Source organism: Peribacillus saganii (assembly GCF_003429095.1).
Taxonomy (GTDB): Bacteria; Bacillota; Bacilli; order Bacillales; family DSM-1321; genus Peribacillus; species Peribacillus saganii.
Window position 1 is genome coordinate 1 of the sequence record NZ_QVTE01000027.1, and the last position, 51,638, is coordinate 51,638.

Annotated in this window: 51 protein-coding genes, 1 pseudogene and 2 riboswitches; of the genes and pseudogenes, 48 read left to right on the forward strand and 4 right to left on the reverse strand. The window is 38.9% G+C overall.

Going from position 1 to position 51,638, the window contains the following annotated elements; translation table 11 throughout:
* Positions 1-242 precede the first annotated feature (242 nt).
* From tsaE to tsaD, 4 genes are read left to right on the forward strand one after another with little or no spacing between them, the layout of a single operon-like run.
* Positions 243-698 (forward strand): tRNA (adenosine(37)-N6)-threonylcarbamoyltransferase complex ATPase subunit type 1 TsaE, encoded by a 456-nt coding sequence (gene tsaE, locus D0469_RS09900; RefSeq protein WP_117326587.1) that lies wholly within the window; start codon positions 243-245, stop codon positions 696-698.
* The gene (gene tsaB, locus D0469_RS09905) at positions 695-1,387 is read left to right on the forward strand and encodes a tRNA (adenosine(37)-N6)-threonylcarbamoyltransferase complex dimerization subunit type 1 TsaB (RefSeq protein ID WP_117326588.1); all 693 of its coding nucleotides are present in this window, start codon (positions 695-697) and stop codon (positions 1,385-1,387) included. The genes tsaE and tsaB overlap by 4 nt, the downstream gene beginning before the upstream one ends.
* 32 nt (positions 1,388-1,419) lie before the next feature.
* A complete protein-coding gene (gene rimI, locus D0469_RS09910) occupies positions 1,420-1,869 on the forward strand; it encodes a ribosomal protein S18-alanine N-acetyltransferase (protein WP_117326632.1) in 450 nt (149 codons plus the stop codon).
* Positions 1,869-2,888: a tRNA (adenosine(37)-N6)-threonylcarbamoyltransferase complex transferase subunit TsaD gene (gene tsaD, locus D0469_RS09915; protein WP_117326589.1), complete on the forward strand. Its 1,020-nt coding sequence runs from the start codon at positions 1,869-1,871 to the stop codon at positions 2,886-2,888. The genes rimI and tsaD overlap by 1 nt, the downstream gene beginning before the upstream one ends.
* A 612-nt stretch (positions 2,889-3,500) precedes the next feature.
* Here tsaD and D0469_RS09920 read toward each other — a convergent pair.
* On the reverse strand, positions 3,501-5,432 hold the full coding sequence (locus D0469_RS09920; RefSeq protein WP_117326590.1) for an ABC-F family ATP-binding cassette domain-containing protein: 1,932 nt from the start codon (positions 5,430-5,432) through the stop codon (positions 3,501-3,503).
* Between the two features lie 143 nt (positions 5,433-5,575).
* Here D0469_RS09920 and moaC point away from each other — a divergent pair, with 143 nt between their 5' ends.
* Positions 5,576-6,085, forward strand: coding sequence for a cyclic pyranopterin monophosphate synthase MoaC (moaC, locus tag D0469_RS09925; RefSeq protein ID WP_117326591.1), 510 nt, complete (start codon positions 5,576-5,578; stop codon positions 6,083-6,085).
* A gap of 37 nt (positions 6,086-6,122) precedes the next feature.
* Positions 6,123-6,806 (forward strand): redox-sensing transcriptional repressor Rex, encoded by a 684-nt coding sequence (locus tag D0469_RS09930; protein WP_117326592.1) that lies wholly within the window; start codon positions 6,123-6,125, stop codon positions 6,804-6,806.
* A gap of 173 nt (positions 6,807-6,979) precedes the next feature.
* Here the strand turns inward: D0469_RS09930 and D0469_RS09940 are convergent, their stop codons facing one another.
* Positions 6,980-7,186 (reverse strand): YdiK family protein, encoded by a 207-nt coding sequence (locus tag D0469_RS09940; RefSeq protein ID WP_117326594.1) that lies wholly within the window; start codon positions 7,184-7,186, stop codon positions 6,980-6,982.
* Complete coding sequence (locus tag D0469_RS09945) at positions 7,183-7,917, reverse strand: CPBP family intramembrane glutamic endopeptidase (protein ID WP_117326595.1); 735 nt, start codon at positions 7,915-7,917, stop codon at positions 7,183-7,185. Before D0469_RS09945 ends, D0469_RS09940 begins: the two co-directional genes overlap by 4 nt.
* Positions 7,918-8,252: 335 nt before the next feature.
* On the opposite strand from D0469_RS09945, the gene groES reads away from it, so the two are divergent.
* The 12 genes from groES (at position 8,253) to D0469_RS21090 (ending at position 20,074) form a co-directional block, all read left to right on the forward strand.
* A complete protein-coding gene (gene groES, locus D0469_RS09950; RefSeq protein ID WP_117326596.1) occupies positions 8,253-8,537 on the forward strand; it encodes a co-chaperone GroES in 285 nt (94 codons plus the stop codon).
* A gap of 68 nt (positions 8,538-8,605) precedes the next feature.
* Positions 8,606-10,240: a chaperonin GroEL gene (groL, locus tag D0469_RS09955; protein ID WP_117326597.1), complete on the forward strand. Its 1,635-nt coding sequence runs from the start codon at positions 8,606-8,608 to the stop codon at positions 10,238-10,240.
* Between the two features lie 243 nt (positions 10,241-10,483).
* Complete coding sequence (nikA, locus tag D0469_RS09960; protein WP_117326598.1) at positions 10,484-12,106, forward strand: nickel ABC transporter substrate-binding protein; 1,623 nt, start codon at positions 10,484-10,486, stop codon at positions 12,104-12,106.
* Between the two features lie 23 nt (positions 12,107-12,129).
* Positions 12,130-13,074, forward strand: coding sequence for a nickel ABC transporter permease subunit NikB (nikB, locus tag D0469_RS09965; protein WP_117326599.1), 945 nt, complete (start codon positions 12,130-12,132; stop codon positions 13,072-13,074).
* Positions 13,071-13,901 carry a nickel ABC transporter permease subunit NikC gene (gene nikC / locus D0469_RS09970; protein WP_117326600.1) on the forward strand — a complete coding sequence of 277 codons (831 nt, stop codon included), beginning with the start codon at positions 13,071-13,073 and terminating at the stop codon, positions 13,899-13,901. Before nikB ends, nikC begins: the two co-directional genes overlap by 4 nt.
* Before the next feature lie 21 nt (positions 13,902-13,922).
* Complete coding sequence (gene nikD, locus D0469_RS09975; RefSeq protein WP_117326601.1) at positions 13,923-14,753, forward strand: nickel import ATP-binding protein NikD; 831 nt, start codon at positions 13,923-13,925, stop codon at positions 14,751-14,753.
* Between the two features lie 34 nt (positions 14,754-14,787).
* Entirely contained in the window at positions 14,788-15,636 is an 849-nt protein-coding gene (gene nikE / locus D0469_RS09980; protein WP_117326602.1) for a nickel import ATP-binding protein NikE, read from the forward strand.
* A 471-nt stretch (positions 15,637-16,107) separates the two neighbouring features.
* Positions 16,108-17,442, forward strand: coding sequence for an MATE family efflux transporter (locus D0469_RS09990; RefSeq protein ID WP_117326633.1), 1,335 nt, complete (start codon positions 16,108-16,110; stop codon positions 17,440-17,442).
* Positions 17,443-17,665: 223 nt separating this feature from the next.
* Complete coding sequence (locus D0469_RS21985; protein ID WP_325048945.1) at positions 17,666-17,944, forward strand: hypothetical protein; 279 nt, start codon at positions 17,666-17,668, stop codon at positions 17,942-17,944.
* 577 nt (positions 17,945-18,521) lie between these two features.
* A complete protein-coding gene (locus D0469_RS10000; RefSeq protein ID WP_117326604.1) occupies positions 18,522-18,920 on the forward strand; it encodes a phage integrase SAM-like domain-containing protein in 399 nt (132 codons plus the stop codon).
* Positions 18,921-19,212: 292 nt separating this feature from the next.
* Positions 19,213-19,836 carry a stalk domain-containing protein gene (locus tag D0469_RS10005; protein WP_117326605.1) on the forward strand — a complete coding sequence of 208 codons (624 nt, stop codon included), beginning with the start codon at positions 19,213-19,215 and terminating at the stop codon, positions 19,834-19,836.
* Between the two features lie 97 nt (positions 19,837-19,933).
* Entirely contained in the window at positions 19,934-20,074 is a 141-nt protein-coding gene (locus D0469_RS21090; RefSeq protein WP_158553412.1) for a hypothetical protein, read from the forward strand.
* 707 nt (positions 20,075-20,781) lie between these two features.
* On the opposite strand, the gene D0469_RS21615 is transcribed toward D0469_RS21090, so the two are convergent.
* Complete coding sequence (locus D0469_RS21615) at positions 20,782-21,963, reverse strand: redoxin domain-containing protein (protein ID WP_233523015.1); 1,182 nt, start codon at positions 21,961-21,963, stop codon at positions 20,782-20,784.
* A gap of 377 nt (positions 21,964-22,340) precedes the next feature.
* Between D0469_RS21615 and D0469_RS10015 the strand changes: the two genes are divergently transcribed.
* The 30 genes and pseudogenes from D0469_RS10015 to ptsG all read left to right on the forward strand — a co-directional run bounded on the left by D0469_RS10015 (position 22,341) and on the right by ptsG (position 51,339).
* Positions 22,341-22,727: a DUF302 domain-containing protein gene (locus D0469_RS10015; protein ID WP_117326635.1), complete on the forward strand. Its 387-nt coding sequence runs from the start codon at positions 22,341-22,343 to the stop codon at positions 22,725-22,727.
* A 75-nt stretch (positions 22,728-22,802) separates the two neighbouring features.
* Positions 22,803-23,219 (forward strand): annotated as a pseudogene (locus D0469_RS21620) (MBL fold metallo-hydrolase); the annotation flags it as partial.
* 323 nt (positions 23,220-23,542) lie between these two features.
* Positions 23,543-23,962 (forward strand): cysteine metabolism transcriptional regulator CymR, encoded by a 420-nt coding sequence (cymR, locus tag D0469_RS10025; protein WP_117326606.1) that lies wholly within the window; start codon positions 23,543-23,545, stop codon positions 23,960-23,962.
* 92 nt (positions 23,963-24,054) lie between these two features.
* Positions 24,055-24,420: a sulfurtransferase gene (locus D0469_RS10030; RefSeq protein WP_117326607.1), complete on the forward strand. Its 366-nt coding sequence runs from the start codon at positions 24,055-24,057 to the stop codon at positions 24,418-24,420.
* The gene (locus D0469_RS10035; RefSeq protein ID WP_117326608.1) at positions 24,410-24,670 is read left to right on the forward strand and encodes a metal-sensitive transcriptional regulator; all 261 of its coding nucleotides are present in this window, start codon (positions 24,410-24,412) and stop codon (positions 24,668-24,670) included. The genes D0469_RS10030 and D0469_RS10035 overlap by 11 nt, the downstream gene beginning before the upstream one ends.
* A gap of 131 nt (positions 24,671-24,801) precedes the next feature.
* The gene (locus D0469_RS10040) at positions 24,802-25,029 is read left to right on the forward strand and encodes a sulfurtransferase TusA family protein (RefSeq protein ID WP_117326609.1); all 228 of its coding nucleotides are present in this window, start codon (positions 24,802-24,804) and stop codon (positions 25,027-25,029) included.
* 36 nt (positions 25,030-25,065) lie between these two features.
* A complete protein-coding gene (locus tag D0469_RS10045; protein WP_117326610.1) occupies positions 25,066-25,548 on the forward strand; it encodes a DsrE/DsrF/DrsH-like family protein in 483 nt (160 codons plus the stop codon).
* A gap of 54 nt (positions 25,549-25,602) precedes the next feature.
* Positions 25,603-25,962: a rhodanese-like domain-containing protein gene (locus D0469_RS10050; RefSeq protein ID WP_117326611.1), complete on the forward strand. Its 360-nt coding sequence runs from the start codon at positions 25,603-25,605 to the stop codon at positions 25,960-25,962.
* Positions 25,963-25,986: 24 nt separating this feature from the next.
* Positions 25,987-26,283: a rhodanese-like domain-containing protein gene (locus D0469_RS10055; protein ID WP_117326612.1), complete on the forward strand. Its 297-nt coding sequence runs from the start codon at positions 25,987-25,989 to the stop codon at positions 26,281-26,283.
* A gap of 56 nt (positions 26,284-26,339) precedes the next feature.
* Positions 26,340-26,915 carry a sulfurtransferase TusA family protein gene (locus tag D0469_RS10060; RefSeq protein ID WP_117326613.1) on the forward strand — a complete coding sequence of 192 codons (576 nt, stop codon included), beginning with the start codon at positions 26,340-26,342 and terminating at the stop codon, positions 26,913-26,915.
* 115 nt (positions 26,916-27,030) lie between these two features.
* Positions 27,031-27,222, forward strand: coding sequence for a DsrE/DsrF/DrsH-like family protein (locus D0469_RS10065; RefSeq protein WP_407675736.1), 192 nt, complete (start codon positions 27,031-27,033; stop codon positions 27,220-27,222).
* A gap of 47 nt (positions 27,223-27,269) precedes the next feature.
* Positions 27,270-28,397: an MBL fold metallo-hydrolase gene (locus D0469_RS10070; RefSeq protein ID WP_117326614.1), complete on the forward strand. Its 1,128-nt coding sequence runs from the start codon at positions 27,270-27,272 to the stop codon at positions 28,395-28,397.
* 44 nt (positions 28,398-28,441) lie between these two features.
* On the forward strand, positions 28,442-28,669 hold the full coding sequence (locus tag D0469_RS10075) for a sulfurtransferase TusA family protein (protein ID WP_117326615.1): 228 nt from the start codon (positions 28,442-28,444) through the stop codon (positions 28,667-28,669).
* 54 nt (positions 28,670-28,723) lie between these two features.
* Positions 28,724-29,500, forward strand: coding sequence for a sulfite exporter TauE/SafE family protein (locus tag D0469_RS10080; RefSeq protein WP_117326616.1), 777 nt, complete (start codon positions 28,724-28,726; stop codon positions 29,498-29,500).
* A 507-nt stretch (positions 29,501-30,007) separates the two neighbouring features.
* The gene (locus D0469_RS10085; RefSeq protein WP_117326617.1) at positions 30,008-30,433 is read left to right on the forward strand and encodes an OsmC family protein; all 426 of its coding nucleotides are present in this window, start codon (positions 30,008-30,010) and stop codon (positions 30,431-30,433) included.
* Between the two features lie 644 nt (positions 30,434-31,077).
* Positions 31,078-31,854 (forward strand): sulfite exporter TauE/SafE family protein, encoded by a 777-nt coding sequence (locus D0469_RS10090; RefSeq protein WP_117326618.1) that lies wholly within the window; start codon positions 31,078-31,080, stop codon positions 31,852-31,854.
* Between the two features lie 512 nt (positions 31,855-32,366).
* Entirely contained in the window at positions 32,367-33,209 is an 843-nt protein-coding gene (locus D0469_RS10100; protein ID WP_117326619.1) for an ABC transporter ATP-binding protein, read from the forward strand.
* Positions 33,142-33,900 (forward strand): ABC transporter permease, encoded by a 759-nt coding sequence (locus D0469_RS10105; RefSeq protein WP_117326620.1) that lies wholly within the window; start codon positions 33,142-33,144, stop codon positions 33,898-33,900. Before D0469_RS10100 ends, D0469_RS10105 begins: the two co-directional genes overlap by 68 nt.
* Positions 33,901-33,934: 34 nt before the next feature.
* Complete coding sequence (locus D0469_RS10110) at positions 33,935-34,939, forward strand: aliphatic sulfonate ABC transporter substrate-binding protein (RefSeq protein ID WP_407675737.1); 1,005 nt, start codon at positions 33,935-33,937, stop codon at positions 34,937-34,939.
* A 488-nt stretch (positions 34,940-35,427) separates the two neighbouring features.
* Entirely contained in the window at positions 35,428-36,147 is a 720-nt protein-coding gene (locus D0469_RS10115; protein ID WP_117326622.1) for a hypothetical protein, read from the forward strand.
* Between the two features lie 1,255 nt (positions 36,148-37,402).
* The gene (locus D0469_RS21880; protein ID WP_117326623.1) at positions 37,403-38,584 is read left to right on the forward strand and encodes a gamma-type small acid-soluble spore protein; all 1,182 of its coding nucleotides are present in this window, start codon (positions 37,403-37,405) and stop codon (positions 38,582-38,584) included.
* Between the two features lie 1,296 nt (positions 38,585-39,880).
* The gene (locus D0469_RS10130; protein WP_117326625.1) at positions 39,881-40,375 is read left to right on the forward strand and encodes a GNAT family N-acetyltransferase; all 495 of its coding nucleotides are present in this window, start codon (positions 39,881-39,883) and stop codon (positions 40,373-40,375) included.
* A gap of 271 nt (positions 40,376-40,646) precedes the next feature.
* The gene (locus D0469_RS10135) at positions 40,647-41,594 is read left to right on the forward strand and encodes an AAA family ATPase (RefSeq protein ID WP_117326626.1); all 948 of its coding nucleotides are present in this window, start codon (positions 40,647-40,649) and stop codon (positions 41,592-41,594) included.
* Between the two features lie 7 nt (positions 41,595-41,601).
* Positions 41,602-42,810, forward strand: coding sequence for a DUF58 domain-containing protein (locus D0469_RS10140; protein WP_117326627.1), 1,209 nt, complete (start codon positions 41,602-41,604; stop codon positions 42,808-42,810).
* Positions 42,807-44,999, forward strand: coding sequence for a DUF4129 domain-containing transglutaminase family protein (locus tag D0469_RS10145; protein WP_117326628.1), 2,193 nt, complete (start codon positions 42,807-42,809; stop codon positions 44,997-44,999). The genes D0469_RS10140 and D0469_RS10145 overlap by 4 nt, the downstream gene beginning before the upstream one ends.
* A gap of 34 nt (positions 45,000-45,033) precedes the next feature.
* Positions 45,034-45,135: riboswitch (purine riboswitch) on the forward strand.
* Between the two features lie 234 nt (positions 45,136-45,369).
* Positions 45,370-46,923, forward strand: coding sequence for a glutamine-hydrolyzing GMP synthase (guaA, locus tag D0469_RS10150; protein WP_117326629.1), 1,554 nt, complete (start codon positions 45,370-45,372; stop codon positions 46,921-46,923).
* Positions 46,924-47,080: 157 nt separating this feature from the next.
* Positions 47,081-47,182, forward strand: a riboswitch (purine riboswitch).
* Positions 47,183-47,317: 135 nt separating this feature from the next.
* Positions 47,318-48,649, forward strand: a complete 1,332-nt coding sequence (locus D0469_RS10155; protein ID WP_117326630.1) for an NCS2 family permease — start codon at positions 47,318-47,320, stop codon at positions 48,647-48,649.
* Between the two features lie 217 nt (positions 48,650-48,866).
* Positions 48,867-48,962 (forward strand): CAT RNA binding domain-containing protein, encoded by a 96-nt coding sequence (locus D0469_RS21645; protein ID WP_233523016.1) that lies wholly within the window; start codon positions 48,867-48,869, stop codon positions 48,960-48,962.
* Entirely contained in the window at positions 48,943-49,101 is a 159-nt protein-coding gene (locus D0469_RS10160) for a CAT RNA binding domain-containing protein (RefSeq protein ID WP_233523017.1), read from the forward strand. The genes D0469_RS21645 and D0469_RS10160 overlap by 20 nt, the downstream gene beginning before the upstream one ends.
* Before the next feature lie 153 nt (positions 49,102-49,254).
* Positions 49,255-51,339 carry a glucose-specific PTS transporter subunit IIBC gene (gene ptsG, locus D0469_RS10165; RefSeq protein ID WP_117326631.1) on the forward strand — a complete coding sequence of 695 codons (2,085 nt, stop codon included), beginning with the start codon at positions 49,255-49,257 and terminating at the stop codon, positions 51,337-51,339.
* Positions 51,340-51,638: the final 299 nt, after the last annotated feature.

Genomic DNA, 51,638 nt, shown 5'->3' on the forward strand with positions numbered 1-51,638 from the left:
CGTCGGGCTCATAACCCGAAGGTCGCAGGTTCAAATCCTGTCCCCGTAATCAGCAAAGGTGGAATGAGTTCCGCTTTTTTTGTGTTCTTTCGGTTCGGTTCTCTATAAACCGAAGAGTTCTATCTTTTGGTATAGTTTGTTTATCATCCGGAAAAAGAGTAAACTACATATATGGAAATTTTCCTTAGGATTGGCTTTTTTCCTAGGGCTTTTTAATAAAAAATTGTTTTTTGGGTGATACAATGAATGACTTTGAGATTATTTGTCATGGCGAAGAAGAAACAAGGGAGTTTGCAGTCAAGCTTGCTAATAAGTTAGCATCTGGTGATGTAATTGCCTTGGAGGGAGACCTTGGAGCAGGCAAAACGACATTTACAAAAGGGCTGGCAAGCGGATTAGGCATAAAGCGAAATGTAAACAGTCCAACCTTTACAATAATAAAAGAATACCAAGGTAGGATGCCGCTTTACCACATGGATGTTTACCGGTTGGCTGATGAGGAAGAGGATCTTGGGTTTGATGAATACTTTGAAGGTGAAGGAGTAACAGTTATCGAATGGGCTCATCTTATCGCTGAACAGTTGCCTGAAAGCCTTTTGACTATTTTCATTTATCGGCATGACTCTGATTCCAGAAAGATTGTTTTAAAGCCGGCAGGGGAAAGATATGTGAAGCTATGTAAGGAGTTTTTTAAATGAAAGCATTAGCTATTGATACTTCAACTTATACGCTTGGGATTGCCGTTGTTGATGGGGAAAAGGTCCTTGGTGAATTGATGACCAATCTTACAAAAAACCATTCAGTTCGGGTAATGCCAGCGGTAGAAACTCTTATGAAAGAATGTGGAGTAAAGGCTTCCCAGCTTGAAAAAATTATAGTCGCTAGTGGCCCAGGATCATATACCGGAGTCCGTATCGGTGTCACTATCGCGAAGACACTTGCGTGGACTTTGAATATTCCATTGACTGGCGTATCGAGTTTAGAGGTGCTCGCAGCGAATGGACGTTACTTTGATGGATTGGTTTCACCCCTTTTCGATGCCAGAAGGGGGCAAGTGTATACTGGGTTATACTCGTTTCAAAATGGCTATCCCGTAGCAGAACTGGACGATATCAATATTTTGTCAACTGATTGGGCAAGTAAGCTAAAAGAATTTGATCGTTCCATCTTATTCTGTGGAAATGACGTAAACATTCATAGGGAAACATTGATCAATATTTTAGGTGACCAGGCTTTCTTCTTGCCTGAGCATCTTGGAAATCCAAGGCCGAGTGAATTAGCTTTTATTGGACTGAAAAAAGAGCCTGTTGATACACATTCATTTGTCCCAAATTATATTCGCCTGGCTGAAGCTGAATCAAAGTGGCTTGAACAGCAGGGAAGCTAATGTTAGAAAATATGAGGAAAGAGAAAGAAACTATGGGAAAAACATTATCGTTTCGCTTCATGACTGAGGAGGATATTGATCAAATCCTTGTGGTAGAAAGAAAGTCGTTTACCCTTCCATGGAGCAGGGAGGCCTTTTATAATGAACTGCACCATAACCAGTATGCTGTATATATTGTGCTTGAAGAAGAAGGCATGATCATCGGTTATTGCGGTGCCTGGATTGTCATTGATGAGGCGCACATAACCAATATAGCAGTCCTGCCGGAATATAGGGGGCGAAAACTAGGGGAAGCATTGCTTAGAAAAATGATGGAGTTGGCTAAAGGTATGAATGTAATAACCATGACACTTGAAGTCAGGGTTTCAAATCTGGTGGCTCAATCCCTTTATGAAAAGCTGGGATTTCAAAGGGGAGGCATCAGGAAGAATTATTATACTGATAACCATGAAGATGCAATGGTAATGTGGGTGAATATATAGTGAAAACAGACCAAATAATTTTAGGAATTGAAACGAGCTGTGATGAGACCGCAGCAGCAATAATAAAAAATGGGCGTGAAATAGTCAGCAATGTAGTGGCATCCCAAATAGAAAGCCATAAACGTTTTGGGGGAGTAGTTCCTGAAATTGCTTCCCGGCATCACGTTGAACAAATGACCCTTGTTATTGAGGAAGCGCTGAATCAGGCAAATATACAATATGATGATATTGATGCAATTGCTGTAACCGAAGGACCAGGACTAGTAGGTGCCCTTCTGATAGGAGTTAATGCAGCAAAAGCAATTGCTTTTGCTCATGGTATTCCGTTAGTTGGTGTTCATCATATTGCTGGCCATATTTACGCCAACCGGCTGATTAAAGAAATGAAATTTCCACTGCTTTCCCTTGTTGTCTCAGGGGGGCATACGGAGCTTGTATTAATGGAAAAGCATGGGTCATTTAAGGTTATCGGAGAAACAAGAGATGATGCTGCAGGTGAGGCTTATGATAAGGTGGCACGAACGTTAAATCTTCCATATCCGGGAGGGCCGCATATCGACCGGCTAGCCCAAGAAGGCCAGCCCTCTATTAAACTGCCGAGGGCCTGGCTAGAGGAAGGTTCCTATGATTTTAGCTTTAGCGGTTTAAAATCAGCAGTAATCAATACTCTCCATAATGCGGAACAGCGAGGAGAAAAGATTGCACCAGAAGATTTGGCTGCCAGCTTTCAAAATAGTGTAATAGAAGTTTTAACAGTAAAAACTGTTCAGGCTGCCCAACAATATCAGGTAAAACAAGTATTATTGGCTGGGGGAGTTGCAGCCAATAAAGGACTCCGCCAAGCTTTGTCTGAGCAATTTGACGGGATGGAAGATGTCGAACTTATTATCCCGCCACTAAGCCTATGTACTGACAATGCTGCGATGATCGCTGCTGCAGGCAGTGTACTTTTTGAAAAAGGAAAAAGGGCCGGACTGGATTTAAACGGGAACCCGGGTTTGGCTCTAGAGAGCCAATAGATTGCTAAAAATTAAATCAGAAGCCTTCCATTGCAAAATGGAGGGTTTTTTTTAATCCCTTAATACAAGTATAGATGTCTAGTTACAGCGCCCAGCAACTTTTTTTCTTAGGAAAAAATAGCCCCGGCTCACAGGACGTGCTATTACCGGTGCCGCCATATGACGTGGGGTGATCTTAGCCGGCCTCGAGGTGACAAGCCTTCTTTCAGGGCTTTTCTAATGCTTATCGGATTTGCACAGGACAAAGAAAGCTTTGCCAGTGAGACATCGCATAAAACAAAACAGCAGATTTTGAGTAGGTACCTGGCGTCAAAGGACGTGCCAGAAATTAGTTCGACGTTCCTTTAACCAGGGCATGGGCGCTTTTCTTAAAGTGACAGAAAATTTTGTGGATAACTTCTCGTTTTTAGCTGTAGAGTTATGTGCAAATGTACACTTAATGTTGATAAGTAATGTTTTTCTTGTGGATAATGTGGAAAAGTCTGTTGGAAGTTAATAATTCAAGATAAGTTATGTGGATAAAAAAGTGGATAAGAGTGAATTTCTTGTGAATAATCTATCATAAAAAAACTGGCTATCAGTATAGCCAGTTTCAATTTACATATATCTATCTTATTCTGTAGCCAATTCTTCTAGTTCAGCCCATTCTTCCATAAGCTGGTCCAGCTGTTGCTGAGATTTTTCCAAATCTGTGTTAATTTCAAGAACTCTTTCGTGGTTTTGAAAGATTTCAGGTTTACAAAGAAGGTCGTTGCATTCTTTTATGATGACCTCCAGATTCTCCATCTCAGTCTCAATCTCCTCTAATCTCCGCTTCCGCTGGCGTTCTTTCTTTTTTGCTTCTTTATCAATCTTGAAAGAGTTCTTATCTTCAACATGCTGTACAGCTGAAGGATTAAGCTGTTTTTCAAGCTCCAGCAGTTCAGCCTGTTCCTGTTTTTTCATTAGGTAATAATCATAATCCCCCAGGAACTCTTCAGCACCATTCCCGGAAAGCTCAAACACTTTTGTGGCAATGCGATTGATAAAATAACGGTCATGCGATACAAACAGAATGGTACCCGGATAATCAATTAGGGCATTTTCCAGGACAATTTTGCTGTCTAAATCCAAATGGTTCGTTGGCTCATCCAGAATTAATAGATTTCCCTTTTCCAGCATCATTTTTGCAAGAGCGAGCCTAGCCTTTTCCCCACCGCTTAAGGAGGAAACAGTCTTTAACACATCATCACCTGAAAACAGGAAATTACCAAGCACTGTCCGAATCTCTTTCTCTGGCTTTAAAGGATGCTCGTCCCATAATTCATTTAGAACCTTCTTATTAGACTCTAGCTTTGCCTGCTCCTGGTCATAATAGCTTACCATTACATTGGTCCCGAATTGGTAGCTGCCCCCTAAGGAAGGCAAAAAGTTCATAAGTGTTTTTAAAAGAGTTGATTTGCCGACACCATTTGGCCCAACAAGGGCAATACTATCACCCTTTGTAATTCTCATTGAAATACCCCGTGAGACAGGCTGGCTGTTATATCCGATTGTTAGATCATGAATATTGATTACTTCATTACCGCTTTGCTTTTCTATTTCAAATGAAAAGGAAGCGGACTTCTCATCGCCCTGGGGCCTGTCCATTACTTGGATTTTATCCAATTGCTTCTGCCTGCTCTGGGCCCTTTTAGTAGTTGAGGCCCGAGCGATATTTTTTTGAACAAAATCCCGAAGCTTTTCGATTTCTTCCTGCTGTTTTTCAAATTGCTTCATGTCCCGCTCATAATCCTCGGCTTTCCTCTCCAGATAACGGCTATAGTTTCCTGGAAACTTCTTAATATTATTCCGGGAAAGCTCATAAACCTGATTGACTACTTTATCAAGGAAATAACGGTCATGGGAGACAATTAATACGCCTCCATGGTAACCTTGCAGATATTGTTCGAGCCATGAAAGAGTTTCAATATCCAGGTGGTTCGTAGGTTCATCCAAAATCAGAATATCAGGCTTGGTCAGTAATAGCTTACCAAGGGCAAGCCTAGTCTTTTGGCCGCCGCTTAAGGAGGAGATCAAGGTAGATGGAGGGTATTCAGCAAACTGCAGTCCGTGTAGAACCGAGCGGATATCTGCTTCATATTGATAACCGCCATTCTCCTTGAAGCTTACCTGAAGCTCGTCGTATTCCTTGAGGATTCTGTTGTAGCGCTCCTCGTTTTCAAAAACTGCAGAATCCGCCATCGACTCTTCCAGACGTCTTAACTCCTTTTCCTGGGAGATAAGGCCCGAAAAAACAGTAAGCATTTCCTCCCAAATGGATAGTTTGGATTCAAGGCCTGTATTTTGGGCAAGATAGCCAATTGAAACCCCTTTTGGCTTCATGATTTCGCCGCCATCATGGGAAAGCTGGCCGGCAATAATCTTTAAAAGGGTGGATTTTCCGGCTCCATTGCGGCCCACCAATGCAACCCTGTCCCTATTTTGTACTTCCAGTTTGATATTGGATAAAATAAGCTCAGCGCCATAGTATTTTGATATAGAATTTATTTGTAAAAGAATCATTATTTTCACCTCAGGTCACGATAATTATAGTGTAACATGGATTTCATTCATTATCAGCATAGACAGCCCATATGTGAAAAACGATGCAAACTTACACACAAACAGGGAAAAATAGTGTATTATCAGAGGAAGAGGTGTTTAAGATGGCAGAATTTACACATTTTAATGAGCAAGGAAGGGCAAAGATGGTGGACGTAAGCCACAAACCCGAGACCGTCCGGACAGCCAGTGCACGATCAAGCATTTTGCTTACCGGGGAAATATATGAAAAAATTACAAACCAAACCATGAAAAAAGGCGATGTTCTTGCCGTTGCCCAGGTTGCGGGAATCATGGCCTGCAAAAATACTTCCTCTATCATTCCAATGTGCCACCCGATACCGATTCAAGGCATAAATATTTCGTTTAATTGGCAGCAAGAGGACAATAGGTACAGGCTGATTATAACCGCTTCAGCAAAAACCAAAGGAAGTACGGGTATTGAAATGGAAGCGCTAACAGCTGCATCTGCTGCCGCATTAACTGTTTATGATATGTGTAAGGCCGTAGATAAAGGAATGATTATCGGCCCAACTTATTTGCTAGAAAAAACAGGTGGGATTTCAAGCCCTGATTATAAACGACAAGTTGCAGAGAACGAACAAATAGAATGAAAAAATATAAAGATAATGGAATAGTAAGGGGAGAAATATGAGCCAGGAACAAATAAAAATACCTCAGGCTACGGCCAAGAGGCTTCCATTATATTATCGTTTCCTGAAAAATCTTCATTCGTCAGGGAAACAAAGGGTGTCATCTGCTGAACTAAGTGAAGCGGTGAAGGTAGACTCGGCGACTATCAGAAGGGACTTCTCTTATTTTGGAGCATTAGGGAAAAAGGGGTACGGATATAACGTAAACTATTTGCTCTCCTTTTTCAGAAAAACACTGGACCAGGATGAATTAACAAAAGTTGCCCTGATCGGTGTTGGAAATTTAGGTACGGCATTTTTGAATTATAATTTCCTGAAAAACAACAATACAAAAATTGAGATAGCTTTTGATGTAGATGAGCACAAGGTTGGAAATGTGATAGGCGATGTACCTGTTTATCATATGGATCAAATTGAGGAAAGATTGCATGAAGCCAATATTTCTGTAGCTATCTTGACTGTTCCTGCTACTGTAGCGCAGCCAATCACAGACCGGCTAGTCCAGTCGAAGATAAAGGGTATCCTTAACTTCACACCCGCACGACTAAATGTGCCTCAGAAGATCCGGATTCATCATATTGACCTTGCGGTAGAACTTCAGTCACTGGTTTACTTTTTAAAGCATTACCCGATTACCGAAGAAGAAGAGGATATATTAGCGGAAAATGAATTTTCACGTTAATAAGAAAAGCACAATGACCCCTCATTCAGAGGAAGAAGTACTGCCAATGCCAAGACCTAGTACTTTGAGGGAGCAAAAGTTTTCTTTATTTTATTACGTTATGCGTTGTGTAACATGTGAAAACAAACAGGGCCCGCTTAAAAAGCATGGGCCTGTTTATGCTTGGTTATTCATTATTTATTTTTCTTATTAATTGAGGTAATTTTCCTATGGAGCAGGATCATCCGAATGCCTGAACCAAAATCCAGGGTAGCGAGCAGGACCAAGAAATAAGAGAAAAAGCCCCATCCTGTCCTATTTACATTCTGGATGGCAAGCAAAACAAATAATGTCCCCAGTATTAAGTACATAATTCCTGATGTTAGGGGTGTACGTTTCATAAAAACCCTCCAATAAAGCTTTGTACCTTCTCCATGTCATTCATCATTTTTTCAATATCATCCTTAAAGGTTAGCTGAATGAGAACGACAACTGTATTCATTGTTACGTGGGCAAAGATAGGCACTAAAATTCGTTTTGTTTTTACATAAAGATAAGCAAAGGTGAAACCCATGGCAGAATATAAGATAATATGGACGAGCTCTAAATGGGCAATTCCGAAAATGATCGAACTGAGCAAGGCAGAAATAAAAAAGTTAAACCGTTTATAAAGCTCCCCAAAGATAATTTTTCTGAAAATGATTTCTTCAAGTATTGGTCCGACAATCGAAGTGACGACCATAACGAGCGGGACCTGTTCGATAAGGGAGACGATCTGCTGAGTATTTTCAGAACCAGGTTTGATTCCTAGCGCTAATTCTATGGCTCCAGCAGCATACTGGGAGAAGAAAGCGAGAAATACACCCCCGATGGCCCAAAGGACGGCTGATGATGCCGCAACCCCATCACGGGAATGAAGGCTTTCTTTCATTTCGCGGCGAAGCAGCAGCAGGACAATGGTTATCGTGATAAAGAAGCTGATAATAATCCAGTACGCCCCGGATTTAACCTGCAGTTCTTTAGCCGGGATATCTGTAATGAATCCAATTAGCATAAACAGCGGATAAGCTATTAAGCTGGACAAGTGCATACCAAGATACGCAATAATGATAAGCCAGTACTCTCTCTTCAAAGATGGAGTCTCCTTTTTCTAAATAATGAACGCCAACTATGGGAAATGTGTGAATTGAAAAAGCGGGATAAAGATTGAAAATTAATCCCATACTTGTAAAGGTTATCAAATGTCAGCATGAAACTCCATTCCTATATACTGAATCTCCGATAATTTATAAAAAATGCTTACCTTGTAAGTATTCCCTAACGTTTTCGGAAAAAGAGAGAAAATTTTTTATCAAGATACTTGCAAAACTTGGATGGATTATTTAATATAATAATTGGTGTTAGCACTCGTCGGTGGTGAGTGCTAATAAATGAAAAACTTACACACATATGAGGAGGTCGTTTCACTTGTTAAAACCATTAGGTGATCGCGTTATTATTCAACTAGTTGAATCCGAAGAAAAGACTGCAAGCGGTATCGTATTGCCGGACACTGCAAAAGAAAAGCCGCAAGAAGGCAAGATTGTAGCTGTTGGTACAGGACGTGTACTTGACAATGGTGAGCGTGTGGCTTTAGAGGTTTCAGAAGGCGATACTATTATCTTCTCAAAATATGCTGGTACTGAAGTGAAATATGAAGGTACTGAATACTTAATTTTACGTGAAAGCGACATTTTAGCCATTATCGGCTAAGCTTTCAATTCAAACATACTTAAAAGACGCTAAAAAACTAAAAAGAATTCAGGGAGGTTGCACATACAATGGCAAAAGATATTAAGTTTAGTGAAGAAGCACGCCGCTCCATGCTTCGCGGTGTAGATGCCCTTGCAAATGCAGTAAAAGTAACTCTTGGACCAAAAGGACGCAATGTAGTTCTTGAGAAGAAATTTGGTTCTCCGTTAATCACAAACGACGGCGTAACAATCGCCAAGGAAATCGAATTAGAAGACGCATTCGAAAACATGGGTGCAAAGCTTGTTGCTGAAGTAGCAAGCAAAACAAACGATGTAGCAGGTGACGGTACTACTACAGCTACAGTTCTTGCACAGGCAATGATCCGTGAAGGACTTAAGAACGTAACTGCTGGCGCAAACCCAATGGGTATCCGTAAAGGTATTGAAAAAGCTGTTACTGTAAGCTTGGAAGAATTGAAAGCTATTTCCAAGCCAATCGAAGGAAAAGCTTCTATCGCACAAGTTGCTGCTATCTCTGCAGCTGACGAAGAAGTTGGCCAATTGATTGCTGAAGCTATGGAACGTGTTGGAAACGACGGCGTTATCACAATTGAAGAATCAAAAGGCTTCACAACTGAATTGGACGTAGTAGAAGGTATGCAGTTCGACCGCGGATATGCATCTCCATATATGGTAACTGATTCAGACAAGATGGAAGCTGTTCTTGACAATCCATACATTTTGATCACTGACAAGAAAATCTCCAGCATCCAGGAAATCCTTCCTGTGCTTGAGCAAGTTGTCCAGCAAGGCAAGCCGCTATTATTGATTGCGGAAGATGTTGAAGGGGAAGCTCTTGCAACACTAGTGGTAAACAAACTTCGCGGAACATTCAATGCAGTTGCTGTTAAAGCTCCTGGCTTCGGTGACCGCCGTAAAGCAATGCTTGAAGATATCGCCGCATTAACAGGCGGAGAAGTGATTACAGAGGAAGTAGGTCTTGACCTTAAATCCGCTACAATCAGCTCTCTTGGCCGCGCTTCTAAGATTGTTGTTTCCAAAGAAAATACTACAATCGTTGAAGGTGCAGGAGAAGCGGACAAAATCGCTGCCCGTGTTAACCAAATCCGTGTTCAAATGGAAGAAACAACTTCTGAATTTGACCGTGAAAAATTACAAGAGCGCCTAGCTAAATTAGCTGGCGGTGTAGCAGTAATCAAAGTTGGTGCTGCAACTGAAACTGAACTTAAAGAGCGCAAGCTTCGCATTGAAGATGCTCTTAACTCAACTCGTGCAGCTGTTGAAGAAGGTATCGTAGCCGGTGGTGGTACTGCCCTTCTAAACATCTACAATAAAGTTGCTGAAATCCAAGCTGAAGGCGACGAAGCAACAGGTGTAAACATTGTTCTTCGCGCTATCGAAGAGCCAGTTCGCCAAATCGCACACAACGCTGGCCTTGAAGGGTCTGTAATCGTTGAGCGCTTAAAGCGTGAAGAAGTTGGCACAGGCTTCAACGCTGCTACTGGCGAATGGGTAAACATGATTGAATCAGGTATCGTGGATCCTACTAAGGTTACTCGTTCTGCACTTCAAAACGCAGCTTCTGTAGCGGCTATGTTCCTAACAACTGAAGCAGTTGTTGCTGACAAGCCAGAACCAGCTGGTGCAGGCGGCGGAATGCCTGACATGGGCGGCATGGGTGGAATGGGCGGCATGATGTAATAGTTGTTCAAACCCTTGATATAAAAGGATTTTTGAGTGAAAGTACTAACATAATGTAAAAAGTAAAGAGGCTTTTCATTAGTTGACTAAACTATGAAAAGCCTCTTTATTTCTGACTAAAATAATAAACATTAAAAATTTCACTAAATTGTGAGAAATTTGAATTTATATTGACAATAAAATCTGCAAACTTTATCATTGATAATAGTTATCATTTTCAACTGAAAAGGGGAGCAAGTTTTTATGTCAAACCGTAAAAATAAAAACCGATATTTACTTATTTCAGTTATGATTCTCATTTTTTCTATAACTTTAATTGGTTGTTCTAGTGAATCAGTAGAAAACTCAGATTCTGCCAGTGAAAGTAGCAATATGATTACTTTTGCTTGGCCTAGAGATATAGGCGAGATGAATCCGCATATCTACAATCCATCTCAATTATTTGCTCAATCTATGATATATGAACCTTTAGTTAGCTACCAAGATGGAGGCGAGCTCAAGCCACATTTAGCAGAGTCTTGGAAGATTTCTGAAGATGGGAAAGAATATGTATTTAACCTACGCCAAGATGTTAAATTTTCTGATGGCACAAAATTTAATGCTGACATTGTGAAAAAAAACTTTGATGCAATACTAAATAATGCAGACATGCATGGTTGGTTAGGATTTATAACGAAGATTGATCAAACAGAGGTCATTAATGAATTTACATTTAAGTTAACATTAAAAGAGCCATATTATCCTACTATTCAGGAGTTAGCTGTCGTTCGCCCAGTCCGTTTCTTAGGAGAAGCAGGTTTTCCTAAAGATGATGACACATCAAAAGGTGTAGAAAAACCAGTCGGTACAGGTCCATGGGTATTGGATGAGTATAAAGTAGATGAATTTGCTGTTTTTCAACGTAACGAAGATTATTGGGGAGAACTACCAAGTGTTGAGAAAATTAAAGTTAAAGTCATTCCTGATGCTGAAACACGTATCCTTGCTTTCGAAAAAGGCGACTTAGACCTTGTTTATGGTGAAGGTGTTATAAGTATAGATACATTTAAACAACTAGAATCCGATGGTTCCTATGAAACTAGTATCTCTGAACCAGTTGCTACTAGACAACTAGTTATGAATACGAATAAAGAACAGCTTTCGGATATCCGTGTTCGTCAAGCATTACATTATGGATTTAATAAACAGGCAATGGTGGATGGCGTGACATCTGGTTTGGAAGAGAAGGCTGACTTTATCTTACCAACAAACTTGCCTTACACTTCAAATGTTGATGCGACCAAGGTTGAGTACAATGTTAATAAAGCGAAACAATTATTAGATGAGGCAGGCTGGAAGTTGCCAAAAGGTAAAACTGTACGTGAAAAAGACGGGAAACCACTTGAAATTGAGTTAATGTACAACTCTGCTGAAATAATCCAAAAAACAATGGCTGAAACATTGCAGTCAGAGTGGTTGGGCTTAGGTGTAAAACTAAATATTGCAGGAGTGGAGCTTACCACTCAAGTGGAAAGATTCAAAGCTAATGAATTCGATATGAATTTCTATAGCAACTTTGGTGCTCCATATGACCCGCATACTTTCGTAAACATGATGGTCACAGAAGGATTTGGATTTAGAGAAGTGATTTCATCCTATCCTAACAAAGAAGAGTTTATGAACCAAATAGTTGAAGTTCAACAAACAACGGATGAAAACGAGCGTCAACAACTTTACACGGTAATTTTAGGCTCTTTACAAGAGCAAAGTTCGATTGTACCTATTTCGTATATTAAGAAAATAGCAATCTATCAGAAAAATGTTTCCAATTTTACATTCCCTGCAAACCGAGATGAACATCCATTTACGGGAATCAGCGTAAAGTAGTAAGCGACAGGAGAGAGTTTTTCATGGGTACTTATGTCTTGAAACGAATAATGACCATCATTCCAATTTTTCTTATTGCCACTCTGCTGACATTTGGAATGATAAACCTTTCGCCGGTGGATCCAGCTGAGGCTTACTTTACTGCTGCACATATCCAAGCTACAGATGAGATGTTGGAACAAAAAAGACATGAGTTCGGCTTAGATCAGCCTCTCCTAATTCAATATGTGAATGCCCTTATTAAGATATGCCAATTTGATTTTGGCATATCTTATGTTACGAATAAACCTGTATGGGAAGAGATTACATCTCGAATGCCTGCAACTATTCAGCTGACTATAGGCAGTCTTTTGATTGCAATATTGGTAAGTATCCCCATTGGGTTTTTAGCAGGTATGAAGAAGAACACTGGAATTGATCATTTTAGTCGATTTCTTTCTTTTATAGGGGCATCCATCCCATCATTTTGGCTTGGATATTTATTCATTTTTTTCTTTTCTGTAAAACTAGACCTTTTCCCAGTTGAAGGTACGGGAACTTGGAAGCATTTAATTTTACCTTCACTCACGTTGGCTTTCCCTTTAATTGCTTTATATACTCGCCTGTTACGTGCAAGTGTTCTTGAAAATTTACAAGAGTCTTATGTGCTTTTTGCTCGGACGAGGGGAATTCATGAAAAAGTTATTATGGGGAAGCATGTATTAAGAATCGCTATTTCTCCTATGATTACTGGGCTTGGAATGAATTTAGGAAACTTGATGACTGGAGCTATCATTGTAGAGGCGGTCTTTTCATGGCCAGGGTTTGGAAGGTATTTTATTGACGCTATTTTTAACCGTGATGTTCCTGTCATTCAAGGCTATGTGCTGTTGGCAGCGGGATTATTTCTAATAAGCAACTTGATAGTCGACCTTATCCAAATGTATATTGACCCGCGGATATCCAGAAAAGGAAGGCAGTACCAATGAAGGCGAAGTTTCGAGATATGTTAAAAAGTCAAAAAGTGATTGTGATTTGTTCTCTAATACTGTTCTTGTTATTTTTGATCACAATCTTTGCTCCTTGGATTGCACCGAATGATCCTATAGCTGTAAATTTAGCTCATAAACTTCAACCACCTTCATTGGAGTACCCACTAGGAACAGATCACTTAGGTCGATGTACGTTTTCACGTATCCTATATGGGGCAAGAATCTCGCTAGGATTTGCTTTCCTAATTTTTATTTCAGCTTTAAGTATGGGTTTAATAATTGGTATCATATCTGGGTATGTAGGTGGTTGGGTAGATCAATTGTTAATGAGATTCGGTGATGGTTTGATGGCGATCCCAAGCCTTTTGTTTGTTCTAGGTTTTGTTGGTATTTGGGGAGCTGGACTTAAACAAGTTGTTTTAGGATTAATTCTTGTCCAATGGGTTTATTACGCAAGGGTAATTCGAGGAATGGTACTAAGCCTGAAAGAACAGAACTATATTACTGCAGCTAAAATAAGTGGTTCTTCCACATGGATCATCATGAAGAAACATATTATTCCTAATGTTCTTCCATCACTAGCGGTAATGGGAACTTTAGAAATGGGTTGGGCAATTATGAATTTATCATCTATGTCCTTCTTAGGTTTAGGTGTGCAACCCCCTACACCAGAGTGGGGGGCGATGATTCATGAAGGTAAGTCATATATCAGAACGAACCCAGCATTAATGATTTATCCGGGTTTAATGATCATGCTAGTTGTTATTACATTTAATTTATTGGGTGAATCACTATCAGAAAGATTTGGGGTTAAACGCCGCTAACAAAAAAGGGGCTGTTGAATAATGAAATCAAATGAGCAAAATATATTAAATGTAAGAGACTTACATGTACAAGTAAGAACCCCGGAAGGTTTGTCAACACTTGTTCAGAATATCAACTTTGAAATGGAAAAAGGGAAGATTCTAGGTCTTGTTGGGGAAAGCGGTAGTGGGAAAACCATTACAAGTATGTCTATCTTGCAGCTGCTCGATAAGAAACGTATGAATATTGAAGGAAGCATTACACTACATGGTAGAGAATTGAATGGCTTAGAAAACAAAGAAATGCGGAAAATTCGAGGGAAGGATATTGCTTTTATTATGCAAAATCCGATGAATGCTTTTACTCCAGTTTTTACGATTGGTCATCAATTTGTGGAAACGATTAGAACTCATTCCTCATTAAATAAAAAGCAAGCAAAGGAGCTTGCCATTGATACTATGCAAAGTGTAAATTTGCCCAATCCTGATAAATTATTAAAAAGCTATCCATTTCAATTGAGTGGAGGTATGCTTCAACGAGTGATGATTGCAATGGCTGCTTGCTTAAACCCTTCCGTTATAATCGCGGATGAACCCACTACAGCACTCGATCTTCATAACCAATTATTAGTACTCCGTCTATTAGATAAAGTTCGTTCTAGATATGGGACATCTATTTTACTCATTTCCCATGACCTTGGGGTCATTTCAGAAATGGCAGATGATGTCATAGTAATGCAGTATGGCAGAATTGTCGAAAGTGCAAATGTGTTTGATTTATTTGACCATCCAGAACATGAGTACACAAAGAAGTTGCTAAGGACAAGGCCGACCTTGTATTCTCAGAAACAACCCTATACCTATATGTTATGATAAACCCATTGAATCTTCCAAGGGGTGGAAACCATTGAGCTTGCTACAGGTAAAACAAGTAAGTCTTAGCTTTAATTCTAAGAAGCTTTTTAAAGGGAAGGATCTATCAAAAAAAGTTCTTAATGATATTTCCTTTGCTATTGAAGAGGGAACCTGTTTAGGTTTAATCGGAACAAGCGGAGCCGGTAAAAGTACCTTAGGAAAAGTAATTCTCGGGATTCAACGTCCACAGCAAGGTCAGGTGCTGTTTCAAGGATATGACATTTATAATGCGGATAAAGCAACCCAGCAAAAAATACGAAGGGATCTGCAAGTTGTATTTCAGGATTCGTATTCAGCTGTTAACCCCAGGATGACAGCTGAGCGTATTATCAGCGAGCCATTAGAGAACTATGAAAAACTAACCATAACAGAACAAAGAAAAAGGATTATTGAGCTATTAGAAAGAGTAGGATTAAGCGAAAAGGATTTAAAGAAATATCCGCATCAATTTAGCGGTGGACAATTACAAAGGATAAACATTGCTAGAGCAGTTGCTCTTAAACCTAAGTTAATCGTCCTTGACGAATCAGTCAGTAGTTTAGACATGGTTACACAAAGCTTAATTTTAGAATTATTAAACGAATTAAAGGATGACTTCGGCTTATCTTATCTTTTTATTACACATGATATTAAAGCAGCCTTTTTAATTTCTGATACTTTGGGTGTGCTTGAAAAAGGAGAATTAATTGAGCTTTACGATTCAAAAGACCAGTTTTTTTCCTCGAAACACCCTATAGTTAAACGATTAAGAGATTCCATCCTTGCTGAACACCCACGTTTTCGTACACTTACAACGAAGGCAAACTGGGTTAACACAAATAGATTATCCAAGCAATTGTAAAGTCAGATAAAATAAATCATTATTTGATGCTAAGACTGCTCCAAAAACATCCAAAACGAAAAATTCCGTCACTATAACCTCAGAGCAAAAAGCAGATGTATTCCACGCGATGAAGATCTTCTTTAAGATGGAAGATAGTAAGATGTATGGGGTAAGGACAGGGAAACCTGTCTTTTTCTACATAATGGAAGATATTATCCTTAAAGCTATTAGGTTTTTAATCATCTCACTACTTTTTGTGATTAGGATTTATAGGTGTTCTTTTAAGCGGAATGTTTTTTTATGGGATAGAAAACCTTCAGATATTATAGTGCGCCCCCCCAATAGCCAGATACAATAATTGTTCACCTTTCGAATGATTAAAATGTGCTCAGGTTGCAGGAACATTGTGAACAGCCCAAATTCAATAGCTTCAATCGATTAAGTATGCATAAAGTAGGAGGACTTATGAAATTGGCAACAACAGATTCAATGGTCTTAAATAAAACTATATCCTATAGCCATAGGGAGTATTTAGTATTGGCCATTCCACTCATTATATCAGGCATTTCAACACCTATTTTAGGGGCTGTCGATACTGCTGTGGTTGGAAGGATTCCCGATCCGGCTTCAATAGGTGGAGTTGCTATTGGGGCCGTTATCTTTAATACGATGTATTGGCTGCTTGGATTCCTGCGAGTGAGTACAAGTGGATTTACTGCTCAGGCAGAAGGAGCGAATAATCAAAATGAAATGGTATTATCCTTTCTCAGGCCAATGATTTTAGCTATCTTGTTTGGCTTGTTTTTTATCTTTTTAAAGGGTCCCATTTTAACCATTGCCTTATCATTAATTGGAGGAAGTGAAGCGGTATCCATCTTTGCTTCCACCTATTTTTCTGTTCGAATTTGGGGAGCACCGTTTATTCTGCTTAGCTACGTGATTATTGGTTGGCTTATTGGAAGGGGAAAGGTTCACTTAGCTTTGGCTACTCAAATATGGATGAATGCCTTAAACATTATATTAGACCTTGTTTTTGTTTTAGGGTTAGGAATGGGAGTTAAGGGTGTTGCTTATGCCACTCTTATAGCTGAGGTTAGTGCTGTTGTGTTAGGGGCATGGCTTCTTTATTTGACCAATAAAGAGAAACTAGCCCATATAAGGTTATCAATGTTGCTAGAAACTGAACCAATTCTAAAAATGATGAAAATAAACAGAGATTTATTCCTGAGGACTGTATGTTTGCTCACGATGACCGTAATTTTTACATCTATTGGTGCAAGTATGGGCGAAGTTACGTTAGCAGCCAATGCTATCTTATTGCAGATTCACTATATAATAGCTTATTTATTTGGAGGTTTCGCGAATGCCTCTAGTATATTGGTCGGTAGAGCTATAGGTGGGGGAAACTTGTTCCTTTATAAGCGTGCGTATACTCTTTCCGCTCAATGGGGATTAGGATCGGCCATTCTTTTGAGTTTAAGCGTACTTATTTTCGGAGAAAGTATAATCGCCTCATTTACGACAATTACAGAAGTAAAAGCAATGTCAGAAGACTTCCTAGTATGGATGCTTGTGTTTCCCATCTTTGGTTTCTGGGGTTTGCAGTTAGAAGGGATTTTTTCTGGTGCTACTGAAGCAAAATCTATCCGGGATTCCATTGGTTTAGCATTGATTGTCTTTTTAATTGCACTTTGGTTGTTTGTACCTCGATATCAAAATCATGGATTATGGATCGCGTTTGTCGTATTTAGTTTATCTCGGTCTTTCTTTTTATCATTATTTATTCCCAGATTAACTCGCGAAAAATTTACTAACAAAAACTAAACTCTAGAATTCGATTATCTTAGTAAATAATAATACTTATAAATTTTGCTAACGCAATCCAGTGAAAAATAGTAATATATCTTTTAAGACGCTTTGATTTCTCCCTTCAGTAAACGTTGTACTTTATGATTCACTTCAGGAGAAAGGTGATTCAGTATTTACTAATATTTCTTTATATGACCATTATATAGACCCGCCTGGAACTGCCTTAGGCTCCTTTGCCTTGAACGGAAGCGGTGGTGTCCTATTTGAAGTAAAAGGCCAAACTCAAAACTATGGTCAAAAGATGAAGGGGCAGCTGGTTAGAACTGTAAAAACAGGTGTAATGGGAATTTATAATAGTGTGGCAGATAGAAGTGTATATGAATCGAATCCGAGAATTACAATGAAATTCCAAACAGGGAGTATTTTCGATAATCAAGATAAAGAAGCTGATGCATTTGGGGGGAATCAGCTTCTTCCCTACTGTCATCTTTGGGTGCTTCCTCAGCAACTTCTGTAAAGATATCCTCGTTATTTTCAGGAAAGCATATGGATGGAGAAGCCTTTGGTTCTAGAGTTGTAGTTTCTTAATTCTAAAGGATGCGTTAGTTTATAAGAATACAGGCCATACTTATTCCATTAAAGGGTGCTTTAGTTAAATAAGAACGACTAATTTTTAACAAAGAAAACTCGCCATTTTGGGACGAGTTTTGCTTTTTAATATGCCAGTTATGTTGTCAAAAGGACTGCCATTTCAGTGGATTTTTTTAGAAAATCACCACAAAACGGAACCCTTTACACTAAGGAGAAGGGCTTTTTTGTCCGCGAGTTTGTCCTCGTCTTAATAATGTCCCATTTGAAATTATTGTATCGGACCCTTGCAAAATATTGATATATAGCATTTTTTTTATCCTATTTTTTAATGTTTTATTTAAAGATGAATGGGCGGCATGATGTAAGGCTTTTTGAGCCGAACAACCGAGAAATAGTTAATGCTATTTTTCACCCGATTTCACTTAAGTTGTGAAGTAGTCATGTGAAAAACTTATATCGATAGCAATAACCACTTCCTATAAAAAATTAGGGAGTGGTTTTTTATGTTGTTAAAATTTGCGTATCAAGACTTTTTGGATGACAGACGATTTAAGAACAACACAGAGAGAAACATTAGAAATTATAAAACCCTTTTTGGTGAATTTGTAAGTTATTGCATTGAGAATGAGGTTGTAAGTGTTGAAGACCTAACATACAGTCTGTACGTCAATATATCTTTTAGAATGCCAAGGGCGGGTAATAAGGCGGGCACAATCAATACCAAAATCATGTGGATACGAGCATTTTTTAATTACATGGTTGAATGTGAAGTGATTACACATAATCCTGCAGCAAAGGTTAAAAGACAAAAGGAACATGTTAAGATTGATGTTTTTAGTGATGACCAAATACGCCAAATGCTGAACTTCTACAGACGTATTAAACAAAGAGAGAAGAGTTAGGTTTTGGGTGTTAGCAGCCTGGTATTTTTCGATATGATTTGTAGGGTTATATAAAGTTTTAGTTACCCGATTTTAGTACCTTGCTAGACATGATGGAGGCTTTGAAAAGCCAAGATCATAAATAAGCACTAAGCACCCATTATGGAGTGCTTTTTATTTTGCAAAAGAAAGGTGAAGGGAATGAAAATAAGTAATCACCTAAAATCATCATGTTGGTTGTTAAAGGTTAAGGTTTTTAGTCGATATTTACAAAGTAAATTATGAATGTATTGTTTTTTCGTGGAGGTAGGAAATGAAAAAAGTATTAATGCTTGTCTTAATTGTTTTTTTATTGCAAACAGGTATGAATGTAAAAGCTGCAACTCATTATGCAAATATTAAAGTAAATGGAGTAGCAATGACAGCTCCAGTAAATCAGCCATTTAACAGTGGAGGAATTACGTATGTCCCTCTAAACGTCATTGTCCAAAAAATGGGCGATAAAGTTACATGGTTGAACGCCGAGAAGAAGTCTGTAATTCAACTTAAGAACAAGCAGGTTATTAATGTGAAAGATGGCGCAACATACGTTGGCCTAAATGGAAAGACCACACCTCTTGTAACTAAAATTGTAAAGGGTAAAACAGTAGATGCAAAATTAAAACCGATTTTCAAGAACAATACACTATATGTTCCAGTACAATTTCTTTCAAGTAAGATTATGGGGTATAGTGTAAAAATTGTTACGGAAAAAGGTAAGCGAGCAATACATGTAAATAAGCTAAAGCCACAACCAAAATCAAAGCCGGCACCAAAATCAGATCCTTATAAGGAATTGCCTAAAAACGAGCAAATCCCAGTTACAGGAGATATGTCTAAAGCTCCAATTTCAGATGGTAAAACTGCCCCTGTATCAAAAGAATTTGCAAATCAATAATTTTATACGATCTGAAACAACCCTTATCTTCTTTGAGATAGGGGTTGTTTGCTTTATTGGAGAAATGCTAAATCCTTAAAAAAATGAGGTGAAGGGAATGAAAATAAGTGATCACTTAACAGATGAACAGCGTAAGCAGCTTCAGGTTACCGAGCAGGCTGTGAAGAAGAAGCTTGGAGAGAAGTTAAGCAGCCAGGGAATGGGAAGAAGTAATGGGGACCAGGCGCGATACTTATAAGCGTGTGGGTGGGGCGATGAGGAGAAAATGATTTATAAATGTGTGTAATACAATTGAATAACTAACGCATGTCTCTTAACGGGGAAGGTTCAATTTTTTATTATTGATTTTATGGTTTATTTACCGCAGTGTGATTTCCTAAATGGAGTCCACTGCTTTTATTTTGGTCAGATACTTTTTTCATAGCACATTCATGTGACTCATTGGAATCACCTGTATGTTTTTATTTAACTAAAAATCATATCTAATCATCTGTTTAATTTTATTGATTCCTGGAGTATGTAAAAAAGGACAAATGACTTGCTCTTTGTCCTCGTGTTATTTTGATTCAGTTTATAAATATTTGTTTACCATTGTATTAAAAAGCAACAGATATCGATTTTTTAACTAGTTTCTTCATAATTATATATTCAGATGAGTGGGCGGCATGATATAATAACGCCCCTCAACCCTTGATATCACTGGGTTTTTGAGTAAGATGAGAGTGGTTTGCCAGCATTTTACTAACATTGAGGATTTTAACGGAAGCTTCTCAAGAGTTGACCAAACTTTTGGGAAGCTTCTTTTTTCATTTCTTGCGTTCGGTTTTCGTGGAAATAGAAACTTGTGTAAGAACATAATATAGGACATTGCCGTTAAAAAAGGTATAAGACAAGAGCCTGTCCTCTTGTCTTATACCTTTTTTCGGCTCTGAAACTTTACTGCATTTATTGTGCATCATTAACTAATTTTGTCATAGTTTCTTCATCCATTGGTCCCACTACTTTTTTTGTGATAACTCCGTCTTTATTGATAATGTAACTGGTAGGAATAGTTATGGCTTGGTACATTTGTCCAACCTCTCCGTTTTCATCGAGGGGGATAGGGAAAGTGAGTCTGTAATCTTTCACAAAATTTTCTATTACTTTTTCCCCTTTGTCCTGATTTGTTAGATTAACAGCAAGGATTGTCACATCTCTATTTATATTTTTTTTATAAAAATTCTGCATATGCGGCATTTCGGCTTTACATGGGGGACACCATGTTGCCCAAAAATTTAATATGACCGTTTTCCCCTTATAATCGGAAAGTTTCACTGTTTCACCATCTAATAATGTTAACTCGAAGTCAGGAGCTGGAACTCCCTGATCCACCGAGGATGTGGTAATTTGTGTTTCCTTGTTCGTTAAACGACTGTGATCATTTTCCCTGACTGTTATTTTTGGTTTCGAGAGATTTACTAAAATAATTGCAACTGCAATTACTAGGACAGCAATCGTTACTATATTTTTTTTCATTTCCGTAAGTCCTCCTTTATAAGAAAGAATTAGTAAACATGCCGCAAGTGATATAAATGTAAAGGATTCTACAGAAGTTGCTTGTTTGAAAATACTACTAATTAATATTTGGAGCAACAGCACCAAAAGGAAAAACTGATTTGAATATAGTTGATTTGTTCGAACCTGCAACTGAAGGGAAATGAAAAAGCCCATTAAAAACAGCGATTGGATAACTAAGTGAGCAGTTTGAGTTCCAAAGTAACTCATTATCGTTTGATATATTAACAAAAACAAACTAACTAAAGTAAATGATTCATTATAAAATTGACGATTTCCCCTTTTTCCAATAACTGATATATAGATAATCACAGCGCAAATACCTATGATATGGCCTTTTGTGCCTCCGTTAAAAAATAAGATAGACAGGGGATTGCTAAAAAAAGTATTTACGTTGAATAAAATATAGGTAAGTTTCCATATAAGGAAGTAAACAAAAAAAGAGTTCCAATACCAGTCACATATTTTGTTTCGAACGATGATCTTATAAAGAAGAGCTGATGTGACAAAAGCCAGCAAAACTGAAAACCATTCAGCTTGGATCGTAAGGTTGCCAATATTAATATAGGACAAAGCTCTCACCTGATTTCTCTATGTAATGGAAAAAGGGAGACAGACCCCCAGGTTTACGTTAACTAACCATTTCAATCCTTTCAAATTCAGTTATGACTATACGAGTTTGGTAAAGATTAATTTTAAACTTGTAGGAACTTAATCCAAAAATATTAGCAAAACCAAATTAAACTGTCTGGCTTCTTCAAAGAATTCCTTCCCCTTTGTTTTTCCATCAGAATCTCCTGTTTTAGTGGATTGGAATCCTGAATATGAATAAAAATAAGAATACGTTTACAGGCATCGTGCCATGGGTAATGTAAAATACCCCGGTGAGTATATTATAGATGAACAAAACTAAAATTGATATTTAAAACTATTGGAAGGGAAGAATGGATATGGATTTTCATTATACTGTTACGAGTGAGAAACCTGTGAATGAAGCGATAGAGGCTCTGGAAAAAAATCTTAAAGATGAACAATTCGGAGTATTATGGACCTTTAACATTAAAGATAAGCTAGATGAAAAGGGTTTCCAATTGGAGGAAGAGTTTATAGTACTGGAAGTATGCAATCCAAAAGAGGCTGAACGTGTTTTGAAAGAAAACAAATTGGCGGGGTATTTCCTGCCTTGTAAGATCGTTGTCTATAAAGATTCAGGCTTAACGAAAATCGGTTTACCAAAACCAACCGCTCTAATCCGGATGGTGGAACAAAACGAGTTACAGGAGATGGCTGCAGATATTGAACAACAATTAATTGCTTGTATTGATAAAAGTGTATAGGTAAATAAAATTTAACAAATATTAAAATTATTCCATTGTGTTATGGGAGGTTAAAATCAATGTTTATTGCAAATAATAGTTAGTTTCCTATTAATTAAAGATGAACAGTACCTTTTAGCAGGTGATATCTAGTTCATTGATTCTCTAGGCCGTCCGGATCTCGCTGGTAAAGCAGATGACTGGGTAACTTATTTACCAAAAACACTTTTTTAAGCGCTACAAAGAACTTGCAGACGATTTAGTAATGCTGCCCGCTCACTATATGTCCATTAAAGAGATGAATAATGATGGAAGCGTCTCAGGAAAATTAGGAATATTATATGCTCAAAATAATGGTCTAAACATTGAAAGCGATGAAACCTTTAGGAGACTGGTGATGGAAAATCTTCCGCCACAACCAAACCCTTATGAACAAATAAGGCAAACCAATATGGGTAAAATGTCAGCAGAAATTGAGTCCAATGAGAAATGGAATTTGGGCCGAATCGATGCCTATCCGTTAATTTCGGCAATAATTCTAGTAGTAGCCTTTTTTCTTCGTCATTTGGTGTTAAAGCAACGCAAAAAAATAATACTATGGAATTTGGCAATGTCATTATAGGCTATCTATAAGAATCTAAGACTGTATTAAGCAGTCCTCTTCTGCCACTAGAAACACTTTGATCTCTTGCATTTTATGATGTTTTAGCGTTGACAATATACCCAGTTAGGTATAGTCTTACTAATGGAAAGTTACAAGATACTTTATTTTAGTTCTTTGAAAGAATAAAGATACTCATTTCGTTAAATAATTGGTTATTTGGATGTGTCTACTATTGAAAATCTCTACAAAAGGGCGTTACGGCTTAACCATTATGATTCAGTTAGCTAAGAATAGTGGCGGCAACCCTTTAACAATTAAATCTATTGCTGAAAAAGGTAATTTATCAGGACCCTATCTGGAACAAATAATCGCTCTCCTGCGAAACGCAGGACTTGTAAAGAGTATACGCGGAGCAAAAGGCGGCTATGTTCTTGTAAGAAATCCAAAGGAAATTACAGCTGCTGAAATTATTAGGGTGCTTGAAGGCCCTATCACTCCTGTTGAGGGAATTGACAATGAAGAGCCAGCTCAGCAAAGCCTTTGGATTCGCGTTAGGGATGCAGTTAAGAATGTATTAGATAGCACAACTTTAGAAGATTTAACAAATTCTGAAGATGTAGAGGAACAGGAATTATTTATGTACTATATTTAACAAGAGCGAATTTAAAGAGTTCAAATGAAATCTCTTGACATTATACCCCTATGGGTATATTATGTGAGTAAGAAAGCAAAAAGGTGGTAGGTATGATTTCTATAGTAATTTTCACATTGCTAGCTTTAGGAATGGGTTTATATAACCGATATGTCCCTGTGAAAAGTATTCCGTGTAATCATACGGGGGAGTTAGATCCTAACACGATAATACTAGATATACGGGATTATAATAACAAAGGGAATGATATAGATCCTAAATCAGTTAACATTCCTTATGCATATTTAAGACGTTTTAAAAGCGAGATTTCACCGGGTAACATTCATGTAGTCGCTTCTGATAGATTGGAATTGAATTTAGGACTTCGTTTTTTAATCAGAAAAGGTTTTAATGTAACCAGTTATGAAATATCTGAATGTCCTTGTAAAGGGAAAGGTGGATTAGAACATGGAGTATGATAAAAGTGTAATAAATCGTTTAAAACGCATTGAAGGGCAGCTAAAAGGCGTATTGGGAATGATGGAACAGGGAAAAGATTGCAGAGAGATTGTAACTCAACTTTCGGCAGCGCGTAATGCGATTGATCGTACAATGGGTGTTATAGTGAGCCAAAATCTTGAGCAATGTGTTCGAGAAAATGTAGAAAAAGGAGAAGCTACCGAACATCTTGTGAAACAAGCTGTTGAACTGCTAATTAAAAGCAGATAAAAAGTTAGGGGTTGACACGTGTTATTATTCATTTTACTATATACCCATAGGGGTACTCGTGACACCCTTTTATTTTTAACCTTTTATATACCTATAGGGGTAAAGGTATTATTTGATTGGAGGCAGAAAAAATGAAGGCTGATAAAGTATTAGATGCTAAAGGATTGGCATGTCCTATGCCAATCGTAAAAACAAAAAAAGCAATGAATGAAATAGAATCAGGTCAAGTACTAGAAATCCATGCTACAGATAAAGGAGCAAAAGCTGACTTATCAGCATGGGCCAAATCTACCGGGAATGAACTATTAAAACACGAAGAAGAAAGCAACGTTTTAAAGTTTTGGATTAAAAAAGGCTAATATTTTAAACAAAAAGTAAATAGGGGGAAGATTGAAATGACAGAACAAAAGAAAAAAACGACTATTATTTTATTCAGTGGAGATTATGATAAAGCAATGGCTGCATACATTATTGCAAATGGAGCTGCAGCATACGACCATGAAGTTACCATCTTTCATACATTCTGGGGTTTGAATGCGCTCCGCAAGGACGAACCATTAACGTTAAAGAAGGGATTCCTTGAAAAGATGTTTGCGAAAATGATGCCCCGCGGCGCCGACAAAATGGGATTGTCCAAAATGAACTTTGCTGGAATGGGTCCTAAGATGATTAAGGAGGTCATCAAAAAACACAATGCGATGACACTGCCTCAATTAATCGAGATGGCGCAAGAACAGGAAGTTAAGCTTATTGCATGCACGATGACAATGGATCTGTTAGGCCTTCAGCAAGAGGAATTATTAGACGGGATTGAATACGCAGGTGTAGCGGCATATCTGGCCGATGCTGAAAATGGAAATGTGAACCTATTTATCTAAAAAAATAACAAGAGGGGACTAAACAGTTCCCTACATAATAAAGGAGGCAGGTAAATGGAGTATTTAAATTATTTGCTCATTGGTCTAATAGTATATTTTCTCCTGCAGCGGTTGCTTCCCGCAAAGGGAGTAAATCAAATTACAACCTCTGAATTAAGAAGTGAACTCAAAAACAAAACTAAACAATTTATAGACGTTCGAACAGCCGCTGAATTCAGGGCGAATCACATCAATGGATTTAGAAACATTCCGCTACATGAACTAAACAGAAAAGCTAACGAAATACCGAAAGATAAAGAAGTGATCCTCATTTGTCAAAGTGGAATGAGAAGCAATAAAGCGAGCGAAGTGTTAAGGAAATTAGGTTATCATAACGTGACGAACGTAAAAGGCGGAATGAGTGCTTGGTCTTAACCACTTTACTAGGAGGGAAACGAAATGGAACAACTAACAGCAAAAGAAGTTGAAGCTTTATTAACTCAAGGAAAGACGCTTAATATCATTGATGTTCGTGAAGTCGAAGAAGTGGCAGAAGGAAAAATTCCAGGAGCCGTGAACATCCCATTAGGTCTAGTTGAATTTCGTATGCATAAACTGGATAAATCCAAAGAATACATTATGGTCTGCCGTTCAGGGGGCAGAAGTGGAAGGGCCTCTCAATTTCTGGAAAGTCAAGGTTTTAAGGTAATTAATATGACAGGTGGAATGTTAGCTTGGGAAGGGAAAAAAGAGTAAAATTTTTTGATCATTTCAATACCCGTAGCGGTATTTGTTAAAGGAGGAATTTTTTAATGGAAACCATTAAATCAAATGTTACACTGGACGCAAAAGGTTTAGCTTGTCCAATGCCTATTGTGAAAACGAAAAAGGCTATGACTCAGTTAGAGGGGGGCCAAGTACTGGAGGTTCAAGCTACTGATAAAGGTTCGAAAGCTGACATGAAAGCTTGGGCTGAGAGTACTGGACATCAATACTTAGGTACTATTGAAGAGGGAGAAGTCTTAAAGCATTATCTGAGAAAATCTTCGGCAGAAGAAACGGCGGAAAAAAAGCATCCTAACGTTATCAACAATGAAGAGCTTCAAGCAAAAATAGCATCCCATGACAGTATTGTAATCCTTGATGTAAGGGAAGAGGCGGAATATGCATTTAACCATATTCCAAATGCCATCTCCATTCCATTAGGAGAATTAGAAGGCAGACTTAATGAGTTAAACAAAGAGGATGAAATATTTATTGTATGCCGTACAGGCAGCCGCAGTGACTTAGCTGCACGAAAGTTATCGGCAAATGGATTTGCGAAAGTGGTCAATGTATTACCGGGTATGAGTAAGTGGACAGGAGATTCTGTTAGCCTTAATCTTTAGTCTGATTATAAAAATGGGAATTGGTTAATTCTCTGCTCCAATTCCCATGTTAAAACAAGGGAACAACAACTAACCATGCCGGTGTGCAAGGGACATTTTGCAGAAGGTTTTACTAATGACAATTTACCCTCGATCCCAGGACTGTTTGCAATGGAGAAAAAGATGGGAGTTAAAATTCCTCGTATTCCAAATGACAATGGATGTCATGGGGCTTAAAAAACAAGATTTTGTTGAAGGTACTAAAGTGGGCGCTGCAGTGACATTCCTTGAGTCTGCCAAAGACGCGGATGTTACGTTTGCATTTTAAACAGTAATATTTTTTTATCAAAAAATATACTATAGGGGGTATTGGTTATGTCAGTAATTATGATGACGGCTAAAGAGGTTACACAACGAGTTTTTGATAAGAAGGAATTGTTCATTCTGGATGTGCGAAATGAAGATGCTTTTCAAGATTGGAAAATTGAAGGACAAAATTTTGAATACCTGAACATTCCGTATTTTGACCTGCTTGACGGGGTAGAGGACATCCTTCATCAAATTCCAATCAATCAAGAGGTTTTAGTTGTGTGTGCAAAGGAAGGTTCATCCATCATGGTGGCAGAAATGCTATCAGATGCAGGGCGTGATGTTTCTTACCTGCAAGGCGGAATGAAAGCATGGAGTGAATATCTAGAACCCGTAAAAGTTGGAGATCTAAAAGATGGTGGAGCGATCTACCAGTTTGTCCGCATCGGAAAAGGATGTCTTTCCTACATGGTCGTTTCTAATGGCGAGGCAGCGATCATTGATTCGACCCGTATGGCAGATGTATACACTGCATTCGCCGATGGCATCGGAGCAAAAATCACAAATGTTTTTGATACACACCTTCACGCTGACCACATTTCAGGCGGAAGAACGATTGCAGCTAGAACAAATGCAACTTACTGGCTGCCTCCTAAAGATGCAACAGAAGTAATATTTGAGTATCAACCATTAGAGGACGGAAACAGTGTAACCATTGGGAATACAACGATCAATATTGAAGCCCTCTATTCTCCGGGTCACACCATCGGCTCCACGTCATTTGTCGTGGATGAAAAGTACTTACTTTCTGGAGATATCCTTTTCATCGATTCCATCGGAAGACCAGATTTGGCAGGACTTGCTGAGGACTGGGTGGGGGACTTGAGAGAGACGTTGTACAAACGTTATAGAGAACTTTCAGAAGAACTGATTGTGCTTCCGGCTCATTTCATGATCATTGAGGAATTGAACGATGACGGAAGCGTTGCGAAGAAACTCGGAACACTTTTCGCAGAAAATCATGGTTTAAACATTACGGATGAAGAAGAGTTCAGAAACATGGTTACCGGCAACCTGCCTCCACAGCCAAACGCATATCAAGAAATCCGTGAAACAAATATGGGCAAGATTACACCGGATGAAGAACAGCGGCGCGAGATGGAAATCGGACCTAACCGTTGTGCGGTGCGATAACTAACAATTAGAGATAATCAATATGAAATTAGGAGAGATGAATTATGAATTCAGATAAAGTATTAGACGCAAAAGGCCTTGCTTGCCCGATGCCAATTGTTAAGACGAAGAAAGCGATCAATGAACTGCAATCTGGAGAAGTGCTGGAAGTCCATGCGACAGATAAGGGTGCAAAGGCAGACTTAATTGCATGGTCAAAATCTGGTGGACATGAGTTATTGCAATCCACAGAAGAAAATGGTGTATTGCAATTCTGGATTAAAAAAGGTTAACACGTAAAAAAGGGAACCAAGTTTGGTTCCCTTTTCCGTAAAGGGGGTCTACAGATGGACATTGTATTTATCATCACCATTTTCTTAATCGGTTTTATAGGCTCATACATCTCAGGGATGCTTGGAATAGGCGGATCAATCATTAAATATCCGATGCTTTTATATATCCCGCCCTTATTCGGTCTAGCAGCATTTAGTTCGCATGAGGTTTCAGGCATTAGTGCTGTACAAGTTTTTTTCGCTACGATTGGCGGAATATGGGCATATAGAAAAGGGGGCTATCTCAATAAAACCCTGATTGGCTACATGGGAGCCAGTATTTTAGCAGGCAGTTTTATTGGAGGATATGGTTCCAAGTTAATGTCTGAAGATGGCATAAACATAGTATATGGGGTTCTCGCCTTAATCGCTGCCGTAATGATGTTTATACCTAAGAAGGGAATCGATGATATTCCTCTTGACCAAGTGAAGTTTAACAAGTGGCTGGCCGCTTCTTTATCTCTTATAGTTGGGGTCGGCAGTGGTATTGTCGGGGCGGCAGGAGCATTCCTTTTGGTGCCAATTATGCTGGTCGTTCTGAAGATACCAACCAGGATGACGATTGCTTCTTCGTTAGCCATAACCTTTATTTCATCCATTGGTGCAACAATTGGAAAAATTACAACCGGCCAAGTCAATTATTACCCTGCCTTAATCATGGTGATTGCCAGCATTATCGCATCTCCTCTTGGTGCAATGGCCGGGAAAAAGATGAATACAAAAATACTTCAAATTATATTAGCTTTTATCATAACAGCAACTGCAGTGAAAATTTGGTTAGACATTTTATAACTTCTGCAGGGGCCAGAACGGGGTGATAAATATGATAACAAAGATGCATTGTAGTCAAGGTTCTTGAGGCATCACTAAGGAAAGAACCGGAAAGAGATGGGTACCTCCAATATGTCCTGGGTTTTTCATTTGGCTTCTGGCAGGAGTCATTATATTAATTATAAAAGTAATATAAAAGCTTTGTTAATGTTTCATTATATAATTTGTGATTGTTGTTAAAATTCACAAAGGTGTATTTATAAAGCGGTGAACCGAGGCTGGGAATACTTGATAAGGAAAAGATGTCACTATCTTCTTAGCAATATAAAGAGCGGTTAACCTTTTTATAATGCTAAGTAGACCTATGTAATTTGAAATCCTTAAAGCAATATATATAACATAGAAAATACTAAGCTCTATGATTATAATTAACTTACTCACAATATCTTGAACAATAAAGAATTGTGATTAATCAATACTTCTTCCATAATTAAAAGCAGGAACAAAAATAGAAAGGATTGAAAACCTATGCAGACAACAATTAATTGGACAGGAGATATGGCTTTTTCAGGTACAACACCATCTGGTCATGAAATAAAGATGGATGCTGCTCCAGAGGTAGGAGGAAATAATAGCGGAGCACGACCAATGGAATTGCTTTTACATTCGCTAGCTGGCTGCACAGGAATTGATATCGTAATGATTTTGAAAAAAATGCGATTTGAGCCTAGTGCGTTTAAAATGGAAATAGAAGGATCACGGGCAGAAGAACAGCCAAGACGATTTACCGATATTCATATTCATTATTCACTAGAAGGAGAACTTCCTGAAGATAAGGTAGTACGTGCTATTAAGCTATCAAAAGATAAGTATTGTTCTGTATCTCATTCACTAAATGTAAATGTTGTAGCCAGCTATTCTATTAATGGTGTTAAGGGCAGTCAAAATATATAAGCTGTTTTTTCCTGAAATTGTTTGTACTATTCCTAAGTACTGAATAGAGTAAGGGACAGCACAGCACTATAACATAATGGATCAGCAAGCGGACACGATAATAAAATTGTGTCTACATACAGTCGTACTTATTAATTTTATCCACGATAAAAGAGATGTTTAGTCTGTAAAAGATTAAAGCATCTCTTTTGTTTTTTACTCGGCCGCATTAATAGAAAAATATACAACTTTCCTCTTTAATTCGGCACAACGGCCTTAAACGCATAGCAAGAATGACTCAAGGCAAATACACTCGAGGTTTTTTGATTGCATAAGGTGGTGCTTTATATATTAAAATGGATGGAAGTGTTTCAGCAAAATTTAAAGATACCATTGATATTTCTCTAAATATGTTTGCGAAAACAGTTAAAATTATCTGAAGAAAATGAAGGGATATAATATAAAACATTTGCTTGAACATTCTCAAGACTAGCAGGGGACTTGCAGGATTTAATGAAAACTTTTTACAGTATAGTAATGACCAATAAGAGGACATTACTTGCATTGCATGTTTTAACAGCGCTGATAAATTCTTATTAGAAAAGGCGTATAATAAAAGATAGGGTCACTTAAAGCAGAATTCCTTTAGTTTAAGGAGGTTAACAATGACCATTGGACTGATCATTACATTATTCATCATTGGACTTATAGGATCATTTATGTCCGGCATGCTTGGTATTGGCGGGGCAATCATTAATTACCCCATGCTTTTGTATTTACCAGCTTTACTAGGACTAGCATCATTTAGTTCGCATGAGGTATCAGGAATAAGCACTATACAAGCATTATTCGCATCTATTAGCGGTGTATGGGTGTATCGTAAAGAGCGTTACTTAAATAAATCTTTAATTAGCTATATGGGGATATGTGTTTTTGTCGGCAGCCTTCTTGGCAGCTATGGATCCAAGTTATTGAATGAGGATAAGGTTAATTTGGTCTATGGGGTGTTGGCACTCATTGCAGTAATTATGATGTTCATGCCAAAGAAGGGATTAGATGATAAAACTTTAGAGTCAGTATCTTTCAATATATGGTTAGCTTGTGTACTCTCATTGGTAGTGGGTATTTCAGCCGGAATTATTGGAGCAGGCGGTGCTTTTTTATTGGTGCCAATTATGCTTCTCGTATTAAAAATCCCTACTAGGGTGACAATAGCATCCTCGTTAGCGATAACATTCATATCTTCCGTTGGTTCGTCCGTGGGAAAAATAACGACAGGGCAGGTTCCGTTGATACCCGCAGTAATTGTTGTCATTTCAAGTTTAATTGCAGCTCCACTAGGGGCTATTACAGGAAAAAAAGTTAATATCAAAGTCTTACAAGTACTTTTGTCTGTTCTAATATTAGCCGCAACATTAAAAATTTGGATAGACATTTTGTAAGGAACAAACGCTATTTATTTATCTCTACGTATGTTTCAAGAGCAGGATGATATACCTTTTCAAAATGTTCATCTGGACAACTTTTAACTATAAGAGAAAGTATTTTATTTGACTTATTAGTATTCAGTCTTTTTTTACATTTAGGACAAATGTCTAAAAAAAGATATTTTAATATATTCAAAGAACACGCCTCCATTCCCATTCCTTTAATTCCTATTTGTATACTATGGATTATACTCTCATTTAAATTTTCGTCAAGTACTTTTAATTTGTTCTACAAAAAGGGGTCGCTAAACGCTTACGACCCCTGTTACATTATAGTTCCATACTTAAATACCGCTCGCCAGTATCTGGAGCGAATTGCAGCCGAGCATTCTGTGATAAATATGAATGAATTACCCTAATCCGTAAATACAGAAATTGTAGAATGTTGTTGACAAAAGTCCTACTATTAATCATTATATATGAAGAAAACAAATAGACCTACTTGGATTTAAAATTGAGGTGACCACATGTACTTGACGATAGATGGAATAGAGAAGAGTTTTATTAATGAGAGAAAAGAAAAAGTCAAAGTCCTGGATAACATTAACCTGAATGTTAAAAAGGGGAGTTTTGTATCGATCGTCGGTCCTTCAGGATGCGGCAAATCAACCTTGCTTTATCTAATAGCAGGCCTGGATAAAGCGGATCAGGGTGAAATTCGGGTAGCTGGGAATTTGGTTACAAAACCAGGTCCTGAACGAGTAGTGGTCTTTCAAGAGGCTGGATTGTTTCCGTGGCTGACCGTATTGGAAAATGTAACATACGGCTTGCTGCTGAAAAAAATGCCGAAGGAGCAGGCACAACAAAAAGCACTTGAAGTTTTAAAAATGGTCCATCTTAGCCGTTATGTCGATTCTTACCCTCACCAACTTTCAGGAGGGATGAAACAAAGGGTTTCCATAGCAAGAGCGTTAGTGATGGAACCTGATATTCTATTAATGGATGAGCCATTTTCTGCACTTGATGAACAGACAAGAATGGTTTTGCATAAAGAGTTGCTAGAAATCTGGAGAAAAACAAAAGTAACGATCTTTTTTGTGACCCACAATATTCGGGAAGCGGTATTACTTTCCGAACAGGTTGTCGTATTTGCAACCCGCCCAGGGAAGATCAAAGAAACCATCACAGTTCCTTCGATGAAAGATGGAGTGATGCCTGACGGTGTGACATTACAAACGGAACAAAAAATATTATCAATCTTACAGGAAGAAATCGAGAAGGTATTGAAGGAGGAGATGGGTGATGACTACAGCTTTAAGACGAATCATCTTCATCGCGGTGATAGCGGCGATATGGGAAGTCACATCTAGATTATCCGGCCTTCCGGAATTTATGTTTCCAAGTCTGACCCAGGTATTTGAAACGCTTGCGAACGGTTTAATGAGCGGGCAAATAACTGCAGCCATCGGTAAAAGCCTTGGCCGTATCCTGCTTGGATTTACGATTGCTATCATTGTTGGATTGATCTTGGGCTACTTTATCTGGCGTTTTAAGATCGTTGAAGATACGCTTGGATTTGTTGTTACCGCTCTTCAGTCGATTCCAAGTATCGTGTGGTTTCCGTTAGCGATTATTTGGTTTGGATTGAACGATATTTCCATCTTGTTCATTGTCACAATCGGTGCGACTTGGACAATGACCGTAAACGCAACAAGTGGATTTAAAAATGTTCCACAGCTGTACCAACGTGTTGCTAAGACATACGGATCAAGCGGTTTCCATTTTCTTCGTACTGTTATTCTACCTGCGTCTGTGCCTCAGATTATATCAGGGCTGAGAATTGCTTGGGCATTTTCTTGGCGTGCGCTTATGGCGGGGGAACTTCTTGGTGGAGGGGGAGGACTGGGACAGCTCCTTGAAATGGGACGTTCGCTCGGACAAATGGATCTTGTGATTTCTGTAATGATCATTATTGCCATTATTGGAACAATCGTGGACAATGTTGTTTTTTCAAGGCTGGAACGAAGTGTAGAAGTAAAATGGGGATTAAGAGGACGATAAGATTAATAAAAACAGTCAACAAGGAGAGAAAATAATGAAGAAATCTATGCTTTATCTGTTACTTATTGTATTGGTAATGGGTATACTGAGCGGATGCGGCCAATCAGGCAGCAAAGACGCTGGCAATTCAAACGACAATACTATCACAATTGGGTATTTCCCAAATCTAACACATATAGCGACCATTGTCGCGCTTGAGAAAGGCTTCTTTAAAGAAGCGTTCGGAAAAGATGTAAAGATAGAAACGAAAACTGTCAGTAATGGCGGACTTTTCATGGAAGCAATGTCTACCAAGGCTATCGACGTTGGTACAGTCGGCCCTGGTCCTTTACTGAACTTTTATGTTAAAAATAAGGAGTATCGACTGATCTCCGGAGCTGTTAACGGTGGGGCGGTTCTTGTGGCAAGAGAAGACAGCAAGATTGATCGTCTGGAAGATTTAGACGGCAAAAAAGTTGCAATTCCCGTTATCGGCAGTACCCAGGACGTAATGTTAAGAAAAGCACTCCAAGAGGTTAATTTAAAGGCAAAAACGAATGGTGGAACAGTAGAGTTATTTGCAGCTGCTCCTGCCGATACAGCACCATTGTTTATACAGAAATCAGTGGATGCTGCAGCAACCCAGGAGCCTTGGGGATATGTTCTCGAAAATCAGGCAAAAGGGAAGCTGCTGCTTGATTGGGATCAGTTTGCCTGGGGTAAGGAGTCAACCAATACAGTAGTAGCAGCGAGAGCAGACTTTGCGGAAAATAAAGATATGGCAAAGGCTTACTTGAATGGCCACAAGAAAGCTGTGGAATTTATTCAGAACAACCCTGAAGAAAGCCAGGAAATTGTAATTAAGCACCTTAAAGATTTAACAGGTAAAGAGTTAAACAAAGACGAAGTGACAGCCGCTTTCTCACGTCTGGCTGTAACAACCGATGTAAATGAGAAAGTTATTCAGGAAATGGCTGACATCAGCAAAGAAGCCGGATATGTTCCGAGCAATGATATTGAAGGTTTGGTGGATCTGAAATTGCTCAACGAAGTAAAATAAAGTTTTTAACTCAGATTAAAAAGGTTTTGGGCTTTTGCAAATAAGCCCAAAACTTTTTTATTTGAAGAGCAGAGGAGTAAGTAAATCGGTTAAACTTGCAAAACTTTAAGATACCGAGCTTTTGGCAAACGATGGTGAAAGATGTTACAAATGCTCACCTTAAGGCGGGATGGTATAATAATCATCATAAAGTCTGGAAGCATTGAGGTTTTTATTTAATGAAGGTATTTCTTCAGTATACTCACAACGGTGGGGGCCTTCTGTTTATTAGACATATTTTCATAAAGTGTTATGGGTCAATTAATGTACGTCTACAAAAGGCTCCTTTATTTCCAAACCACTCATCAAAGACAAGGTCGGTTGAAAATTTATCTAAAAAAACGATTGCAATACCTTGCGTTTCGGCATTTGCTCATTCGGGAGATATGAGCGATATGTCTCTTGAAAATACATTTAAAAACCTTCATATTTATGAGAGGAGGTGCGATATGCGAAGCGATATACAACCGAATGAAAAAGCATTCTCTTCCAAAGAGGTAGCGGAAGAAGTGGGAATTGCAACTCCCACAGTCCGAAAGTATGGCCAAATCTTAGAGCGGAATGGATATGAGTTTTTGAAGGATGGCGACCGGCGTATCTTTGTTCAGTCTGACATTCGAGCGCTTATAGCGTTACGTGATACGGAAAAGCCCCTAGACGATACGGCTAAAGATCTTGTGAATCAACAGAAAGAAAGATTAGAAGGATCCCATGAAACGGAGATAGCGATAAACGATACATATGAAGCTTTACCACAGGACCCCAGTCAGTTAAAAGAGGTCTTATTGTTTGTAGTCAATGAACTGGCAGCCACACGTGAAGTGAATATCCAACTGAAAAACGATATGGCACAGCTTAAAACAAAGGTATCCCGACTCCAGCAAGACCATCATGTTATAAGTTCAAGTATTGGAAATTCAGCACAAAGAACTAATGCTAAAATTGAAAAATTAAGTGAACAACAAAATACCCACTACGAAACATTGCTGCAAGAAGAAAAACAAAGAAGCCAAATCCTGCAAAAAGAAATACAAAATATGCGGAACGAACAGAAAAAAGAATGGAATTTGCAAAGTGATTTTAATAAACGTTTAGAAGAAGAGATACAAAAACGCAATGAAAAACGGGGCGGCATTTTCTCAATATTCCGTAAATTAGGTGGCCGTTAAGGTTTTAATTTCGTAAAGATTGAGCAAGTTATGATATGATATTTGATTCACATACGTGCTATAAACGTATTGGCAAAGACAAACGAAGGCACAACCCAAATCCTGATCCCTTCTTAAAACGATATCTAAACTAAATAACTTTACAATCTTAAATAATCTTATTCAAGCGACATGACACCCTAATATCGTTACGCGATACGGAAGGCTTTCAAGGTGCAATATATAATCCAATTATAAGGAGTAACGATGTCCAGTTATATCGTATTTGAATAAATTAGATATAATTGGTGTTTGCAGCATCCATTCTTCAAAATATGGCCGAACCAAGAGCAAAATGAACATGAATTTTTAAGGATTGGCATTGAGGACCACTTATAACGTATGACGATACGCAAAGGCCCATAGATAATGCAGCCTTATAATAACAAAAGAAAGTTGGAAGACCGCATGTAAAAGAGGTAGTGGTAGAAAGATGCATAGGACTTTGTCGCCCATACTTCCAAACAATTTAAAAGCCATCTGATGAAAACTAATATTGCTCTTTTTCTATACAGGCGAAGCCATGTCGAACTAACAAACGATATGGCTTACTTTAAATTGAAGGTTTCCCTGAACAAGTTCTAATATTCGAAAATCAACTCAAATTCATTCGTGTTAAAAATTGAAAAGAAAGTAATATCTCTCTGATTCACCCCTATTGATATAACTGTAAGAAAATCAATACTAGTACAGTTTCAAGAGGGAAAGTTAGGTCCATATTCTCCATTTTTTAAATTTCAACATTTCCCGAGAAATATCTACAAAGTCTGAGTAGATATCGACAAAAGTTAAAATTTCCGTGTTTTGTTAGAAATATAAATTAAATGGGAAAATGCACTATTTAATACATTCAGACAAACCACATTATGTTAACGGATAACAAAACAACGGCTTCCTTAAATCTTACACTCCCTCGACTTTCGGCAAGCACTGTTTAAACTGCCCCTAAACCCGAATTAAAAAACGTTGCTATTTCAACGACTGCTTACAAAAAGGAATTTAATTTAGTGGCCTTGCTGTTTTACCTGTTAAGAATGATTGGATATCCTGGGGAGACATCTTTCCAGTAAATAGATCCAATATAATTAAAATTCGAACTGAAGTAAGAAAGAATTCCCCTAATGAACATATATCGAAGACCTATTCTGATACAAATTTTCCATGTAACATTGGTTTCGTTTTTGCACAACCTTATTTCAGGGGGTGTAATAAAATAATGTCCAATCAAAATCAAAACAATAATCAAAATAACAATGGAAATAACCAAGGGATAGCCAATAATATAGGCGAATATATTAAACATACTGCCGGTGTTGCCTTTGATGCTGTCCAAAACACAATCCAAGCAGCGGAGAATATTGCAATGAATGTTGTTAATGAAACAACTAATGCTATTGATCAAACTATCAGTAGTGCAACCCACATGGGAAGTCAACAGAATAACCAAAACCAACAAGCTTCAGTCGGCCGGAATCAAGCCGGACAAGCACAAACTGGACTGGGGCAATTCGGTGCTGAGTTCGCGAGTGAAAATACTGCTGCTGCTCAAGCGAAGAAACAGAACCAACAAGCTTCAACTGGCAGCCAAGCACAAGCAGGTCTGAAAAAACTCATGACTGAGTTCGCAAATGAGTTTACAGGTGATACGGCAAAGAATCGAAACCAACAGCCGTCAGCAGGGAAAAATCAAGGCGCCCAAGGACAAGCAGACCCCAAGCTAAACAACCTTATGACTGAGTTCGCAAACGAGTTTAGCGGCGGCGCGGCAAAGAACCAACCCCAACAAGGGTCTGCCGGCAAAAAGATAAGCGGCCAAGGACTAACTGGACCAGGAAAATACGGTACTGAGTTTGCGAGTGAAAATACAGCAGCTCAGGTAAAGAAACAAAACCAGCAAGCTTCTGCTGGCAAGAACCAAGGGACCCAAGGACAAGCAGGTTCAAAGCTAAATAACCTGATGACTGAGTTCGCAAACGAGTTTAGCGGCGGCGCGGCAAAGAACCAACCCCAACAAAGGTCTGCCGGCAAAAAAATGAGCGGCCAAGGACAAGCCGGACAAGGAAAATATGGTACTGAGTTTGCGAGCGAAAATACGGCAGCTCAGGTAAAAAAACAAAACCAGCAAGCTTCTGCTAGTAAGAACCAAGGGACCCAGGGACAAGCAGGTTCAAAGCTAAATAACCTGATGACTGAGTTCGCAAACGAGTTTAGCGGCGGTGCAGCGAAGAACCAACCCCAACAAGGGTCTGCCGGCAAAAAAATGAGCGGCCAAAGACAAGCCGGACAAGGAAAATATGGTACTGAGTTTGCGAGCGAAAATACGGCAGCTCAAGTAAAGAAACAAAACCAACAGGCATCTGCTGGACGGAACCAAGGCACGCAAAAACAAGGTGAGTAACCCATCGGCTTTTCGTTCAAAAAAAATGGACTCTATTGATAAACCATTTTAGAACGGTAAATAAAATTGATCTATTATTAGGAAGTTGTAATGGATACTTCCTAATAATAGATTTTTTTCTTTTTCGTTGAATCACCATATTTTGGCCATGGATTATCACCAAGCTTAAATTAAAACAATTACATATAAAGGGATATAATACAACTTGACGAACTAATTACGCAGGTGAATTATCTGGTTCTCTTCCGGTTGGAAACATTCAAACACACCTTACAGAAGCTTCTCCGGTGCTAATATTGCTTCTAACACTTGTTTTTGTTAAACTTTGCAATTACTTTTATTATTAGTTAGTGTGATAAATATTAACGGTAGAATCATATTCAGAATAAGTAACATGTTACGGGAGGTAATGATGACCCTAGGTAAAATAGAAGAAATCATAAGAATAAAATTCAACCAGTTGTTACCTGGACTTTATTCTATCTCTGCTATCATTAGTCTTCTTAATACGCACAGCACCCTTTATCGCAACGATCTTATTTCAATTACAGGTAATAATTTTTCGCCGACGTTCTACGTTATAGGCTGTGCAGCCATTACTGTAGTAGTTTTATTCTTTTTAAGAGATCCATATAAAGAATCTTTAAAATAAGAATAAGTTTGAAAACATTATCAGAATAGAGAAGCACTGGTTCGATTCCCGTGTAGCAGCATTTACCAGAACTATTTCATGTAGAAGCGCCCGCAGTTGGTACAGGATTTCCATATGGTGTGGGTCGATTCTCTAACATGATCGGATCAATCCTTATCGGTTTTCTATATACAGGTTATGGTTATGAGTTGTACTTTTCATATTAACACCTCCACGGCTTTATCGTTTGTAAAACTAAGGAGATTTATTCCATAAGCTGTTGACGCTGGAGATAAAGGATCCATGATGTATATGCACCGAAAATATTAATGTATCTATCCAGGTCTGGGATCGGGCGGAAGCAGGCCAAACTGATAACCTTTATAGGCCGTCACTAAACTTCATCATCGTAAATATGCAAATATATTAAACCGTTTATTTCTTGAAGAATACACCCACAATAATGATGTTCCGTTAGCCCCGGAAAGTTTGAAGGCCTACTGTGTATATAAAGTATGGAAAGTACATGTTAAAGTCCAACATGGTTCATTGGAAGTGCAGAAGGAATGGGTTAGACGTTTATAATTGACAATCGAATTAAATAATTTTTATTTGAATTACGACCAGTATTCGGAATTTCGTTATGGAAATGAGGATGTGAAAAGGTGGAAACAAAAATAGAAGTAAAAGAATATACAAGCGGCTATCAATCACAGGTTGTGGATTTGATCCTTCATATCCAGCAACAGGAATATGGTATACCAATAACTAAGGAGGATCAGCCGGATTTATTTAATATTGAAAATTTTTATCAAAAGGAAAACGGTAACTTTTGGGTCGCTGTTTCAGACGAACGTGTTGTTGGAACAATTGCCTTGCTTGATATAGGAAACCACCAGGGTGCTTTAAGAAAGGTATTTGTGGCAAAGGAATTTAGAGGAAAGGTACATAAAACAGCTATCCTCCTCCTAAACAAAGTGTTTGAGTGGGGACGAAAAAAAGAAGTTAATGAAATCTTTTTGGGAACTACATTGCAATTTGTGGCAGCCCATAGATTTTATGAGAAGCATGGTTTCGAAGAAATAACTGCTGAAGAACTGCCTGCAGCATTTCCAATTTTAAAAATTGATAAAAAGTTTTATAGGTATGTCATTAGTTAAAACCTTTGGTATCCAGCTTCCGAAATAAACCCATGTGAAAAAGTGAAATAATTAGTTATAGTGTTTATGAAGACATCCTTTACTAAGGGATGTCTTTTTTAAAAGAATGCAACGAATACCCCGTTAACCCGTATAATTATTAATGGCATTGTAAACATCTTTAATCATATCTAACTTACTATTTCGAAATTTAGAGGACTTTGGCGAATGATAACGAATATCATACATGATACCTAATTTTAGGAAATTACTTGCTTCCAGGAGGAAATAAATGTCCTACACTGAACATCACCCAATTATTGAAAAAGTATTGGAAAATATAGATCATGTTATTATTGGAAAGCGGAATATTGCTGAATTAAGCCTGGTCGCGCTCCTGGCGGAAGGCCATGTACTGCTTGAAGATGTACCTGGCGTTGGGAAAACAATGATGGTCCGTGCACTGGCAAGATCCATCAGCGCCAATTTTAAAAGGATTCAATTTACTCCAGATTTGTTGCCGTCAGATGTCACGGGGGTTTCTATTTATAATCCAAAAGAACAGGAATTTGTATTTAAACCAGGGCCAATTATGGGAAATATCATCCTCGCAGACGAAATTAACCGTACTTCTCCAAAAACTCAATCGGCGCTGCTTGAAGGAATGGAAGAATCCAGCGTGACAGTTGACGGAGTAACAAGAAAAATGGAGAAGCCTTTTTTTGTAATGGCAACTCAAAACCCTATCGATTATGAGGGTACGTATCCACTTCCAGAGGCACAGCTCGACAGATTCCTTTTAAAAATTAACATGGGTTACCCTGAGATATCTGAAGAAATGGAAGTCCTGAACAGAGCTCAATACTCACACCCAATTGAAGATTTAGAACCTGTGATTACTCTTGAAGAGCTGAAGAATCTTCAGCTTGAGGCGAAGGCTGTCCATGTGGATGAAATCATAAAACGGTATATCGTTGAGCTCAGTAGCCGAACACGGACACATACCAGCGTTTATTTAGGTGCAAGTCCACGCGGCTCGATCGCTTTGATGAAAGGTTCACAGGCGTATGCTTTGCTGAAGGGAAGAGATTATGTTCTTCCTGATGATGTACAGTATCTTGCCCCAGCAGTGCTTGCCCATCGGCTTATCCTCAAGTCTGAGGCAAAGTACGAAGGAATCAGCACTGAAAAAATCGTCCGGGATATTATTGCAAGAATAGCAGTCCCGGTTCAAAGGTGAATCCCTCATGAAAAAAGCCTTTTATTACGCAAAAAGCTATGTAAAGCTGCTCTCATTGGTTGTACTATTTGCAGCAGTATTTACTTATGCCATGTTTCAAGGGGGATTTGTCAGCTGGTTTTTGTTTTATAGCTTTTTGCCATTTGCACTTTATCCTATGCTATTATTTTTCCATCCTGTAAAAGACTTTAATGTGGAAAGGGATATAGAAAAGCTTGAATGCAAGGCGGGTGATAGTGTGGATATTACTGTAACCATCACTAGAGGGTTCCCTTTCCCGCTCGTTTTCCTGATTGTGGAGGAACTGCTGCCTTATCAGCTTAAACCAGATTCTTCCACGCAAGTTAAATCACTTGTTTTCCCTTGGTTCAAACGGGAAATCAAGTTATCCTATTCGCTTGATGGAGTGCCTCGCGGTGAGCATCATCTTCTATCTATCCGCCTTAAAACCGGGGATTTCTTGGGGTTGTTTACGAAGGAAGCCACCTTTGAAATTCCTGGCAGGATTCTTGCCTATCCCGCGTATTATGATATGAATTTTAGGCAGCTTGCAAATTTGTTTGATCAAGGGCAGACAAGCTCGTCGGTCCGGCTACAGCGGGAAAATTCCATTGTATCAGGAGTCCGGGACTACCAGCCGGGGGACAAATTATCCTGGATCAATTGGAAAGCGACCGCCAAGAGAAATGATATTATGACGAAGGAATTCGAAGAACGCAAAAGCCAGGATGTCTTTTTGCTGCTGGATGAACGGAAATCAGAGGTATATGAAGAATTGATAGTTTTTACAGCATCATTGGTCCAGGCCATTATTAAAAACGGCGTCCAGTTGGGCTACTTTTCTACTGGACAGGCGGAAGGTATAGTATCCGTACGCGGCGGTGATGTTCAGAGGCATAAGCTGTTTTACCGTCTTGCAACTTCGCAGCCAGCAGCTGGAGAACGTTTGAAAATGGTAATGGAAAACAGCAAAAAGTGGCTCCCTTTCCATGTGACACTTCTTTTAGTGACTTCGTATGTTACCAGGGAACACATTGAAGAGATCGGTACCGTTGGTGCGAATCGGCCTGTTACTGTCTATTGTATAAAGAAGGGGAGAAGTCTGACGAAGGAAGAGGTTATGCTGAGAGAAACGGCACTTCTTAAAGGGATTAAGCTGAAATATATGGATTATTCCTTAGATAATGATGATTTTTCAGGGGTGAAGGCACAGTGACCAATGAATTTAACCGACTTGGCAAATGGTTGTCTGTCTCTATGTATTTCTTTGGATTTATATTGCTTTGGGAATGGTTAAGGCCTGTAAAACAGCTTACCGATACAGAACATTTATATCCCTTTCTTTGGTTTATTGTTCTATCCTTCGTTCTTCATTATTTTAAGGTGAAAATTCTGATTAGGACTCTTTTCTTAGTATCCTATATCACCGCTTTTATCAACATTTTGTATTTTGAATTGCCCTTTCTGAAGCCTGATTGGGTGATTCTCTTAGCAGAAAATGTAAGCACAAGTTTAACCCAGGTGTTTGCGGCAGATTGGGTGGCGTTATCAAATGAATTTAGGACCATTTTATTTTTCATTTTGCTATGGCTGATGACTTATCTAATACACTATTGGCTTACCATTCGGAAAAGCATTTTTTTGTTTTTTCTGATTACCGTGATTTTTATATCCGTCCTTGATACATTTACGCCATACGATGCAACCTTTGCGATTGTTAGGATGGTCATAACGGGTTTTGCGATGCTTGGTTCCCTGACGCTCTATAGGATGGCTGATACTGAACAAATCCGGCTGCATTTAGGGGCTGTGTGGAAATGGCTGGTACCTCTCGGCGTGATCATTGCGTCCAGCTCTTATGTTGGATTTGCAGCACCTAAGCATGATCCGATTTGGCCGGATCCCGTTCCATTTTTTACATCTTATTCTGATAAAGTGACCGGTAATTCCGGAACGAAAAAGGTCGGCTATGGAGAGGATGACTCTAAACTTGGCGGAGGATTCGCCAATGATGATACTGTTGTTCTATATGCAGATGCCCCCGCCAGGCATTATTGGAAGATAGAAACGAAAGATATTTATACAGGGAAAGGCTGGAGGGCTTCTGAAACAACTGGTTCTATAAGGATCGATAATGCTATGGAACAGAGATCATTTAGCCTTCCTGCTTCAGTGGAAACCAATAATTATAAAGCTAAAGTAACCGTTAAATTACGGGCAGCCCATATCCCGTATCCCGAACCTTCAGCTTTGACGAGAATTAGTTCTGGCGATGCAGATTACTTCGAGATGAACCAAACAACCGGCAAGATCCGTTCTTACCAAGATGAATCTGGCCAGGCAATGGTTCAAGATTATGAAATTGAGTATGACTATCCGCGCTATGACATTGATCAATTGAAAAAGGTCAACAGCTTTGAACAGTTCGGTTATACTTCGGAATATATGCAGGAGTTTAGGCAGCTGCCGGATATTCCATCAAGGGTAAGGGAATTGGCTCAAAAGCTTATCCTGGGAAAGGACAATTGGTATGATCAGGCAAAAGCAATTGAAGATTATTTTGACGGCCCAGAATTTGTTTATGATCGGGTAAATATTCCATATCCCGAGGAGGAGCAGGATTATGTTGATCAATTTCTGTTCGAAACAAGAAGAGGATATTGTGACAATTTCTCATCATCCATGACGGTCCTTCTCCGTTCCGTAAACATCCCTGCCAGGTGGGTAAAAGGATATACGGAAGGAACCATGACCAGTTTAGATGGGAAAAGGGTTTATGAGGTAACAAATAATAACGCCCATTCTTGGGTTGAAGTTTATTTTCCGAATGCTGGATGGGTTCCTTTTGAACCGACAAAAAGTTTTTCGAACAGTTCCCGATTTTATTCTTCAGCAGGCGCTGCATCTTCAGCTAATTCTTCTGTTGACAATACAGCAGAACAGGCTATAGCGGCCCCTGCAAAGGTAGAGGACACACCTGAGAAACCCAAAAGGGAAGTAAAAGGAAGTACATTCGGATCAGCATTTTGGTCAGAAATTAATTGGAAGTTTTATGTTATCCTTTCTGCCCTGCTAACGTTAATCGGATTATTTGTATACAGGAAACGAGGGATTTGGCTGCCAAGACTGATAGTGGTTTTTTATAAGAGCCAGTCGGATGATCGTACTTTTGGCAAGGCATATGCAGCTCTGCTGCAAGAATTGAACCGGTATGGCTTAAAACGGCCGGAGGGTCAGACATTAAGGGAATATGCCCAATTTGTTGATAACTATTTCTATTCCAACGAAATGAAGCGGTTAACCGAGCGGTATGAACAGGTCGTTTACAGAGGGGATGCCACTTTGCCGGCTTGGGAAGAATCGCGTGAATTGTGGGAAAATTTAATTAAAAAAACAATAGCTTGACCGGTTTTTTATCCTGTTGATACAATAAAAAGCAATTGAGAAAAACGTATACCTTCATATATCTTCGAAAATAGGGTTCGAAAGTTTCTACCAGATCACCGTAAATGATTTGACTATGAAGGCGGGTTAATGGAATCGGAATTGGCTATCAACTAATTCTGAGATATATGACTGGATGCTAAAAAACAATGTATCCTCTTATTCCAGCTAGAATCTGCCTTCTATACTGAGGCGGATACTAGCTTTTTTTAATGGGAAGTTTAAAATAATAGCTACATACGTATTGCATGAGTTTTTATAACAGACCTTAGTTCGGGTGGTATATTGTGTCTGCCGCCTGAATGGGAAAATATTAAATGAGGTGACCTTTGTGCCAGGAAAAACAGAATTGCATAACCAGGAAATGATTGTCGTATTAGATTTTGGCAGCCAATATAACCAGTTGATTACCCGACGTATCCGTGAATTCGGAGTGTATAGCGAATTGCATCCGCATACGATTACAGTGGAAGAAATAGAAAAAATGAATCCAGCGGGAATTATTTTTTCCGGCGGTCCGAACAGCGTATATGACGCAACTGCTTTTGGATGTGACGAACGAATTTTTGAAATGGGCTTGCCTATCCTTGGAATCTGCTATGGAATGCAGCTGATGGCAAAGCATTTTGGCGGAGTCGTTGAACCTGCGAAGCAGCGAGAGTATGGCAAAGCTACATTGAGAGTAAAAAACGAGTCTCCATTGTTCCGCGATCTACCTCAGGAGCAGCTTGTATGGATGAGTCATGGAGATCTGGTAGTAAGCGCACCGGAAGGCTTTACGATTGATGCAACTAACGTCTCATGTCCGATTTCAGCGATGAGTGATCAATCAAGGAATCTGTATGCTGTCCAATTCCATCCGGAAGTTCGCCATTCTATTTATGGGAACGAGTTATTGAAGAACTTTGTCTTCAATATTTGCAATTGCCGCGGTGAGTGGTCTATGGAAAACTTCATTGAAATTGAGATGGAAAAAATCCGGAAACTTGTTGGAGATAAAAAGGTATTATGTGCTTTAAGCGGCGGTGTGGATTCCTCTGTTGTTGCTGTGCTGATTCATAAGGCCATTGGTGATCAATTGACATGTATCTTTGTTGATCATGGATTATTGCGTAAAGGCGAAGCAGAGAGTGTCATGAAGACGTTCAGTGAAGGCTTCCATATGAATGTCATTAAAGTGGATGCAAAGGATCGTTTCCTTGATAAACTCAAGGGTGTGGCGGATCCTGAACAAAAACGCAAAATCATCGGAAATGAATTTATTTATGTGTTTGACGATGAAGCGGCAAAGCTAGAAGGTATTGAGTTTCTGGCACAGGGTACTTTATACACCGATATTATTGAAAGCGGAACAGCCACTGCGCAGACAATTAAGTCTCATCACAATGTAGGTGGCCTTCCAGAGGATATGCAATTTACACTGATCGAGCCGCTAAATACGCTTTTTAAAGATGAAGTGCGTGCGTTGGGAACCGAGCTTGGCATTCCCGATGAAGTAGTGTGGCGCCAGCCGTTCCCGGGTCCAGGCCTTGGAATCAGGGTACTGGGTGAAATATCTGAGGACAAGCTAGAGATTGTCCGCGAATCTGATGCCATTTTACGCGAAGAAATCAAAAAGGCTGGATTGGAGCGCGAAATATGGCAATACTTTACGGTTTTGCCTGATATCCGCAGTGTAGGAGTAATGGGGGATGCGCGTACTTATGATTATACAATCGGCATCCGTGCGGTGACTTCTATTGATGGAATGACCTCCGATTGGGCCAGAATTCCATGGGATGTTCTTGAATTGATTTCAACGCGTATTGTTAACGAAGTGAACCATGTTAACCGGGTGGTTTATGACATTACAACAAAGCCGCCAGCAACAATTGAATGGGAATAAGATAATTTAAGTGTTTTATGGCCCGGCAGTAGAATTTTCTTTTCACTGCCGGGCCAAGTTAATTCCTTGAAAAACGAATATTATTGACTGTTCTTTAAAAAATGTTCGTTTTTTATATTGATTTAGGAAAAAAGTTCTGTTAAAATAAAAACGAATTGAATAATTTGTCATAAATAGTCGTATAATGTTGGGGATATGGCCCATAAGTTTCTACCGAGCTGCCGAAAATAGCTTGACTACGTTAATTATGAAAGAATAGGGCAAACCTGCATTTATACTTTGTTATCCCCTAACTCTTTTACAATTTTTTTAGTTAACGCTTCGGTTTTCGGGGCGTTTTCTTTTTGGGTTAAAGTTTAAAAGAACAACCAGATTTTCTAGGAGGAAAATAGAAATGAAGAAGTACTTTGAATTTGAAAAGCATGGCACTACGTATCGCCGGGAATTTATCGGCGGTATGACGACATTCCTTGCCATGGCATATATTTTAGTTGTTAATCCGCTTACTCTTACGCTGGATGGTATCCCGGATTTGCCAGATGCGATGCGAATGGATTATGGTGCAGTTTTTGTTGCCACAGCATTAGCAGCGGCAATAGGATCTATTATTATGGGACTTCTGGGTAAATATCCGATTGCTCTTGCCCCCGGTATGGGATTAAATGCATTTTTTGCCTATTCTGTCGTATTAGGCAGTGGCGCACCATGGCAGCATGCCCTGGCAGCTGTATTTATTTCCAGTGTATTCTTCCTGCTTCTTACTATTTCTGGACTTCGTGAAAAAATCATCAACGCAATCCCGGTTGAATTAAAGCATGCAGTTGGTGCGGGGATTGGATTGTTTATTACATTTATCGGTTTAAAAAATGCTGGAATAATCGTTAATAATGATGCAACACTAGTTGGTTTAGGGCATCTTGGAGCCGGAAATACGCTTCTTGCCATTTTCGGCCTTGTTGTTACAGTAATTATGATGACAAGAAAGATTAATGGAGCCGTTTTTTATGGAATGGTTCTGACTGTTATTGCGGGTATGATCTTTAATTTAATCAAAGCACCTGAACAAGTAGTAGGTGCAGTTCCGAGCTTGGAGCCAACATTCGGAACACTGTTCAGTGCATTTGGAGACCCATCATTCTATACGACTACAATGCTTGGGATGATTTTAACGTTTTTATTCGTAGATTTCTTTGACAATGCCGGAACTTTGGTTGCGGTGGCAAACCAGGCAGGGATGATGAAGGATAACAAATTGCCGCGTGCAGGCCGAGCTCTATTTGCCGATTCCATTGCATCCATGATCGGCTCTATTTTTGGGACATCAACAGTTACTTCGTATATTGAATCATCTGCCGGAGTTGCCTCAGGGGCGAGAACAGGATTTGCTTCACTTGTCACGGCCGGGTTTTTCCTGCTTTCTTTATTCTTCTTCCCGGTACTTTCAGTAGTAACTTCAGCAGTAACTGCACCAGCTTTAATCATTGTTGGAGTATTAATGGTATCTTCTTTAAAGAATATAGATTGGAATCGATTTGAAATTGCTGTTCCAGCCTTCCTGACCATTATTACTATGCCGCTATCTTTCAGTATTGCGACAGGGATTGCAGCAGGATTCATTTTCTATCCAATCACGATGCTGGTAAAAGGGCGGACAAAAGAAATTCACCCGATTATGTACATTTTCTTTATCATATTTATCCTGTATTTTGCTTTCTTAACAGAATAGACCACTAAAGGGATTCGGCTTTCCAGCTGAATCCCTTTTTAAATGAAAGAAAAAATAGTCTGGAATTAACTTAGATGAGATGCCGTGGTAATAGCATATGGCCCTTACATGTGATGTGTTCTGATTGACTATCTTATCATCTCTAATAACATACTGTTATTTGGTGAAGGCTAGTAGCTGTCCAAAACGTTGATATTAATAATGAAGGGGTATTAAAATGTCTCCTTTTTCGATAAAAAAAGTTTTAAATAATAACGTGGTTATTGCCAGCCACCCAAGTGAAGTGATTCTCATTGGCAATTATCGGATTTAACCGGACAAAGGGCGACGAAATCCCGGCAGATATGACCGAGAAAATGTTTGAATTAATAAATGAAAACAAGCAGGAAAACTATAAAGAACGTTTGCAAAAGAAAATTAAATTAATGACCATTTGCTTTACGTGTTACTGATTCGATCAGGCATAAGTAGGGAAAGGCGATTGATAGCAGCTGAGTTAGGGAATATTATCTCTGGCAGCTCTCGTCCTTCTTTGCTTATGCTTTTTTATTTGTAGTACATGTAATCGCTTTATAAGCTTTCAAAAAAAGGGAGGTAGTGTTACCTTGTTTAAAAAAATATTTGGTGTTTTACAAAAAGTAGGTAAGGCTCTTATGCTTCCGGTAGCTATTTTGCCTGCGGCAGGTATTTTGCTTGCGTTTGGTAATGCACTGCAAAACCCGACTTTAATTCAATTTGCACCTTTTCTTCAGAGCGATGGTGTAGTAATGGTTGCTTCTGTCATGGAAAGTGCAGGAGATATTATTTTCGGCAACCTGGCCCTGCTGTTTGCAGTCGGGGTTGCAATTGGGCTTGCTGGAGGAGAGGGTGTAGCCGGATTAGCGGCAATTATTGGCTTTTTAATTATGAATGTAACAATGGGAACCGTTCTTGGAATTGAAGCAAAAGATGTTCAAGCCAGCAAAGAATTTGCAAATGTGCTTGGTATTCCAACGTTGTCTACCGGAGTATTTGGAGGCATCATTGTCGGTATTGTCGCAGCCTATATGTATAATAAATTCTTTGAAATTGAACTTCCTTCTTATTTAGGATTCTTCGCAGGAAAACGATTTGTGCCAATCGCTACTGCAGCTAGTGCTGTTTTGCTCGGATTGCTTATGCTTGTGATCTGGCCGCCAATACAGCATGGTTTAAATTCTTTTTCTGAAAATATGCTAGGAGCCAATTTGACACTTTCTGCATTCGTATTTGGATTAATTGAAAGGTCGTTAATTCCTCTTGGCCTTCATCATATTTTCTATTCACCATTTTGGTTTGAATTTGGCAGCTATACAAGTGAAGCTGGAAAACTTGTTAAAGGGGACCAGGCTATTTTTATGGCCCAAATTAAAGATGGGGTACAGGATTTGACTGCCGGAACATTCATGACAGGTAAATTTCCTTTTATGATGTTTGGATTACCTGCGGCGGCTTTAGCAATCTACCACGAAGCCCGCCCGGAACGAAAAGCTATTGTTGGCGGGCTTATGGCGTCAGCAGCCTTGACTTCGTTCTTGACCGGTATTACTGAACCGCTTGAGTTTTCCTTCCTATTTGTAGCGCCGGTTTTATTTGCGATTCACGCAGTGTTCGCGGGACTATCATTTATGACTATGCATTTGCTCAATGTTAAAATCGGCATGACCTTCTCGGGTGGTCTTATCGATTACATTTTATTTGGACTAATTAACCCTCAGACAAATGCATGGTTAGTTATCCCTGTCGGTTTAGTTTTGGCTGTGATTTACTACTTCGGTTTCCGTTTTGCAATTAGCAAATTTAATTTGAAGACTCCAGGGCGGGAAGTTGAAACAGAGACAGAAGAAGAGGAAAATAAAGCTGGAAAACCTGGAAATCTGGCTGGCGACATCCTGCAGGCAATGGGCGGCCAAGGAAACATCGCTCATCTTGACGCGTGTATCACACGCCTGCGGGTCTCTGTAAATGATGTAAAAGAAGTAGATAAGGAAAAGTTGAAAAAACTTGGAGCGGCAGGAGTGCTTGAAGTTGGAAATAATATTCAAGCGATTTTTGGTCCGCGTTCTGAAACTATTAAAGGACAGATGAAGGATATTATGTCTGGCAAAAAATCAAAAGCAGAAAAGTCAGCTATGACAGACGAAGTTGAGCAGCAAGTTGAGGAAGTAGTACCTGAAACACTAAAGAACGATGATGAAGTAAAGAATATTGAAGCTAAACTTGATCAATTCATTTCACCTATGAAAGGTGAAATAAAGCCGATCAGCCAGGTGCCGGATGTGGTTTTTGCCGAGAAGATGATGGGTGATGGGTTTGCAATCCTGCCAGAAGATGGCCTGATTGTATCGCCTGTCGATGGAACAATTGTGAATCTATTCCCGACAAAGCATGCCCTGGGCATAGAATCAGACACGGGGCGGGAAATATTGATCCATGTTGGTATTGATACAGTCAAACTAGGAGGAGAAGGATTTGAAGCCCTCATTTCCCAGGGAGACAAAGTAGAAAAAGGACAGCCTATATTAAAAGTAGATCTAAATTACGTGAAAAATAACGCTCCTTCCATTATAACGCCGATTGTTTTCACCAACCTGAAAGCAGGAGAAACGGTGCACCTTGAAAAGATAGGCAGTGTAAACAGTAAAGAAGAGAATATTATTTCTATTAAGTAGTAAGCCAAAGTGGCAGCTGGGCACAGTAATGGTGTTACAGCTGCTTCTTTATTATATTATAGCATTTGATTATGGATAAAATTAACATTTTAATTTCCTTGCCATACAGTTGACTAGTCCGGTCTATAGATGTTATTATCTTACATACATCAGCAAGATGTTTTTACTATGATTTATCTATTTTCAAAAAAGTGTTGACTTCTTGTTTGTGTGATGGTAAATTAATAAAGTCGCTTCTGAAGGACGCGGCAAGAAAATTGCTCTTTGAAAACTGAACAAAACAAAGCGCCAACGTTTTA

Bases quoted from the DNA above. Each gene is read 5' to 3' on its own strand.
- D0469_RS21880 (WP_117326623.1), top strand. From the start codon at position 37,403: ATGTCCAATCAAAATCAAAACAATAATCAAAATAACAATGGAAATAAC.
- D0469_RS10065 (WP_407675736.1), top strand. From the start codon at position 27,031: ATGACAATTTACCCTCGATCCCAGGACTGTTTGCAATGGAGAAAAAGA.
- D0469_RS10115 (WP_117326622.1), top strand. From the start codon at position 35,428: ATGCGAAGCGATATACAACCGAATGAAAAAGCATTCTCTTCCAAAGAG.
- tsaB (WP_117326588.1), top strand. From the start codon at position 695: ATGAAAGCATTAGCTATTGATACTTCAACTTATACGCTTGGGATTGCC.
- D0469_RS10155 (WP_117326630.1), top strand. From the start codon at position 47,318: ATGAAGAAGTACTTTGAATTTGAAAAGCATGGCACTACGTATCGCCGG.
- D0469_RS10135 (WP_117326626.1), top strand. From the start codon at position 40,647: ATGTCCTACACTGAACATCACCCAATTATTGAAAAAGTATTGGAAAAT.
- nikC (WP_117326600.1), top strand. From the start codon at position 13,071: ATGAAGGCGAAGTTTCGAGATATGTTAAAAAGTCAAAAAGTGATTGTG.
- D0469_RS09920 (WP_117326590.1), bottom strand. From the start codon at position 5,432: ATGATTCTTTTACAAATAAATTCTATATCAAAATACTATGGCGCTGAG.
- nikD (WP_117326601.1), top strand. From the start codon at position 13,923: ATGAAATCAAATGAGCAAAATATATTAAATGTAAGAGACTTACATGTA.
- rimI (WP_117326632.1), top strand. From the start codon at position 1,420: ATGGGAAAAACATTATCGTTTCGCTTCATGACTGAGGAGGATATTGAT.
- D0469_RS09930 (WP_117326592.1), top strand. From the start codon at position 6,123: ATGAGCCAGGAACAAATAAAAATACCTCAGGCTACGGCCAAGAGGCTT.
- D0469_RS10085 (WP_117326617.1), top strand. From the start codon at position 30,008: ATGCAGACAACAATTAATTGGACAGGAGATATGGCTTTTTCAGGTACA.
- D0469_RS10080 (WP_117326616.1), top strand. From the start codon at position 28,724: ATGGACATTGTATTTATCATCACCATTTTCTTAATCGGTTTTATAGGC.
- D0469_RS10045 (WP_117326610.1), top strand. From the start codon at position 25,066: ATGACAGAACAAAAGAAAAAAACGACTATTATTTTATTCAGTGGAGAT.
- groL (WP_117326597.1), top strand. From the start codon at position 8,606: ATGGCAAAAGATATTAAGTTTAGTGAAGAAGCACGCCGCTCCATGCTT.
- D0469_RS10070 (WP_117326614.1), top strand. From the start codon at position 27,270: ATGTCAGTAATTATGATGACGGCTAAAGAGGTTACACAACGAGTTTTT.
- D0469_RS21645 (WP_233523016.1), top strand. From the start codon at position 48,867: ATGTCTCCTTTTTCGATAAAAAAAGTTTTAAATAATAACGTGGTTATT.
- D0469_RS21090 (WP_158553412.1), top strand. From the start codon at position 19,934: ATGAAAATAAGTGATCACTTAACAGATGAACAGCGTAAGCAGCTTCAG.
- tsaE (WP_117326587.1), top strand. From the start codon at position 243: ATGAATGACTTTGAGATTATTTGTCATGGCGAAGAAGAAACAAGGGAG.
- D0469_RS10055 (WP_117326612.1), top strand. From the start codon at position 25,987: ATGGAACAACTAACAGCAAAAGAAGTTGAAGCTTTATTAACTCAAGGA.
- D0469_RS10005 (WP_117326605.1), top strand. From the start codon at position 19,213: ATGAAAAAAGTATTAATGCTTGTCTTAATTGTTTTTTTATTGCAAACA.
- D0469_RS10030 (WP_117326607.1), top strand. From the start codon at position 24,055: ATGATTTCTATAGTAATTTTCACATTGCTAGCTTTAGGAATGGGTTTA.
- D0469_RS09940 (WP_117326594.1), bottom strand. From the start codon at position 7,186: ATGAAACGTACACCCCTAACATCAGGAATTATGTACTTAATACTGGGG.
- D0469_RS10060 (WP_117326613.1), top strand. From the start codon at position 26,340: ATGGAAACCATTAAATCAAATGTTACACTGGACGCAAAAGGTTTAGCT.
- D0469_RS10075 (WP_117326615.1), top strand. From the start codon at position 28,442: ATGAATTCAGATAAAGTATTAGACGCAAAAGGCCTTGCTTGCCCGATG.
- D0469_RS10000 (WP_117326604.1), top strand. From the start codon at position 18,522: ATGTTGTTAAAATTTGCGTATCAAGACTTTTTGGATGACAGACGATTT.
- D0469_RS10015 (WP_117326635.1), top strand. From the start codon at position 22,341: ATGGATTTTCATTATACTGTTACGAGTGAGAAACCTGTGAATGAAGCG.
- D0469_RS10035 (WP_117326608.1), top strand. From the start codon at position 24,410: ATGGAGTATGATAAAAGTGTAATAAATCGTTTAAAACGCATTGAAGGG.
- moaC (WP_117326591.1), top strand. From the start codon at position 5,576: ATGGCAGAATTTACACATTTTAATGAGCAAGGAAGGGCAAAGATGGTG.
- nikB (WP_117326599.1), top strand. From the start codon at position 12,130: ATGGGTACTTATGTCTTGAAACGAATAATGACCATCATTCCAATTTTT.
- D0469_RS10090 (WP_117326618.1), top strand. From the start codon at position 31,078: ATGACCATTGGACTGATCATTACATTATTCATCATTGGACTTATAGGA.
- nikA (WP_117326598.1), top strand. From the start codon at position 10,484: ATGTCAAACCGTAAAAATAAAAACCGATATTTACTTATTTCAGTTATG.
- D0469_RS10040 (WP_117326609.1), top strand. From the start codon at position 24,802: ATGAAGGCTGATAAAGTATTAGATGCTAAAGGATTGGCATGTCCTATG.
- D0469_RS10050 (WP_117326611.1), top strand. From the start codon at position 25,603: ATGGAGTATTTAAATTATTTGCTCATTGGTCTAATAGTATATTTTCTC.
- D0469_RS10105 (WP_117326620.1), top strand. From the start codon at position 33,142: ATGACTACAGCTTTAAGACGAATCATCTTCATCGCGGTGATAGCGGCG.
- D0469_RS10140 (WP_117326627.1), top strand. From the start codon at position 41,602: ATGAAAAAAGCCTTTTATTACGCAAAAAGCTATGTAAAGCTGCTCTCA.
- D0469_RS10100 (WP_117326619.1), top strand. From the start codon at position 32,367: ATGTACTTGACGATAGATGGAATAGAGAAGAGTTTTATTAATGAGAGA.
- D0469_RS09990 (WP_117326633.1), top strand. From the start codon at position 16,108: ATGGTCTTAAATAAAACTATATCCTATAGCCATAGGGAGTATTTAGTA.
- D0469_RS10110 (WP_407675737.1), top strand. From the start codon at position 33,935: ATGAAGAAATCTATGCTTTATCTGTTACTTATTGTATTGGTAATGGGT.